General features: G+C 69.9%; 44 protein-coding genes and 1 riboswitch (2 of these 45 running past the window's edge). Of the genes, 18 read left to right on the top strand and 26 right to left on the bottom strand.

The window, feature by feature from the left end; all coding sequences use genetic code 11:
* The 3 genes from AC3A57_RS16770 to AC3A57_RS16780 all read right to left on the bottom strand — a co-directional run.
* Positions 1-1,310, bottom strand: partial view of a peptide chain release factor 3 gene (locus AC3A57_RS16770; protein WP_487579967.1) — the 5' portion only. Its footprint begins 295 nt before the window's first position; only the first 1,310 of its 1,605 coding nucleotides appear in the window; the start codon lies at positions 1,308-1,310; its stop codon lies off the left edge, out of view.
* A 119-nt stretch (positions 1,311-1,429) separates the two neighbouring features.
* The gene (locus tag AC3A57_RS16775; protein ID WP_487579968.1) at positions 1,430-2,353 is read right to left on the bottom strand and encodes a peptidoglycan DD-metalloendopeptidase family protein; all 924 of its coding nucleotides are present in this window, start codon (positions 2,351-2,353) and stop codon (positions 1,430-1,432) included.
* Between the two features lie 21 nt (positions 2,354-2,374).
* Complete coding sequence (locus AC3A57_RS16780) at positions 2,375-3,475, bottom strand: phytase (protein ID WP_487579969.1); 1,101 nt, start codon at positions 3,473-3,475, stop codon at positions 2,375-2,377.
* Positions 3,476-3,635: 160 nt separating this feature from the next.
* Positions 3,636-3,747: riboswitch (SAM riboswitch) on the top strand.
* 94 nt (positions 3,748-3,841) lie between these two features.
* On the opposite strand from AC3A57_RS16780, the gene metX reads away from it, so the two are divergent.
* Genes metX through AC3A57_RS16795 form a run of 3 tightly spaced genes read left to right on the top strand, consistent with a single transcriptional unit; the run spans position 3,842 to position 7,298 of the window.
* On the top strand, positions 3,842-4,912 hold the full coding sequence (gene metX, locus AC3A57_RS16785) for a homoserine O-succinyltransferase MetX (protein ID WP_487579970.1): 1,071 nt from the start codon (positions 3,842-3,844) through the stop codon (positions 4,910-4,912).
* Complete coding sequence (locus tag AC3A57_RS16790; protein ID WP_487579971.1) at positions 4,909-6,159, top strand: O-succinylhomoserine (thiol)-lyase; 1,251 nt, start codon at positions 4,909-4,911, stop codon at positions 6,157-6,159. Before metX ends, AC3A57_RS16790 begins: the two co-directional genes overlap by 4 nt.
* Complete coding sequence (locus AC3A57_RS16795) at positions 6,156-7,298, top strand: homoserine dehydrogenase family protein (protein ID WP_487579972.1); 1,143 nt, start codon at positions 6,156-6,158, stop codon at positions 7,296-7,298. Before AC3A57_RS16790 ends, AC3A57_RS16795 begins: the two co-directional genes overlap by 4 nt.
* Before the next feature lie 886 nt (positions 7,299-8,184).
* On the opposite strand, the gene AC3A57_RS16800 is transcribed toward AC3A57_RS16795, so the two are convergent.
* A complete protein-coding gene (locus tag AC3A57_RS16800; RefSeq protein ID WP_487579973.1) occupies positions 8,185-10,239 on the bottom strand; it encodes a glycosyl hydrolase family 18 protein in 2,055 nt (684 codons plus the stop codon).
* Positions 10,240-10,973: 734 nt separating this feature from the next.
* On the opposite strand from AC3A57_RS16800, the gene AC3A57_RS16805 reads away from it, so the two are divergent.
* Entirely contained in the window at positions 10,974-11,426 is a 453-nt protein-coding gene (locus tag AC3A57_RS16805; protein WP_487579974.1) for a hypothetical protein, read from the top strand.
* Between the two features lie 189 nt (positions 11,427-11,615).
* On the opposite strand, the gene AC3A57_RS16810 is transcribed toward AC3A57_RS16805, so the two are convergent.
* The 6 genes from AC3A57_RS16810 to AC3A57_RS16835 form a co-directional block, all read right to left on the bottom strand.
* A complete protein-coding gene (locus AC3A57_RS16810; RefSeq protein ID WP_487579975.1) occupies positions 11,616-12,893 on the bottom strand; it encodes a c-type cytochrome in 1,278 nt (425 codons plus the stop codon).
* Positions 12,890-13,477 (bottom strand): (2Fe-2S)-binding protein, encoded by a 588-nt coding sequence (locus AC3A57_RS16815; RefSeq protein WP_487579976.1) that lies wholly within the window; start codon positions 13,475-13,477, stop codon positions 12,890-12,892. Before AC3A57_RS16815 ends, AC3A57_RS16810 begins: the two co-directional genes overlap by 4 nt.
* Complete coding sequence (locus tag AC3A57_RS16820; protein WP_487579977.1) at positions 13,474-16,326, bottom strand: xanthine dehydrogenase family protein molybdopterin-binding subunit; 2,853 nt, start codon at positions 16,324-16,326, stop codon at positions 13,474-13,476. Before AC3A57_RS16820 ends, AC3A57_RS16815 begins: the two co-directional genes overlap by 4 nt.
* 114 nt (positions 16,327-16,440) lie before the next feature.
* Positions 16,441-17,160, bottom strand: coding sequence for an alpha/beta fold hydrolase (locus AC3A57_RS16825; RefSeq protein WP_487579978.1), 720 nt, complete (start codon positions 17,158-17,160; stop codon positions 16,441-16,443).
* A complete protein-coding gene (locus AC3A57_RS16830) occupies positions 17,157-17,801 on the bottom strand; it encodes a hypothetical protein (RefSeq protein WP_487579979.1) in 645 nt (214 codons plus the stop codon). Before AC3A57_RS16830 ends, AC3A57_RS16825 begins: the two co-directional genes overlap by 4 nt.
* Before the next feature lie 7 nt (positions 17,802-17,808).
* A complete protein-coding gene (locus tag AC3A57_RS16835) occupies positions 17,809-19,212 on the bottom strand; it encodes an L-serine ammonia-lyase (protein ID WP_487579980.1) in 1,404 nt (467 codons plus the stop codon).
* A gap of 169 nt (positions 19,213-19,381) precedes the next feature.
* Here AC3A57_RS16835 and AC3A57_RS16840 point away from each other — a divergent pair, with 169 nt between their 5' ends.
* A complete protein-coding gene (locus AC3A57_RS16840) occupies positions 19,382-19,630 on the top strand; it encodes a glutaredoxin family protein (RefSeq protein ID WP_487579981.1) in 249 nt (82 codons plus the stop codon).
* Positions 19,631-20,282: 652 nt separating this feature from the next.
* Here the strand turns inward: AC3A57_RS16840 and AC3A57_RS16845 are convergent.
* The 3 genes from AC3A57_RS16845 to AC3A57_RS16855 are packed head-to-tail and all read right to left on the bottom strand — an operon-like array spanning position 20,283 to position 22,154.
* A complete protein-coding gene (locus tag AC3A57_RS16845) occupies positions 20,283-20,837 on the bottom strand; it encodes a YceI family protein (protein WP_487579982.1) in 555 nt (184 codons plus the stop codon).
* The gene (locus AC3A57_RS16850; RefSeq protein WP_487579983.1) at positions 20,827-21,429 is read right to left on the bottom strand and encodes a cytochrome b; all 603 of its coding nucleotides are present in this window, start codon (positions 21,427-21,429) and stop codon (positions 20,827-20,829) included. Before AC3A57_RS16850 ends, AC3A57_RS16845 begins: the two co-directional genes overlap by 11 nt.
* Positions 21,426-22,154, bottom strand: a complete 729-nt coding sequence (locus AC3A57_RS16855) for a YceI family protein (RefSeq protein ID WP_487579984.1) — start codon at positions 22,152-22,154, stop codon at positions 21,426-21,428. The genes AC3A57_RS16850 and AC3A57_RS16855 overlap by 4 nt, the downstream gene beginning before the upstream one ends.
* Positions 22,155-22,401: 247 nt before the next feature.
* On the opposite strand from AC3A57_RS16855, the gene AC3A57_RS16860 reads away from it, so the two are divergent.
* The 3 genes from AC3A57_RS16860 (at position 22,402) to AC3A57_RS16870 (ending at position 33,314) form a co-directional block, all read left to right on the top strand.
* On the top strand, positions 22,402-25,944 hold the full coding sequence (locus tag AC3A57_RS16860) for a hybrid sensor histidine kinase/response regulator (protein WP_487579985.1): 3,543 nt from the start codon (positions 22,402-22,404) through the stop codon (positions 25,942-25,944).
* 131 nt (positions 25,945-26,075) lie between these two features.
* Positions 26,076-29,606 carry an ATP-binding protein gene (locus AC3A57_RS16865; RefSeq protein WP_487579986.1) on the top strand — a complete coding sequence of 1,177 codons (3,531 nt, stop codon included), beginning with the start codon at positions 26,076-26,078 and terminating at the stop codon, positions 29,604-29,606.
* Positions 29,607-29,729: 123 nt separating this feature from the next.
* Complete coding sequence (locus tag AC3A57_RS16870) at positions 29,730-33,314, top strand: hybrid sensor histidine kinase/response regulator (RefSeq protein WP_487579987.1); 3,585 nt, start codon at positions 29,730-29,732, stop codon at positions 33,312-33,314.
* Between the two features lie 75 nt (positions 33,315-33,389).
* Here AC3A57_RS16870 and hemE read toward each other — a convergent pair whose 3' ends face one another.
* The 3 genes from hemE to AC3A57_RS16885 form a co-directional block, all read right to left on the bottom strand.
* Entirely contained in the window at positions 33,390-34,481 is a 1,092-nt protein-coding gene (gene hemE / locus AC3A57_RS16875; protein WP_487579988.1) for a uroporphyrinogen decarboxylase, read from the bottom strand.
* A 130-nt stretch (positions 34,482-34,611) separates the two neighbouring features.
* Positions 34,612-34,866, bottom strand: a complete 255-nt coding sequence (locus AC3A57_RS16880) for a WGR domain-containing protein (protein ID WP_221669559.1) — start codon at positions 34,864-34,866, stop codon at positions 34,612-34,614.
* Positions 34,867-34,981: 115 nt separating this feature from the next.
* Positions 34,982-35,992 carry a helix-turn-helix domain-containing protein gene (locus tag AC3A57_RS16885; protein WP_487579989.1) on the bottom strand — a complete coding sequence of 337 codons (1,011 nt, stop codon included), beginning with the start codon at positions 35,990-35,992 and terminating at the stop codon, positions 34,982-34,984.
* A gap of 99 nt (positions 35,993-36,091) precedes the next feature.
* Here AC3A57_RS16885 and AC3A57_RS16890 point away from each other — a divergent pair, with 99 nt between their 5' ends.
* Positions 36,092-36,730: a cysteine hydrolase family protein gene (locus tag AC3A57_RS16890; RefSeq protein ID WP_487579990.1), complete on the top strand. Its 639-nt coding sequence runs from the start codon at positions 36,092-36,094 to the stop codon at positions 36,728-36,730.
* A 124-nt stretch (positions 36,731-36,854) separates the two neighbouring features.
* On the opposite strand, the gene AC3A57_RS16895 is transcribed toward AC3A57_RS16890, so the two are convergent.
* Entirely contained in the window at positions 36,855-37,439 is a 585-nt protein-coding gene (locus AC3A57_RS16895; RefSeq protein ID WP_487579991.1) for a hypothetical protein, read from the bottom strand.
* A 170-nt stretch (positions 37,440-37,609) separates the two neighbouring features.
* On the opposite strand from AC3A57_RS16895, the gene AC3A57_RS16900 reads away from it, so the two are divergent.
* Positions 37,610-38,287 carry a hypothetical protein gene (locus tag AC3A57_RS16900; protein WP_487579992.1) on the top strand — a complete coding sequence of 226 codons (678 nt, stop codon included), beginning with the start codon at positions 37,610-37,612 and terminating at the stop codon, positions 38,285-38,287.
* A gap of 102 nt (positions 38,288-38,389) precedes the next feature.
* Here the strand turns inward: AC3A57_RS16900 and aroB are convergent, their stop codons facing one another.
* A complete protein-coding gene (gene aroB / locus AC3A57_RS16905; RefSeq protein ID WP_487579993.1) occupies positions 38,390-39,493 on the bottom strand; it encodes a 3-dehydroquinate synthase in 1,104 nt (367 codons plus the stop codon).
* Positions 39,490-40,062, bottom strand: coding sequence for a shikimate kinase (locus AC3A57_RS16910; protein ID WP_487579994.1), 573 nt, complete (start codon positions 40,060-40,062; stop codon positions 39,490-39,492). Before AC3A57_RS16910 ends, aroB begins: the two co-directional genes overlap by 4 nt.
* Positions 40,063-40,172: 110 nt before the next feature.
* On the opposite strand from AC3A57_RS16910, the gene AC3A57_RS16915 reads away from it, so the two are divergent.
* Entirely contained in the window at positions 40,173-40,376 is a 204-nt protein-coding gene (locus tag AC3A57_RS16915; RefSeq protein WP_487579995.1) for a dodecin family protein, read from the top strand.
* Here the strand turns inward: AC3A57_RS16915 and AC3A57_RS16920 are convergent.
* Entirely contained in the window at positions 40,345-41,112 is a 768-nt protein-coding gene (locus tag AC3A57_RS16920) for a kinase (RefSeq protein ID WP_487580093.1), read from the bottom strand. The two genes, AC3A57_RS16915 and AC3A57_RS16920, sit on opposite strands and share 32 nt — an antisense overlap.
* Between AC3A57_RS16920 and AC3A57_RS16925 the strand changes: the two genes are divergently transcribed.
* From AC3A57_RS16925 to aac(6'), 3 genes are all read left to right on the top strand, one after another.
* Complete coding sequence (locus tag AC3A57_RS16925; protein ID WP_487580098.1) at positions 41,047-41,244, top strand: hypothetical protein; 198 nt, start codon at positions 41,047-41,049, stop codon at positions 41,242-41,244. The two genes, AC3A57_RS16920 and AC3A57_RS16925, sit on opposite strands and share 66 nt — an antisense overlap.
* A 71-nt stretch (positions 41,245-41,315) precedes the next feature.
* Positions 41,316-41,921: a pyridoxamine 5'-phosphate oxidase gene (gene pdxH / locus AC3A57_RS16930; RefSeq protein WP_487579996.1), complete on the top strand. Its 606-nt coding sequence runs from the start codon at positions 41,316-41,318 to the stop codon at positions 41,919-41,921.
* On the top strand, positions 41,918-42,379 hold the full coding sequence (aac(6'), locus tag AC3A57_RS16935) for an aminoglycoside 6'-N-acetyltransferase (RefSeq protein WP_487579997.1): 462 nt from the start codon (positions 41,918-41,920) through the stop codon (positions 42,377-42,379). Before pdxH ends, aac(6') begins: the two co-directional genes overlap by 4 nt.
* A gap of 239 nt (positions 42,380-42,618) precedes the next feature.
* Here aac(6') and AC3A57_RS16940 read toward each other — a convergent pair whose 3' ends face one another.
* The 4 genes from AC3A57_RS16940 to AC3A57_RS16955 all read right to left on the bottom strand — a co-directional run bounded on the left by AC3A57_RS16940 (position 42,619) and on the right by AC3A57_RS16955 (position 45,808).
* Positions 42,619-43,413 carry a cobalamin-binding protein gene (locus tag AC3A57_RS16940; RefSeq protein WP_487579998.1) on the bottom strand — a complete coding sequence of 265 codons (795 nt, stop codon included), beginning with the start codon at positions 43,411-43,413 and terminating at the stop codon, positions 42,619-42,621.
* A gap of 240 nt (positions 43,414-43,653) precedes the next feature.
* A complete protein-coding gene (locus tag AC3A57_RS16945) occupies positions 43,654-44,142 on the bottom strand; it encodes a DUF4426 domain-containing protein (protein WP_487579999.1) in 489 nt (162 codons plus the stop codon).
* Entirely contained in the window at positions 44,139-44,972 is an 834-nt protein-coding gene (proC, locus tag AC3A57_RS16950; RefSeq protein ID WP_487580000.1) for a pyrroline-5-carboxylate reductase, read from the bottom strand. Before proC ends, AC3A57_RS16945 begins: the two co-directional genes overlap by 4 nt.
* A gap of 143 nt (positions 44,973-45,115) precedes the next feature.
* On the bottom strand, positions 45,116-45,808 hold the full coding sequence (locus AC3A57_RS16955; protein WP_487580001.1) for a YggS family pyridoxal phosphate-dependent enzyme: 693 nt from the start codon (positions 45,806-45,808) through the stop codon (positions 45,116-45,118).
* 157 nt (positions 45,809-45,965) lie between these two features.
* On the opposite strand from AC3A57_RS16955, the gene AC3A57_RS16960 reads away from it, so the two are divergent.
* The 3 genes from AC3A57_RS16960 (at position 45,966) to AC3A57_RS16970 (ending at position 53,394) form a co-directional block, all read left to right on the top strand.
* On the top strand, positions 45,966-47,003 hold the full coding sequence (locus tag AC3A57_RS16960; protein WP_221669545.1) for a type IV pilus twitching motility protein PilT: 1,038 nt from the start codon (positions 45,966-45,968) through the stop codon (positions 47,001-47,003).
* Positions 47,004-47,124: 121 nt separating this feature from the next.
* Entirely contained in the window at positions 47,125-48,294 is a 1,170-nt protein-coding gene (locus tag AC3A57_RS16965; RefSeq protein WP_487580002.1) for a PilT/PilU family type 4a pilus ATPase, read from the top strand.
* A gap of 237 nt (positions 48,295-48,531) precedes the next feature.
* Positions 48,532-53,394, top strand: coding sequence for an RHS repeat-associated core domain-containing protein (locus tag AC3A57_RS16970; protein ID WP_487580003.1), 4,863 nt, complete (start codon positions 48,532-48,534; stop codon positions 53,392-53,394).
* 662 nt (positions 53,395-54,056) lie between these two features.
* Here the strand turns inward: AC3A57_RS16970 and AC3A57_RS16975 are convergent.
* Both AC3A57_RS16975 and AC3A57_RS16980 read right to left on the bottom strand, forming a co-directional pair.
* On the bottom strand, positions 54,057-55,139 hold the full coding sequence (locus AC3A57_RS16975) for an IS481 family transposase (protein ID WP_487580004.1): 1,083 nt from the start codon (positions 55,137-55,139) through the stop codon (positions 54,057-54,059).
* 236 nt (positions 55,140-55,375) lie between these two features.
* On the bottom strand, positions 55,376-56,299 hold the full coding sequence (locus AC3A57_RS16980) for a hypothetical protein (protein WP_487580005.1): 924 nt from the start codon (positions 56,297-56,299) through the stop codon (positions 55,376-55,378).
* A 336-nt stretch (positions 56,300-56,635) separates the two neighbouring features.
* On the opposite strand from AC3A57_RS16980, the gene AC3A57_RS16985 reads away from it, so the two are divergent.
* Positions 56,636-57,671, top strand: partial view of an ATP-grasp domain-containing protein gene (locus tag AC3A57_RS16985; protein ID WP_487580006.1) — the 5' portion only. It continues 122 nt past the right edge of the window; only the first 1,036 of its 1,158 coding nucleotides appear in the window; the start codon lies at positions 56,636-56,638; its stop codon lies off the right edge, out of view.

Consider the following 57,671-nt stretch of genomic DNA (forward strand, 5'->3'; position numbering starts at 1 on the left):
CCGAGGATCAGGTCGTTGCTCATCAGCGGGCGGAAGAACTGGGTCGCGCCTTCCTCCGACAGCTGGGCCAGGCCCTTCTGCAGCTGCTTGAGCTTGAGCGGATCGCGCAGGCGGGCGCGGCGGAACAGTTCCGGGGCGAAGTTGGGGATGCCGGTGAACGACAGCGGCTCGCCTTCGCTGAAGCTGTCGCCGATCGAGATCGTGCCGTGGTTGTGGATGCCGATCACGTCGCCGGGCCAGGCGCTCTCGGCGATCTCGCGGTCGCTGGCCATGAAGGTCAGCGCGTTGGCCAGCTTCACTTCCTTGCCGGTGCGCGGATGGAAGGCCTTCATGCCGGCGCTGAACTTGCCCGAGCAGATGCGCATGAACGCGACCCGGTCGCGGTGCTGCGGGTCCATGTTGGCTTGGATCTTGAACACGAAGCCGGACAGCTTGTCTTCGTCGGGCTGCACGTCGCGGCTGGTGGTTTCGCGCGGCTTCGGCGACGGCGCGTGCTCGACGAAGAAGTCCAGCAGCAGCTGCACGCCGAAGTTGTTGACCGCCGAGCCGAAGAACACCGGGGTCTGCTCGCTGGCCAGGTACTTGGCCTTGTCGAACGGATGCGAGGCGCCTTCGACCAGTTCCAGTTCCTCGCGCAGTTCGGCCAGCATGCCGGCGCCGATCCGCGCTTCCAGCGCCGGGTCGTCGATCGAGGCGAAGATGGTCGAGTCCTGGCGGGTGAAGTTGCGGCCCTGTTCGTACAGGTGCACTTCGCCGCTGAGCAGGTGGACCACGCCCTTCAGGCGCTGGCCCATGCCGATCGGCCAGGTGATCGGCGCGCACTGGATGCCCAGCACCGACTCGACCTCGTCGAGCAGCTCGATCGGGTTCTTGCCTTCGCGGTCGAGCTTGTTGATGAAGCTCATGATCGGCGTGTCGCGCAGGCGGCACACCTCCATCAGCTTGATCGTGCGCTCTTCCACGCCCTTGGCCACGTCGATGACCATCAGCGCCGAGTCGACCGCGGTCAGCACCCGGTAGGTGTCCTCGCCGAAGTCGGCGTGGCCGGGAGTGTCGAGCAGGTTGACGATGCGGCCCTCGTAGGGGAACTGCATCACCGAGGAGGTCACCGAGATGCCGCGTTCCTTCTCCAGCGCCATCCAGTCGGAGGTCGCGTGGCGCGCGGCCTTGCGGCCCTTGACCGAGCCGGCCATCTGGATCGCGCCGCCGAACAGCAGCAGCTTTTCGGTCAGGGTGGTCTTGCCGGCGTCGGGGTGCGAAATGATCGCGAAGGTGCGGCGGCGGAGGGCTTGCTGGGTGACTTCGGACATGAGGACGGCGCGCCCGGGGCGCGTCGGGAGTCGAGAGGAAGGCGGCGATTATACCCGCGCGCGCCGCCGGCGCCGGGCGGGCCGAGGCCCCGGGGCGGCCCGCGGCCGCCGGGCGGGGCTCAGCGCGCCCCGCCGCCCAGGTGCAGCGGGCCCTGCGGGCCGCTCATCCGGAACGGGATCGATTCCAGGCGCATGCCGCGGTTGACCTGGACCGCGAAGTGCAGGTGCGGGCCGGTGCTGAAGCCGGTATTGCCGGACAGGCCGATCTGCTGCCCGGCGCGGACCCGCTGGCCGAGCCGGACCAGCACCCCGCCGTCGTCCTTGAGGTGGGCGTATAGGGCCATGCTGCCGTCGTCGTGGAGGATGCGGACGAAGTTGGCGCGGTCGCCGTACTTCTCCAGGTTCAGCCCGGCCTTGTCGAAATCGGATTCGACCTGCATCACCGTGCCGTCGCGCGCGGCCAGCACCGGGGTGCCGATGTCGGCGGCGAAATCGACCGCGTAGCGGTGTTCGGGCTCGCTGTGGCTGAAGTGGCCGCCGTAGCCCTGGTCGATGCGGAACTGCTGTTGCTGCAGCGGCAGCAGGTAGTCGACGTTGCGCGCGCGCGCGTCCGGGTCGCCCGGGGTGCTGCGCATGTTCAGTTCGAAGTCGCCGCCGCGGGTCGGGTCCTGGGCGCTGAGCACCGCCACCACCGCGCTGCTGCGCGCGTCCAGGATCGCCCGCGCCGGCAGGTGCGGCGAGCCGACGATGTTGTTGCTGTGGGTGAAATCCAGCCGCACCTCGATCGGACCGGCCAGGCTGTTGTCGGCCCAGGCCAGGTAGCGCTCGCCATCCTGCAGCACGCGCAGGCGGGCGATCGCGCCCGGCTCGGTGCGGAACGGGATGCGTTCGATTTCCGCTGGCGGCGCCCGCTCGGGCGCGCGGTCGCCGTAATGGACGATGCCCTGGCGGTCGGTCCAGCGGTACAGCTTGCCCGCTCGCGCGTCGGCGCCGGCGAGCGCGGTCAGGCAGAGCAGGGCGGCAAGATAATGGGAGGCACGCATGAGCGGATCGGAGGCGGGTCGTCAGTTCAGGCAGGAAGAGGACAGCGACAGGGTGCGGGCGATCTCGCCGAGGTCGAACGCGGCCACCGAACGGTCGTCGTGCACGGCGTACAGCGCGCCGAACGGAAACCCGGCGGTGCCGGCGGCGTGCAGGACGATGCCGTCGGTGTGGGCGGTGACCTCGCCGCGGAAGCTGCCGCGCGGGGCCAGGGTGGTGCGGTCGAACACGTGGAAGACGGTGCGCGGCATCAGCTGGTCGACCGCGATCCAGTAGCCGCCGCCGTCCGCGCAGCTCCACAGGGTTACGCCCTCGGCCTGGGCGTCGAAGCTGCGGTCGGGCAGGCGGCGGCCGGTGTAGCGGCCGGCCAGGGTGTACTCGCGCAGGGTCGACAGATGGCGCTCGTCCTCGTCGGCGATCAGCAGGCGGTCGTTGGCCGGGTCGCCGGCGATCGACTCGACCACGCGCAGGGCGGCGTCCTCGCTGGTGTCGCCGAACGCGCCCTGGTACTCGCTGCTCAGGCGGCCGTCCTGGTCGAAATGCAGGCGGTAGCGGCGCACGCGTTGATCGAGTTCGTTCAGCGGCGGCACCTGGTCGTACTTGTCGCCGTACATGAAGCTGTCGGTGACGTAGGCCTCCAACTCGCCGGGCGCGGTCTCGTGCAGCCACAGGCCGTAGGGGCTGCGCAGCTGGGCCTCGCCGAAGCTGGCCAACGGGGCGAAGTCGGGCAGGCGCAGCACCTGCACCCGATGGTTGTCGCGCTCGACCACGAATACGTGGTCGCCGAACACCGCCAGCCCGTTGGGGCGCTTGAACTGGCCCAGGGCGGAGCCCTTGCCGCCGACGCTGCGCAGGCGCTCGCCGGTATCGGCGTCGTAGACCTGCAACTGATGGGTGGACTTGGCGCTGGCGATCAGCCAGGTCTTGCCGTCTTCGCCGGGCCAGGTCGCCAGCGAGTCGAGTTCGTCCTGCGGACTGGGCGCGGACACGAAGCGCTCGGGCACGGTGCGCAATCGCGCCGGCCCCGCCGAGGTGGTGCGGGTTTCCGATTCCAACACCGGGCGGCTGGCGCAGGCGGCGAGCAGGGTCGCGCTGAGGGCGACGGCAAGGAGGCGGCTAGTCATCGTGGCAAGTGTATGCGCGACGCGTGGCGACCGGGCGAGGGTCGCGATGGCGACCGCCGTCCGGTTGCCGGGCCGTGTCGGCCGGGGCAGGGGCTCATAATAAATCGCTATATGCGGATGAAGCGATTGACAGCCCTCGGGGGCGCCGGCAGACTGTGCCCATCCATCGAGACCGGCTGAGGGACAGGCCCTTAGAAGCCGGGGCAACCCAACGCGGCGCAAGCCGCGCGAAGGTGCCAATTCCTGCGGCCCGCCCCCGCCCTAGAGGTGTGGAGGCGTCGGTCGGAAGATGGTTGCGAAGTGCGCCCCTCGCGGCGCACCTGCGACTTGCAAGCTCGATGGCCCCGTTCCTATCGGATGCCCGCCATGAGCTTCGCCCACAGCCCCGTTGCCAGTTTCGACGCCAGCGAACGCTTCGTTTCCCACGAAGCCAGCGCGCTGGCCCCGGCTCCCGCCGTCGAGCGCCTGAGCGCGCGCGGCGCCGCGACCCGCGGCGAGATCGCGCTCGAACTCGACCTGCGCCACGCCGGCCGCCGCCGCGTGACGCTGCGTTACGAAACCCAGGGCGAGGCCGGTCTGCCGGCCTTGTTCGTCGCCGGCGGCATTTCCGCCCACCGCCACCTGGCGCCGAGCCGCGAGTTCGCCGAGCCGGGCTGGTGGCATAGCCAGGTCGGCGCCGGCCGCGCGCTGGACCCGCAGCGTTTCCATCTGGTCTCGTTCGACTGGCTCGGCGCCGACGGCGAACTCGATGCGCCGCTGGACCCGGCCGATCAGGCCGACGCCATCGCGGCTCTGCTCGACGCGCTGCGCATTCCCTGCCTGCAGGCCTTCATCGGCTACTCCTACGGCGCCATGGTCGGCCTGCAGTTCGCTTCGCGCCACCCCTCGCGGCTGGGCGAACTGGTCTCGATCAGCGGCACCCACCGCGCCCATCCCTATGCCGCGGCGTGGCGCGCGCTGCAGCGCCGCGCGGTCGCGCTCGGCGCCCTGCAGTGCGACGAGAGCCAGGGGCTGGCGCTGGCGCGCGAGCTGGCGGTGCTGAGCTACCGCACCCCGGAAGAGTTCGCCGAACGTTTCGGCGCCGCGCAAGTGCGCGACGGCCGGGTCCGCGTCGACGCCGAGGACTATCTCGACCACTGCGGCCACAAGTACGTCGCGCGCACCCCGACCACCGCCTTCCTGCGCCTGTCCGAATCGATCGACCTGCAGCAGGTCGACCCCTCGACCATCCGCCTGCCGGTCACGGTGGTCGCGGTCGGCGAAGACCGGCTGATTCCGCTGAGCGAGTCCTACGATCTGATCGAGCGCCTGCGCGGCGAGACCCGGCTGCGCGTGCTGCGCTCGATCTACGGGCACGACGCCTGCCTTAAAGAAGAAACCGACATCGACACCATCCTGCGCGAAGCGCTGGCCGACTGTAGCCAGGTGGCCGCATGAGCATTGACATCAACGGAGCGGCCCACGTGACCCAGACCTCGACCCAGGCATCCAATGCCCCCACCCGCAACGCCTGTACCGCCGCGGTCCGCGCCGGCATCGATCGCGACGCCGCCTACGGCGCGGTGACCCCGCCGATCGTGCTGTCGTCGAACTTCAGCTTCGCCGGCTTCAACGACAAGCGCCAGTACGACTACACCCGCAGCGGCAACCCGACCCGCGACCTGCTCGGCGAAGCGCTGGCGGAGCTGGAAGGCGGCGCCGGCGGCGTGGTCACCTCGACCGGCATGTCGGCGATCACCCTGGTGCTGCACGCCTTGCTCAAGCCGGGCGACCGCATCGTGGTGCCGCACGACGGCTACGGCGGCAGCTGGCGCCTGTTCAACGCGCTGGCGGCGAAGGGCGCGTTCGAGCTGATCACCGCCGACCTCACCGACCCGCGTTCGCTGACCGAAGCGCTGGCGAGCAAGCCGGCGGTGGTGTGGATCGAAACCCCGTCCAACCCGCTGCTGCGCGTCACCGACCTGCGCTTCGTGATCGAGGCCGCGCACGCCCAGGGCGCGCTGACCGTGGTCGACAACACCTTCCTGTCGCCGGCTTTGCAGCGTCCGATCGCGTTCGGCGCCGACCTGGTCGTGCATTCGACCACCAAGTACATCAACGGCCATAGCGACGTGGTCGGCGGCGCGGTGGTGGCCAAGAGCGCCGAGCACCACCAGCAGTTGGTGTGGTGGGCCAATGCGCTGGGCCTGACCGGTTCGCCGTTCGACGCCTTCCTGACCCTGCGCGGCCTGCGCACCCTGGACGCGCGTCTGCGCGTGCATCAGGAGAACACCCAGGCCATCGCCCAGTTGCTCGATGCCCATCCGGCGGTGCGCGTGGTGCATTACCCGGGCCTGGCCTCGCACCCGGGCCATGCCCTGGCGGCGCGCCAGCAGAAGGGTTTCGGCGCCATGCTCAGCGTCGAGATCGACGGCGGCGAAGACGCGGTGCGCGCCTTCGTCGACGGCCTGAACTGTTTCACCCTGGCCGAATCGTTGGGCGGCGTCGAAAGCCTGGTCGCGCATCCGGCGACCATGACCCATGCGGCGATGTCGCCGGAAGCGCGCGCCGCCGCCGGCATCGGCGATGGCCTGTTGCGCCTGTCGGTCGGCATCGAGCATGTCGACGACCTGATCGCCGATCTGGAAGCCGCGCTGGAGCGCGCTTCGGCGGCGGTGGCCACCGCGGCGCGCGTCAAACGATGAGCGCGGCGGCCAGCGCTCTGTCGGCGCCGGCGTCCGCCGCGCGCATCGCCGCCGCCAACGCGCCGGCGCTGCCGGCGCGGGTCGCGCTGCTCGGCACCGGCACGGTCGGCGGCGCGGTGCTCGCGCGGCTCAAGGCCTGGCAGGGCACGCGCCTGGGCGAGCGCTTGACGCTGGTCCATGTCGCCAATTCGCGCCGCGCCGCGGTCGACCGCGCCGGGCTGGCGCCCGAGCGCGCCGCCACCGCGCTGACCGCCAGCGACCGGCCCAGCTCGCTCGACGAGGTCGCCGCGGCCCTGTCCTGGGATGGCCTGGCCGGCGACGGCGCTCGGGTGGTGGTCGACGCCACCGCCAGCGAAGCGGTCGCCGAGCGCCATGCGCAATGGCTGGCTCAGGGCATCCACGTGGTCACCGCGTGCAAGATCGGCCAGGGCACCTCGCTGGCGCGCTGGCGCGCGATCCGCGAGGCCTGCGCGCGCGGCGGCAGCGGCTACGGCGACAGCGCCACGGTCGGCGCCGGCTTGCCGCTGCTGCGGTCCTTGCGCGAACTTCAGGCCGGCGGCGACCGCATCCACGCCATCGCCGGCGTGCTATCGGGCTCGCTGGCCTGGCTGTTCAATCATTACGACGGCATGCGCCCGTTCTCGGCCCTGGTAAGGCAGGCGCGCGACGCCGGCTACACCGAGCCCGATCCGCGCGACGATCTGTCCGGCGAGGACGTGCGGCGCAAGCTGCTGATCCTGGCGCGCGCGGCCGGGGTGGCGCTGGAAGCGGGCGAGGTCGAGGTGGCCTCGCTGGTGCCGCCGGAACTGGCGATCCTGTCCAAGGAGAGCGTGGACGCGGCGTTGCCGGCGCTGGACGCGCCGCTGCGCGATCGCTACGCGGCGGCCTACAAGAACGGCGAGAAGCTGCGCTTCATCGCCCGCCTGGACTGCGGCGAAGACGGCCGCCACAGCGCCCGGGTCGGCCTGGAATCGTTGCCCGGCGATCACCCGCTGGCCGGCGGCGCCGGCACCGACAACAAGGTGGCGATCTGGTCCGACCGCTACCGCGACCAGCCGCTGGTGATCCAGGGGCCCGGCGCCGGCGCCGGCGTTACCGCGGCGGGCCTGCTCGACGACGTGCTACGCCTGGTCGGCTGAGCGGGGGCGGTGCCCCTGTAGGAGCGGCGTCAGCCGCGACCAAGGGACGCGTAGAAAATCCAAGACTGTCGTCAATGATCGAAGCTCGAAGCTATCGTCTGTAGGAGCGGCGCAAGCCGCGACCGCGGGACGCGCAGAAAATCCAAGACTGTCGTCAGTGATCGAAGCCCGAAACCTCCGCCAGGGTAGGAGCGGCGCAAGCCGCGACTGCCATCTCTCAATCTCGCCGCGCCTTGTCCCGCACCACTGTAGGAGCGGCGTAAGCCGCGATCGCGCTGTTGCGGTCTCGCGCCGTTTGTTATTCGAAGGCTTCAAGAGCTTCGAAAGCTTCAAAACTCTAAAGTTCCAAAGCTCCAAAGCAAGAGCTTCCGTCCGCAAGCGGCCGGGTTACTTTCTTTGTCCAAGGCGACAAAGTCCCACGGGATTTCCTGCGGTCAAAGGTAACCAAAGAAAACGCCATGGCTGTTTCGGATCAAGAGCCACTTGGGACGAAGCTGGCGCGGGGCTGCTCCGCACAGGCCATCCATGGCCTGGCTGCGCACGGCCCACATCCCTGCGGGCCGCCCTCCGGGGCTTCAGGGCGGTCTCGCGAGTTCGCCGCGGCGCTAAGCTCTTTACGGCAACGGCAACGGCAACGGCAACGGCAACGGCAACGGCAGCGGCCGGCGGATGTCGTTATGACAAAAACGAAATCGGAGCGCCGATCGGGGGGGTGATCGGCGCTCCGCTGCAGATCACCGCGGCGTATCGCTCGCCGCGGCTTTGCAAAACTGGACCGAGGGGCTAGCGCAGCCGGCCTCGCGATGCAGGAAATCCGAGGACGGGACGGAGAGAGAGAGCCGTCCCGCCCCTCTCCCGCGCACGGGAGAGGGGGGGCGCGAATGGCTTACTTCAGGCCGTTGCTGATCGCGTTGACCAACTCGCCCTGGGCGTCGTCGCCGCTGAACTCCCAGAAGAACGCGCCGCCGAGGTTCTGGGTCTTGACGTACTGCATCTTCTCGCCGATCAGCGCCGGCGTGTCGTAGCTCCAGAAGGTGTTGCCGTCGTACTTCCAGGTGGCGCGGGCGTTGGCGTCGGTGTAGATCGTGCCCGGCTTGCCCTTGAGCACCTTGTAGTCCTCGATGCCGGCCTCGTAAGTGCCCTGGGCGGCGCTGCCGCTCTGGTACAGGCCGTTGTTGACGTTGGCCACGTTGGTCCAGCCGCGGCCGTAGAAGCCGATGCCGAGGTTGATCTTCGAGGCCGGCACGCCGCGGCTCAGGAAGGCCTCGATCGCGTCGTTGGAGTTGTAGAACTTCTGGTCGCCGGTGGACGGATCGTTGGGCGAGGCGAACAGGGCCGAGTGATGATTGGTCTTCGGATCCCACGCGCCGTGGAAGTCGTAGGTCATCACGTTGATGAAGTCCAGGTACTGGTGGTACGCGGCCGGGTCGGTGACGCGGATCTTGTCGATGCCGGCGCCGACGGCGACGGTCAGCAACAGGCCCGGGCGCACCGCGTCGAGCTGCTTGCGGAACTCGGCCATCAGCGCGTTGAAGTTGGCCTTGTCCTCCGGGGTGCCGCAGGTCAGGCCGCAGGCGACGGGGTATTCCCAGTCGATGTCGATGCCGTCGAACACGCCGGCCGCCGCGCCCGCGCCGCCGGCGCCGTCGGTGACCGGCAGGTTGCCCTTGATGTAGGCGTCCACGCACGAGGCGACGAAGGCCTGGCGGTTCTCCGGGCGCGCCGCGCTGGAGAAGCCGCGCGACCAGGTCCAGCCGCCGAGCGAGATCAGCACCTTGATGTTCGGGTGCTTGGCCTTGAGCTGCTTGAGCTGGTTCCAGTTGCCGCGCAGCTTCTGGTCCCAGGTGTCGCCGACGCCGCTGACGCTTTCGCCGGCCTGGAACGACTTGGTGTAGTCGGCGAACGCGTCGCCGCCGACGCCGGTGTTCGGATCCGACGGCACGGTCAGGCCGACTTCGCAACGGTTGTTGCGGACGTTGCCGAAGGCGTAGTTGATGTGGGTCAGCTTGGACGCCGAGCCGCTGGTGTCGATGTTCTTGACCCGGTAGCCGCGGCCGTAGATGCCCCACTGGGCGAAGTAGCCGATCACCTTCTTGGCGCCGCCCGGGGTGGCCGGCTTGGTGGTGGCGCTGATCGAGGCGCTCTGCGCCGAGGCGTTGCCGGCGTTGTCGCGGGCGCGCACGGTGAAGGTGTAGCTGGTGCTCGCGGCGAGATTGTTGACCACGTAGCTGGTGCCGGTCGGCGAGCCGGCGAGGCTGCCGTTGCGGTAGACGTCGTAGCCGGCCATGCCGCTGCCGCCGCTGTTGTCGGTGGAGGCGTTCCAGCTCAGCGAGACGCTGCTGGAGGTCTGCGCGGGCGAGGCCAGGCCGGCAGGCACGCTCGGCGGTGTAGTGTCGGCCGGGCCCGAGCTGACGGTGACGCTGACCGCGGACGAGGTGGTGGTGGCGTTCTGGTTGTCCTTGGCCACCGCGGTGAAGCTGTGGCTGCCGGCGCCGGCGTTGCTCCAGGTCACGCCGTACGGCGCGCTGGTGTCGACGCCGAGCGAGGTCGTGCCGCGGAAGAATTCGACGCTGGCGATGCTGCCGTCGCTGTCGGCGGCATTGGCGCTGACCGCGATGTTGGCGCCCACGTTGTAGCTGGCGCCGTTGCTGGGCGAGGTCAGCGACACGGTCGGCGGCTTGTTGCCCGGGCCGGTGCCGCACACGCCCAGGTCGGTGTAGTAGCTGCAGCTCGGGCAATGGGTGGGCGGGGTGTTCCAGATCGGGCCGTTGGCCTGATACAGGTGATTTTGGTAGGTCAGCTTGTCGCCGGCGGCGTAGATGGTGGACGGGTTCCAGGCCGGAACGCCGTTGCAGGAGGCCTGCGCATACGCCGTCGACAGCGACGAGGTGGCGGCCAACGCCGACAACAACAGCAGGTTTGCGGACCGTGCGTGTCTCATGAGTGCTTCCTCTCCCGTGCGTAGTCAAGACTTCGCCGGCCGCGAACGGCCGACGGCAGATCCCCGCCGTGTTTAGAAGAAGGGCCGCTGGCCCTCCGCATTGCCGGGGAGCTCGGGCTCCCTCGAGTGATCGGCGCGATGCGCCGTCGGGTACTGCTGCTTGTCCTGCCGCGTACTGCCGCCGCTGCGGCGCGACCGGTGCGATGGGCCGGTCGTACGCGTTGTCGCGATCCCCTGTGGAGAGAGCGGCTTCCTCCTGTGCCTGGCGCGCCTGGCTCGACCTGGACGGCGCGCTGGACGCGTCCGGTCTGTTCGCTGTGCACGCTGGCGATGCGTGACAACGTTGTCAACGCGCTTGCTAGGCGTTTGCGCTGCAGTTCACAGAATCCCCTGACAACGTTGGTTTCGTTAATGGCCGTTTGCTGCGCCGCAGCGAAATGGTGCGCGAAAAGCGTCTGAAAAACAGTGAGATAAGTCCATGTCCGTTGGACATTAATTGTCATGTCGAGACAAGCGCGACGCACTTCTCGTCTTGGCCGACAGCACCATGTTGCGTTGCGCAATCGTGCGCGACGACGCAGCCGGATGCCGGTGCTCGCCACACTCGGAACGGAGCCGGGGAACGCAGGGCGCGGCGTTCGCAATGCGCGTGCGGGCACACATTTTCGACGCGCGCCGCCCTGGCTATAGTCCGCGCGTCCGGCCGCCGCTGGCCGGTGTTGCGGGGCACGATCATGAATGCGAAGGCGTGGATCGGCGGTGCGTTGTGGTGGACCTGCGCGTGGGCGGCCTCGGCCGCGCCGCCGGTGATCGAGGCCGATCCCGGCTGCCGCTATCGCCGGCTCGGTACGGTCGCGATCGAGGCCGGCACTCGGGTGAAAGAGAATTCGTTCGACCGCGATCCGAGCCCGGTCCACTACCCGCGCGCGTTCGCCCGTCTCGCCGAGGCGGCGGCGCAGCAAGGCGCCAACGCGGTGATCCTGCGCAAGCATCGGGCGACCTATTACACCCGCGCCGGACGGCGCACGCCCGAAGCGGTGCACGTGCAACTGGGCGGCGCGGCGATCCTGCTCGAAGACCCGCAAAGCTGCACCCTGGAGCTGTCCGACCCACGCGCCTACGCGACCAGCGGCAAGAGCGAGCGCATCGTCGACACCACCTCGGACCGCGCCTACGGCGACGATTGAGCGCCTGGATCGGCGATGCAACGAATGAGCAGCAACGAGCAACGAGCGAAGGCCGGGCTCGTCTTCGCGTACCGGTTCCTCCGCATTCGTTGCTCTTTACTCGTTCCTACGCACTTCCCGTCGGCGCCATCTGGCCGGCGGCGGGCCGGCCCGGCGCAGCTCCAGGCCCAATGACCGGCGCCGCGCGCGTCAGCGGTGCGGCGCCGGCCGGCTCTCGCGCAGGGCGCGCACTTGCTGCGCCGCGACCGCTTCGCTGCGGCCGCCGTAACGGCTGCGCAGCCATTGCGCCAGCTCGGCCAACTGCGCGTCGTCGAGTTCGTCGCCGAAGCCGGGCATGTCCTGCATCCGTTCCAGCCCGGGCAGATCGTGTTCGGGCAGGCCGTCGAGCAGGGCGACGATCAGGTTGTGCGGCCGCGGATCGCGCAGGCCGCTATTGCCGCGCAGCGCCGGGGCGACGTGCGGCACGCCCTCGCCGTCGCGGCCGTGGCAGCCGGCGCACAAGGCCAGGTAGCGGTCGTGGGCCGGCGCGGGCGGCGCCGGTACGGCCGGTGCGGGCAAGGCGACGGCGGGCGCGGCGCGGTCGCCGGTCAGATAGGTCGCGATCGCATCCAGGTCCGCGTCGCGCAGACGGCTGGTGGACAGGTCGACCACCTTGAGCATCTCATCCGAAGCCACCGCCTGCGCGGCGCTGCCGGTGGCCAGGTAGGCGCGCAACCCGGCGCGGTCCCAACCGCGTGCGGCCAGGCCTTGCGGGGTCAGGTCGGGCGCGGCGAAACGGCCCAGTTCGGCATTGCCCTGCAAGGGGCGGTCGCGCTCGATCTGGCCCAACCGGCCGCGCGGGCTGTGGCATTCGCCGCAATGGCCGAGGGTTTCGACCAGGTACTGGCCGCGTTTCCACTGCGCCGACTGTCCTTGCGAGGCCGGCGTCGTCCGCGCGCCGGCGAACAGCCAGTTCCAGGCGTGGATGCCGCTGCGGAGGTTGAACGGAAAGCCGACTCCGTTGCGCCGGTTGGCCTGTTTCACCGGCGCCCGGGTCATCAGATAGGCGTAAATGGCGTCGCTGTCGGCGCGGACGATGCGGCGATAGGAGACGTAGGGCATCGCCGGATACAGCTGGTGGCCGTCGCGCGCTTCGCCGCGGGTCAGGGCGTGGTGGAAGTCGTCGGCGGTGTAGCGGCCGATGCCGGTGTCCGGATCGGGGGTGATGTTGGTGCCGTGGATGACCCCGAACGGCGAGGCCAGCGGTACGCCGCCGGCGAACGGCGCGCCGCCCTCGGCGGTGTGGCAGGCGGCGCAGTCGGCGGCTGCGGCCAGGTAGCGGCCGCGTTCGATCTGCTCGGCGCTGGCCCGGACCGTCTGCACCGGACCGCGCTGCGCCCGCCAGGACCACAGCCCGCCGATCAGCCACGCCAGCGCGACGGCCAGCGCCAGCCACAGCAACCCACGTTTCCAGCGGCGCCGTTTCATCGGCCTTGCTCCCGTGCGTCGCCGTCGCGGACCAGGCCCGGCGTGTCCAGGGCCAGTTGCCGCACCGCCTGGTAGTAGCGCACGTAGCCGGTGCAGCGGCACAGGTGCGGATCCAGGGCTTCGGTGATGGTTCGCTCCAGGTCGGCGCGCGCCACCGGCTGCTTGCGCAACCGTTCCAGCAGCACGGTGGCGGCGTTGACGAAGCCCGGCGTGCAATAGCCGCACTGGAAACTGAAGTGGTCGAGAAAGGCCTGCTGCACCGGCGAGAGTTCGACGATGCGGCCGCTCTCGTCGCGGCGCGCATGGCCTTCGACGGTGCGGATGCGCTTGCCCTGGAAGTAGTGCGCGCCGGTGATGCAGCTGCGCAACTCACGCGGACCGCGCTCGTCGTCGACGATCACGGTGCAGGCGCGGCACACGCCCTGGCCGCAGCCGAAGCGGGTGCCGGTCAGGCCGAGGTACTCGTGCAGCACATCGACCAGCATCATGTCCTCGGGCACCTCGACCGGGCCATAGGCGCGGCCGTTGACGGTCAGGCGCAGCGGACGGGTGCGCAGGCCGCTGCGATCGGCGTCGGCGCTCATGCGCGGGCCTCCTCGGCGTCGGTGTCGTCCTGCGCCAGCGCGGCCAGGACCTTGTCCGGGGTGATCGGCAGCTCGCGCACGCGGCGGCCGGTGGCGTGGGCGAAGGCGTTGGCGATCGCCGGCACCACCGCGATCATCGTCACCTCGGCGATGCCTTTGGGCGGGTCGCTGTCCGACAGCGGCGGCAGCACTTCGCCGGTCTGTTTCCACACCGCGACGTCGCGCGCCCGCGGCAGGGTGTAGCGGTTGAAATTCCAGGTGCCGTTGCCGGGGCCGTCCTCGTACAGCGGCAGGTACTCGTGCAGGGCATGGCCGATGCCCATCGCCAGGCCGCCCTGCAACTGGCCGGACACCAGTTCGGGCACGATCGGCGTGCCGCATTCCATGATCGAGTGGTGGTTCAGCAATTCGATCCGACCGCTCGCGGTATCGACCGCGACTTCGGCCAAGGTGCCGACCACGCTGTAATAGACCACGCCGGCGTTGTTGCGCTGGGCCGGCGGGTAGTCCACCCGGCGCCGTTCCAGCATCCGATAGCCGTTCGCGGTCGGCGTGCCGAGGCCGGCACCGTCGCCGTCGCCCCAGCGCAGCGCCAGGCCGTCCAGCGGCAGCCGCGCTTCGTCGCCGGGCAGGGGAAACTCGGCTTGCGCCCATTGCCAGCGGTTGAAGGTATGCACCACCGCGCCGGTGGCCAGGCCCAACTCGTAGGCCGCGGCGGCCAGTTCGGGCAGGGCCAGCGGCTGCAGGCTGCCCGCGGTCAGGCGGCCTTCGACCCAGCGCGCGTCCTCGCGCCGCACCGCCAGCGGCGCGAGCTGGCCGCCGCCGTAGCCGCGGCTCCACAGCGCCAGCGCCGCCGGCCACAGGCCTTGCACGAACACCTGCCGCGCCGCCTCGCGGGTGGCGTGGCCGAAGAAATACGCCGAGTTGCTGGCGCTGCTGGGGCTGGCGTAGTTCGGCGTCCAGCGCGGATCGCCGACGTGCGCGTCCTGGGTCGCCTGCGACATCAGCCAGGGGTCGTCGGTGGCGACCATCGGCAGTTCCGGCCAGGCGGTCTCGCCGGTACGGACCTCGTCGGCGGGGCGGCCCAGCCATGGCGCGCACAGCGCGGCCTGGCTGGTGGCCATGCCGGTGCCCATCTCGATGCCGATATGGCGCAGCGCGATGCGGCCGTCGCGTCCCAGCGCGACTTCGGCGAACGCGGCTTCGGCGCCGGTGCCGTAGTCCTTCTGCACGCAGCCGAAGCCGACTCCGTAGCGATGGCCGGGATGGGCCGCTTCGTACTCGCGCTTGCGCGCGGCGCGCTGGGTCCACAGCGGGTGCATGCGCGCCTTTCGCAGCACCTCGCCGGCGCGCTGCACGCCGCCGGGAATCGCGCCCTGGGTGTTCTTCATGCCGGTGTCGAACACGTTGCGCAGGCGCAGTTCGATCGGATCCAGGCCCAGTTCGGCGGCGATCTCGTCGACCAGCATCTCGGTCGCGCCCATGCTCTGCAAAGTGCCGTAGCCGCGCGCCGAGCCGGCGTCGAGCGCGCGCGAGGCGATCACCGTGCTGGCCAGGTCGCTGCGCGGGAAATAGTAGATCGATTGCGCCGCGGTCGCCGCGACCAGGCAGACCGAGGGCGAGAAGTTGCGCCGGCCGCCGCCGTCGCCGAGCATGCGCCCCTGGAACACCTCGAAGCGGCCGCTGGCGCGGTCCAGCTTGAGCCGGTAATGCATGCGGAAGCTGTGCCGCTTGAGGCTGGACTGGAACTGCTCGTAGCGGTCGTTGGCGAGACGCACCGGACGGCCGTCGCCGTACAGCGCCGCCATCAGCGCATAGAACGGAAACGGGTTGTGGTCCTTGGAGCCGTAGCCGACGGTGTAGCAGGGATGCAGGACCAGGCTCTTCACCGCGAAACCGCTGGCCGCGAGCATGCGCGCGCCGTCCTCTGCGACTTCGTTCGGCGACTGGGTCGCCGACACCGCGTGCAGGATGCCGGTGGCGGCGTCGAACCAGCCGTTGCCGTTGTCCAGCTCCATCGCCGCGGTGTCGATCGATTGCGAGAAGTACTCGCGCTCGAACACCTGCTTGCCGGCGCCGGCCGCGCGCAGTTCGGCTTCGATCGCCTCGGCATGGGCCATGCCCTGGGCGTCGAGCTTGCCGGCTGCGTCGGCCGACGGCCATTGCGGCACTTGCTTGCGATAGCCGGACGGGAACAGCGGCGTGTCCTTGAGACTGGAGTAGACGTCGTCGTCGAACGGCGTGGCGCCGCCGACGCGCACGTAGCGGAAGCTGGCCCAGGGTTCGCGTTCGATCGGTCCGGTCTGCGCGCCCCAGCGGATCGTCCCGTCGTCGAACTTGAGCCGGCTCTTGGCCGCGCGGAAGCGGGCGAAGTCGTGCCAGACCAGCAGGGCCACGGCCTGGCCCAGGTAGGCCGGGGTCTTGCCCTCCGGCAGCAGCATGTCCTCGCCGTAGAACGGCGGCAGGGCGACGCTGTCGCGAGCCAGGTCGGCGGCCGTCGCGATCCGGTCGGGCTGCAGGCCGGCGCCGAGCCGGGACAAGTCGAAACCCGCATAGACACGATCGGCGCGGGTCGCGCGCAGCAGCATCGCGTGCGCCTGCTGGCTGGGCCAGCCGGGCAGGTCGCGGCCGCGCATGTCGTAGCTGAAAAGCTTTTCGCCGGTGACCTTGGCGGTGGCGTCGGTGCGGTAGCGCAAGCGGCCGCGCGCGGAGTCCCACGGCGGCGGACGGATGCGTTCGCGTTCGAACAGGGCGGCGAGGGCGTCGCTGCCGGGGGCGGCGACGTACACGGCGATGCCGGCGACCAGGCTGGACTTGAGGAAGTCGCGACGACTCAGGCGAGCGGGCATGGGCGGGCTCCGGCTGGCTGTGCCGATAGTAGGCACATGCTGCGGAGCAAAATGCGGTGAAGTTGCGAGAGCGAGGCGGCCCGAGGGGGGCCGCGGCCGAGCCGCCCGGCCGGATCAGCCTGGCGGCGGCAGCGCCGCGGCCCAGGCGCAGATCGCCTGCGCGGCGGCGGCCGCCTGTACCTGCAGCAGGAAATGCGGAGCGTCGAACGCGACTTCGCTCAGCGTCGGGACGCGCGCGCGAATCCGGGCCAGGCTGTCGGCGGACACCAGCCGGTCGCGCTCGGCGCGCAGGTACAGCAGCGGGCAATCGATCGCGGCGAGCGCCTCCTCGGCATCGACCCGACCGGCCTCGCGCAGGCGATGGCGCAGCACCGCCGGTGCGACCGAGCGCAGCAAGGCCTGCAGGCGCTCGATCCGCTCCGGCGTGCGCCAGCGGCCGAGCAGCCACGGCGCGGCGAAGGCGGCGGGCAGGCCTTGCAACGGCAAGACGGTGGCGATGCGGGCCAGGGTTCGCGTCGGCAGCGGCGACCCGGGCAAGCGCGGTGCGCTGGCGAAGCTGGCGCACAACACCAGCCCGGCGAGCCCGGGCGGACGTTGCGCGGCGAGCCGGACCGCGATCGGACCGGAAAACGATTCGCCGAGCAGCAAATAGGGTTCGGCCCGCGGCAAGTGCGGTCGCACGAAGCCGACCAGTTCGTCGTAGCCGAGCGCGCGCTGCGGCGGGTAGGCCAGGATCTCCACCGGCAGCCGCGGCGCCATCGCCGCGGCGAACTCGTCCAGCCAGGCGCCGCTGCCGTCCATGCCGGGCAGGACGATGCAGCGCGCCGGCCTCATGCGCCGGCGGCCCGGGCGGCCAGACGGTCGAGCGCCTTGAGCAGCATCGGCCGATGCCGGGCCAGCTTCATCCAGGTCGGCAGGCGCGAGATCATCGAGGCGTTGCCGGCGACGCGGCTGCGTTCGCGTTGGCCGGCGTCGACGTAGCGGCGCAACTCGGCCAGATGCTCGGCGTTGTAGGCCCACAACAGGCCGCAACGGGTCGGTTCGGTCAGGCGCAGCGGCGCGCCCAGATGCGGGTCGCGCGGTTCGCCGCCGCGATGCGGCGCGAGCTGCAATTCGACTTCGCTCTCGCGGCCGCAGGCCCGGCAGCGCGCGGGCGCGCTCGCGGGCGAGACCGCGGGCCGGCGCTCGCGCAGCGCGTCCACGACCACCCATCGGTGGCCGCAATAGCCGCAGGGGCGACGACCGCTGACGCGTACCGGTCCGAACCACCCGTCCGCGGTGTCGTGCAGGCCGCAACAGGTCGCGCGCTGCGCCTGCAGGCCGCAGCCGGCGCAGACCAGACGGGCCAGCCGGCGGCCGTCGGCGCTGTCGGCGACCACGCTGGCCGGACGCGCGCAGCGCGGGCAATGCACTTCGATCCGGCCGGCATAGCGCCCTAGGCCGTGGCCGTCGTCGAGGTGCCGGCGCGGCCTCATGCGCGCCTCAGCACTCGATGACGTTGACCGCCAGGCCGCCGCGCGAGGTTTCCTTGTACTTGTCCTGCATGTCGCGGCCGGTGTCGCGCATGGTCTTGATGACCTTGTCCAGGCTGACCTTGTGCTTGCCGTCGCCGCGCATGGCCATGCGGTAGGCGTTGATCGCCTTGACCGCGCCCATCGCGTTGCGCTCGATGCAGGGGATCTGGACCAGGCCGCCGATCGGGTCGCAGGTCAGGCCGAGGTTGTGCTCCATGCCGATCTCGGCCGCGTTCTCGATCTGGCTCGGGGTGCCGCCGAGCGCGCCGACCAGGCCCGCCGCGGCCATCGAGCAGGCCACGCCGACCTCGCCCTGGCAGCCGACTTCGGCGCCGCTGATCGAGGCGTTTTCCTTGTACAGGATGCCGACCGCGGCGGCGGTGAGCAGGAAATTGCGTACGCCCTGCAGGTTGGCGCCGGGGCAGAAGCGGTCGTAGTAATGCAGCACCGCCGGGATGATCCCGGCCGCGCCGTTGGTCGGCGCGGTGACCACGCGGCCGCCGGCGGCGTTTTCCTCGTTGACCGCCAGCGCGTAGAGGTTGACCCAGTCGAGCACGGTCAGCGGGTCGCGCATCGCCGCCTCGGGCTTGGTCGACAGTTCGGCGTGCAGGGCCGGCGCGCGGCGCGAAACGTGCAGGCCGCCGGGCAGGGTGCCGGTCTCGCGGATGCCGCGGTTGACGCAGGACTGCATCGCGTTCCAGATCTCGTCCAGGCCGGCGTTGATCTCCTCGTCGCTGCGCCAGACCCGCTCGTTGGCCATCATCAGCTCGGCGATCGACAGGCCGCTGCGCTGGCATTGCGCCAGCAGCTCGTCGCCGGAATGGAACGGATAGGGCAGGTCGGTGGTGTCGGCGACGATGCGGTCTTCGGCCGCCTCGTCCTGGTTGACCACGAAGCCGCCGCCGACGGAGTAATAATCGCGGGTGGCGATCACGCCGCCGTCGGCGTCGTAGGCGGTGAAGCGCATGCCGTTGGTGTGGAACGGCAGTTTCTGGCGCTTGTTCATGATCAGGTCGTGCTTCTCGTCGAAGCCGATCTCGTGGCGACCGAACAGGCGGATGCGCTTGGTGCTGCGGATGCGCTCCAGCGCCGCCGGGATGATGTCGGGGTCGATCTGGTTCGGCCAGTGGCCTTCCAGCCCCATCAGCACCGCCTTGTCGGTGCCGTGGCCGCGCCCGGTCAGGGCCAGCGAGCCGAACACTTCGGCGCGCACGCGCGCGGTGCGGGCCAGATCGGCGCCGGCTTCGCCCGTGCCGCAGCCTTCGATCAGCCAGCGCTCGATGAAGCGCGCGGCGGCGCGCATCGGGCCGACGGTGTGCGAGGAACTCGGACCGATGCCGATCTTGAACAGGTCGAAACTGCTGACTGCCACGGGTTGGCTGCTCCAACGTAGGGTCGGACGGGGCTGGCGTCCCGGGCGGACGGACGCCTGTGCGTCCGGGGGCCGCGCCAGGGCGGGGAGGGCGCTTATTCTACGCAGGCGCCGTTGCGCGCGTGCCCCGCCTTTGCCGCGTTTTCCGCCATACCACAGCGAATTGACGATGCCCGATACCCCCCCTGCTGCGCTGATCCTGTTCCAACGCGACGATTGCCATCTGTGCGACCTGGCGCTGGAGGTGCTGGCGCAGGCACGGGCGCCGGAGTTCGACAGCGTCTTCATCGACGAGGACGAGGCGCTGGAAGCGCTGTACGGGATGCGGGTGCCGGTGCTGCGCGATCCGGCTCGCGGGGTCGAGTTGGACTGGCCGTTCGACGCGGCGCGCTTGGCGGCCTGGCTGGCGGGCGCCTAGGCCCGCTCCCGCATCTTCGGGGCGCGGGGTAGGAGCGGCGCGAGCCGCGACCACGGGGCGCGCAGAAAATCCAAGGCCGACGCCATCGATCGAAGGCCAAGGCCATCGCGGGGTAGGAGCGGCGCCCCACAGGGATTTCCTTCGGTCACAAGCCGCGACCGCCATCTCGCCCGTTCGCCGCGTCTTTGTCCTACGCCCCTTTAGGAGCGGCGTCCCACGGGGATTTCCTTCGGTCATAAGCCGCGACCGCGCTGCTGCGGTCTCGCGGCGTCTGTATTCGAAGGCTCTAAAGGCTCAAAGCAAAGCTTCCGTCCGCAAGCGGCCGGGTCACTTTCTTTGTCCAAGGCGACAAAGTCCCACGGGATTTCCTTCGGTCAAAAGTAACCAAAGAAAACGCCATTCCTGTTTCGAATCAAAAGCCACTATGGGACGGAGCCTGCGCAGGGCTGCTCCGCACAGGCCATCCCTGGCCTGGCTGCGCACGGCCCGCATCCCTGCGGGCCGCCCTTCGGGGCTTCAGGGCGTTCTCGCGAGTTCGCTGCGGCGCCAAGCTCATTACGGCAACGGCAACGGCAACGGCAACGGCAACAGCAACGGCAACGGCAACAGCAACGGCAGCGTCTATGGCAGCCGGTGGCGTGCCCAGCTGGGCTTACTTCGCCGCCGCGAACGTCACCTTGGTGCTGACCGCGACTTCGTTGGGGATGATCGAGGTGTCGGCCCAGTCGCCGCCGCCGACGTTGTAGTCCAGGCGCTTGACCGTGGCCTTGCCGGCCAGCACCGGCTTGGTGCCCGGGGTCCAGGTGAAGGTCAGGGTCACCGGCTTGGTCGCGCCGCGCAGGCTCAGGCTGCCGTCGGCGGCGTAGTTGTTGCCGCCCAGGCTGCGGAACTTGGTCGCGGTGAAGCGCGCCTGCGGGAACTTGGCGATGTTGAAGAAATCCGCGCCCTTGAGGGTGTCGTCGCGCTCGGCGTTCTTGGAGTTGGCGCCGGCCAGCGGGATCACCACGTCGAGCTTGGATGCGGCCAGCTGGGCCGGGTCGAAGCTCAGCCGCGCGGTGAAGCCGGGGAAGGTGCCGGCGAAGGTCTCGCCCTGGTACTTGGTCGCGAACACCAGGGTCGAGCCCGCCTGCGAGACGTAATCGGCGGCGAGCGCGGGCGTGGCGGCGGCGAACAGCAGGCCGGCGAGGGCGAGGGACTTAAGGCGCATCGGGGGTCTCCGGAAGGGAAGCGGGGGAAGGGGCGTTGGGAGTGCTGCGGCGGCCGGGCAGCATGCGCCGCAAGGTGTCGTCGTTCTGGAACAAGTGGTGGTAGAAGGCCGCGCCGGCGTGCGCCAGCACCAGCGCCAGCAGCAACCAGAAGCCGTACTCGTGCAGGGTGCGGCTGAGTTGGGACAGCTCTTCGCTGCGCTGGGCGATCTTGGGCAGGTTGAACAGGCCGAAGTACTGCAGCGGATAACCCGAGGACGAGTTGAACACCCAGCCCGAGATCGGCAGGGCGAACATCAGCGCGTACAGCGCCCAATGGGTCAGCGAGGCGATGCGTTCCTGCCAGTGCGGCGTGCCCGCGACCGGGCGCGGGGCGCCGGCGTAAAAGCGCCACAGCAGGCGCAGCGCGACCAGGCTCAGCAAGGTCAGGCCGAGCGATTTGTGCAAGGCGTAGATCTTGATCTTGGACGGGCCGTTGTTCATGTCGACCATGGTCAGGCCGATGATCGCGATCGCCGCGATCAACAGCACGACCGCCCAATGCAGCAGCTGGCTGATCGGGCCCCAGCGGTCGGCGGTGTTCTTCAGGGTCATCGGCGTGGCTCCGGTTCGGCCGTGGCGGCGCTGGGTGGGGAAGTGGGGACGGGGTCGGCCGGCTCGTCGGCGGGCGGATCGAACGCCGGGGTTTCGACCGCCTCGGCCGCGGAGGGTCCGAGGTAGGCGCCGCGTACCGCCTCGGCCTCGATGCGCAGCTCGACCTCGTCGCCGATCGCCGATTTCCAGGCGTCGATGCCGTAGTCGGCGCGGCTCAGGCGCGCGCTGGCGGAGAAGCCGGCGGTGCGGCGGAACGGCGGCAAGGGGTGGCGCTTGAGCGCGTTGAGGCGCACGTCCAGGCACAGCGGCCGGGTCGCGCCGTGCAGGCTGAGCCGGCCGCAAACCTGGGCGCGGTCGGGGTCGGCCGGGTCGGGCTCGACCCGTTCGGAGACGAACCGCGCCAGCGGATGGCGCTTGCCGTCGAGCAGGTTGGCGGCCAGCGCGGCCCGGTTCCATTTCGCGTCGCCCAGGTCGAGCCGGGTCAGCGGCACTTCGACTTCGAGCCGGGCGCTGCGCCAGTCGGCGCGGTCGAAGCTCAACCGGCCGCGACTGCCGGACACGGTGCCGATCGCCTGCGAGAAGCCGGCGTGGGACACGGCGAACATCACCCGGGTGTGGACCGGGTCCAGGCCGTAGGTCTCCGGCCCGGCCGCCCGCGCCGGCGCGATCGCCGCCAGCGAGGGCAGGATCAGCGCGACGGCGACGCAGTGGCGAATGAGAGACATGACAGCTCCGGCAAGGTTCGGGGAATTCTAGGCACAGTGTTGCGAAGCCGAGGCTAAACGCGCGCAACGATCCGTTTCGGGGTCCTGCCCGGCGGCCGCCCGGCCGCGCCCCTCTTGCCGCTGCCGCCGCTATCGCCCAGCCTAATGGGCGAGGACATATCGAAGGACCGAGGTTGGGACGCCACGTTCCACCAGGGGAGGGAACCGAATGCTGCGATCCTTGCTATGCCTGTGCGCGGCCGCGCTCGTGTCCGCGCTCGCGGCGCCGCGCGATGCCGCCGCGGCAGTGCCGGAGGCGCCGCGCGCGCGGCTGATCGGCGTCGCCGACGGGCTGCCCTCGAGCAAGGTCAACGGCATGGCCTTCGACCGCGCCGGCTACCTGTGGCTGGCGACCACCGACGGCCTGGCCCGCTACGACGGCATCGGCGTGCAGGTGTGGCGGCATGTCCCCGGCGACGAGCGTTCGCTGCCCGGCAACGACCTGGCGATCGTGGTCGTCGACGAGCGCGACCGGATCTGGGTCGCCGCCGAGGGCCGCGGCCTGAGCATGATGGGACCGCAGCGCGACGGCTTCGTCCACTACCGTCGCCAACAGCACCCGCAGATCGGCAGCGACGACACCTTCGCGGTCGCCAGTCGCGCAGGCGAGGTCTGGTTCGGCACCTACGGCGGCGGCCTGCACCGCCTGCGCGGCGGGCGCATCGAGCGCTTCGCGCCGCGCCCCGGCGACCCGCGCAGCCTGCCTTCGGAGACCGTGTTCGCGCTGACTTACGACGCGCGCGGCGAGTTGTGGGTCGGTACCTTCAAGGGCTTGGCGCGCTGGACCGGGCGCGATTTCGAAACCGTGGTCCTGCCCGGCGAAGATCCGCTGCCGTGGGTGTATTCGATCGTCGCCGACGGCGAACGGCTGTGGGTCGGCACCCGCACCGGCCTGTACCGGCGCGAAGCCGACGGGCGCTGGACGGTGCCGGAATTCGCGCCGATGTTCGGCCAGCTCAATGCGGTGCTGAGCCTGGCGCCGGACCGCGGCGGCCATTACTGGCTCGGCACCCAGCGCAGCATCTGGCGCGCGGCGCCGGGCCAGGTGCCGGTGCCGGTGGCGCTGGGGCCGGCGCGGCCGGCTCGGCCGGTGCAGCAGATCCTCGGCCAGGGCGACGGCGCGTTCTGGTTTCCGCTGGCCGGTACCGGGGTGGGGTATCTGCGCGCGGACTGGCGCCGCATCGCCCAGTACTCGCGCGAACGCCACGACCTTTCCGCCGAGTTGTACTCGGCGCTGGCGCCTTCGGCGCAAGGCGGCTGGTGGCTGGTCGGTTCGCGCGGCGAGATCGAGCGCCTGCATCGCGACGGGCGCATCGAGGCCTTCGGCGACGGTCCGCATCCCGCGCTCGGCAAGGGCGTGGTCTACGCCGCGGTCGAGGACCGGCGCGGCCGGCTGTGGGTCGCCACCAGCCGCAACAGCGTGGTCCGGATCGAGCCCGACGGCAGGGCGCGCGAGTGGACCGCGGACATGGCCGATGCGGTGCTCGACGGCAAGCCGGACCGGATGCTGATCGCGCCCGACGGCAGCCTGTGGATTTCCTACCTCGCCGCCGGCCTGCAACGGCGCGACCCGGACAGCGGCAAGGTGCTGGCTTCGATCCGGGTCGGACCCGGCCAGGGCATCGGCAGCGGCGACATCGACGGCCTGCGCTTCGCCCCGGACGGCGTGCTGTGGGCCGCGACCGGGCAGGGCCTGCTGCGCTACGACGCGGCGCGCAACCGGATGGACACGGTGCCGGGCATCGCCGCCGATCGCGTGTTCGGTTTCGCCTTCGAGTCCGCCGACAGCCTGTGGCTGCATCGCTTGAACGGCCTGGAGCGTTATCGCCGCGACGGAGCGCAATGGCGGCTGCAGGAACGCGCCGGCGTCGAGGTCGGCGTTCCCGCCGCCGAAAGCACCGGCCTGTTCCGCGATCGCGGCGGACGCTTGTGGCTGACCACCGCACGCGGCCTGTTCCGCTGGGACCCTCAGCGCCGCCACCTGCGCCGCTTCGGCGTGCAGGACGGGATGAGCAACCAGGAATTCGTCCGCCGCACCGCCGCGCTGAGCGAGCAGGGCGTGCTGGCCGCCTCGTTGTCGGACGGCAGCGTGGTGCTGGTCGATACCGTCTTGCCGGATCCGCCGCCGCGCCGCTCCAACCTGCAATGGCATCAGTTCGCGGTGCGCCGGCACGGGCGCTGGATGCCCCTGCCGCTGCAGGACGGCCCGGATACCGCCGGCGCGGCGCGCCCGGCGCAGTACCGCGACTTGCCGACTCTGTCGCCGGACGATCGCGAACTGCGCGTGCAACTGCGCCTGCTGTCGTTCGACGACCCGCAGGCCAATCGCTACTACACCCGCCTGGACGGCTACGACACCGACTGGGTCGCGGTCGGCGACAGCGGCGAGCGCGTGTTCGCCGGCTTGGGGTCGGGCAGCTATCTGCTGCACGCGCGCGCCGTCGACGCCAACGGCAATCCCTCCGCCCAGCGCACCCTGGCGTTCAAGGTGCTGCCGCCGTGGTGGCGCACGCCGCCGGCGCTGGCCGCGCTGGGCTGCGCGCTGATGCTGCTGGGCTGGTGGGGCGCGGCGGCCTATCAGCGCCGGCTGCAGCGCCGGCTGTCGTGGCAGCGCGCCGAGCACGAGCGCGAGGTGGCCAAGCAGGCCTCGCTGGCCAAGACCCGCTTCCTGGCCACCCTCGGCCACGAGGTGCGCACGCCGATGACCGGCGTGCTGGGGATGAGCGAGCTGCTGCTGGACACGCCGCTGGATCAAAAACAGCGCGAATACACCCAGTCGATCCGCCGCGCCGGCGAACACCTGCTGCGCCTGGTCAACGACGCGCTGGACCTGGCCCGGATCGAGTCGGGCAAGCTGGAGCTGGCCGACGAGGCCTTCGATCTGCGCGTCCTGGCCGAGCAGGCGGCGAGCCTGATGCGGCCGTTGGCGCGGCAGCGCGGGCTGGAGTTCGAGATCGCGATCGCGGCCGATGCGCCGTGCGGCCTGCGCGGCGACGCCAGCCGGGTGTGCCAAGTGCTGCTCAACCTGCTCGGCAACGCGATCAAGTTCACCGAGGCCGGCCGGGTGCGGCTGAGCGTGGCGGCGTTGCAGCCGCGCGGGGTGCGGTTCGAAGTCGCCGATACCGGGCCGGGGCTGAATGCCGAACAGAAGGCGCGCCTGTTCCGCCGCTTCGAGCAGGCCGAGGGCGCGCGCACCAGCGCGCGCTACGGCGGCAGCGGTCTCGGCCTGGCGATCAGCCAGGAGCTGGCGGCGGCGATGGAGGGCCATATCGCGGTATACAGCGAGCCGGGCGAGGGCGCGCGCTTCGTGTTCGACTTGCCCCTGCCCGCGGCCGCACCGCCGCCCGCGGTCGCGCCCGGCGCGCAGCAGCGGGCCGCGCCGGCGCCGGCCCTGTCGGTGCTGCTGGCCGAGGACGACCCGACCGTGGCCGAGGTGGTGGCCGGCCTGCTGCGCGCTCAGGGCCATCGCGTGGCCCATGTCGCCAACGGCCTGGCGGCCTTGGCCGAGGCCGCGACCGCGCGCTTCGACCTGGCCTTGCTCGACCTCGACCTGCCCGGCATCAACGGCCTGGACCTGGCCCGGCAATTGCGCCTGCAGAACTTCGCCGGGCCGCTGATCGCGGTGACCGCGCGCGCCGACGCCGAGGCCGAGCCGCAGGCGACCGCGGCCGGCTTCGACCGTTTCCTGCGTAAGCCGGTCACCGGGGCGATGCTGGCCGAGGCGCTCGCCGCCGTGGCGGGTCAGGCATGATCGGCCGGGACGGGGCCGCGTTTGGGCGCTGGCGCGACCGACGGCGCGGCGCGGCGTACCCTGGGACGGGGGCGACGACCGGCGTCCCGGGCGGCGCAGCGCCGCAGTCGCGGCGACAAGGAGGGGGGCGCGTGGTGCGAGGCCTGGTGTGTCTGCTGCTGGCGTTGTGGACGGTGCAGGTGCAGGCGCGCCTGCCGGAAACCCCGCGCTTCCGCCGGTTCGGCCAGGAACAGGGCCTGCCCAAGTCGGTGGTCAGCATGGACCTGGACCATCAGGGCTATCTGTGGATCGCCACCGAGGACGGCCTGGCCCGCTACGACGGGGTCGAATTCGCGCGTTGGCGCCACACCATCGGCCTGTCGGGTTCGTTGCCCGACAACATGATCGAAGACATTTACGTCGACGCGCGCGACCGGGTCTGGGTCGCCAGCCGCGAAGGCCTGAGCTGGCTCGGCCGCGACCGCAAGGAATTCGTCCGCATCGCCTTCGAAGGCGACAACGCGCGCTGCAGCGACGACGTGTCTTATCTGACCGGCACTCCCGACGGCGCGATCTGGACCGCGACCTATGCCGGCGAGATGTGCCGGCTGGCCGCCGACGGCAAGGTCACCCGTTACCGGCCCGGCGTCGGCGCCGGCGAGCGCTTGCCGGCAGGGCCGGTCACCGCCTTGCTCGTCGACGAACGCGGGCGCTTGCTGGTCGGCACCCTGCATGGCCTGGGCCGGTTCGAGAACGAGCGCTTCAACCCGGTCGGCGAGGACGCCACCGCCGGCCAGCGCATCGGCGAGCTGTCGCGCGACAGCGACGGCACGATCTGGGTCGGCACCGACCGCGGCCTGTTCCGGCTCGGCGCCGACGATCGGCTGAGTCCGGCGCCGTGGGCGCTGGGCGAGGACGCGGCCAATGCGATCGTGGTCGGCGAACGCTCCGGCGGGCGCTGGATCGGCACCACCGCCGGCCTGTACCGCATCGGCCGCGACGGCGAGGCGCGGCTGATGCAGGACGAAGCCGGCGACGGGGTCTGGGATCGCCGCAGCGGGGTGTTGCAGATGCTGCGCGACGGCGAGGGCGGGCTGTGGTTCGTGACCTATTCGCAAGGCCTGGTGTACCTGCCGCCGGACTGGAACCGCTTCGCCTCGATCGCCGCGGTCGGCAACAGCCCGCTCGACCGGCTCGACGTGCGCGACCTCGCCGCCGACGGCGACGGCGGCTTCTGGGTGCTGTCGGCGACCGACCTGTACCGGCTGCGCCGCGGCGCGCGCGCGCTGGAGCCGGTCGCCAACAACCGCAAGCTCGGCCTGAAGTGGCTGCATACCCTGTTCCTGCGCCCGGACGGCCGGTTGTGGATCGGCCATTCCAACGGCCTGAGCCTGTTCGATCCGCACACCGGCCGCGCCCAAGCCTGGCCACCGGGTCGGGGCGACCTAGGCGCGACGGTCTGGTTCCTGCACGAACTGCCCGACGGCAGCCTGTGGATGTGGTTCTCCGACGACAGCATGCGCCGCTACGGTGCCGACGGCCAACGCCTGCCCAGCGGCGAAATCGAGCGGGTGCTGGCCGATGCCGGCTTCCTGACCAGCGCCGCGACCTTCGTCGCCGGCCCCGACGGCCAGCCCTGGTTCGCCGGCAACGCCGGCTTGCAGCGTTGGGACGGCACGCGCTTCCTGCCGGTGCCCGGCGGCGGCTTCAGCGACGTGCAGGCGATGACCTTCGCCGACGGCCAGCGCCTGTGGCTGGCGCGCAAGGGCGTGCTCGAATCGTATCGCTGGAACGGCGAGCGGCTGACCTTGCAGCAACGCATCGACAATACCGCCGGCTACCCCGACACCAATGTCGCCGGGCTGATCGTCAGCGACCGCGGCACGGTCTGGGCCGCGACCACCCGCGGCCTGCTGATGATCTCGCCGCGCGACGCGCGCCTGCGCCTGTTCGGCTTCGGCGACGGCATTCCCAACATCGAACTGGCGGTCACTGCGCCGCGGCGCAGCGGCCAGGGCGGCATCGCCGCGGCCCTGTCGGTCGACGGGCCGGTGCTGTTCGACATGGACATGCCGTTCCCGAGCACGCGCCCGCCGCGGTTGTCGCTGGAAAGCCTCAGCGTGCGCCGCGGCGAAGACGAACAGATCCTGGAAACCGGCTACGGCCCGGTGCAACTGGAATCCGGCGATCGCGATTTCCGCGTGGTCGCGCGCCTGTTGTCGTTCCTCGACCCGCGCGCCCACGTCTACCGCTTCAAGCTGGAAGGCTACGACCCGGACTGGATCGAGCAGCGCGCCAACGGCGAGCGGGTGTTCTCGCGCCTGGAGCCGGGCGAGTACCGCTTGCGGGTCAAGGCCGCCGGCGCCGACGGCATCTGGTCGGACGCCGCCGCGTTCACCCTGCACGTCAGGCCGCCGTGGTGGCGCACGGTCTGGGCCCAGCTCGGCTTCGCCCTGGCCGCGGTCGCGGCGCTGGCGATCGGCGCGGTCGCCTACCGGCGCCGGCTCGGCCGGCGCAACGCCTGGCAGCTGGCGGTGCACAAGCGCGAATTGGCCGAACAGGCCTCCGAGGCCAAGACCCGGTTCCTGGCCACGCTCGGCCACGAAGTGCGCACGCCGATGACCGGCGTGCTGGGCATGAGCGAGTTGCTGCTCGACACGCCGCTCGACGACCGGCAGCGCGGCTACACCGAGTCGATCCGGCGCGCCGGCCAGCATCTGCTGCGGCTGGTCAACGACGCCCTGGACCTGGCCCGAATCGAATCCGGGCGGCTGGAACTGGCCGACGAACCGTTCGACCTGCGCGCCCTGGTCGACCAGGTCAGCGGGCTGATGCAGCCGCTGGCGCGCCAGCGCGGCCTGGAGTTCCGGGTCGAGGTCGCGGCCTCGGCGCCGGCCGGCCTGCGCGGCGACCACAGCCGGGTTTGCCAGATCCTGCTCAATCTGCTCGGCAACGCGATCAAGTTCACCGAGGCCGGCCGGGTCGAGCTGCGGGTCGATGCGCTGGCGCCGCAGGGCGTGCGCTTCGAAGTCTCCGACACCGGCCCGGGCCTCAACGAAGAACAGAAAACCCGTTTGTTCCGCCGCTTCGAGCAGGCCGAGGGCGCGCGCACCGCGGCGCGCTACGGCGGCAGCGGCCTGGGCCTGGCGATCTGCCAGGAACTGGCGGTGGCGATGGAAGGACATATCGCCGTGCACAGCGAGCCGGGGCAGGGCGCGCGCTTCGTGTTCGAACTGCCGCTGCCGGCGGCCGAGCCGCCGCCGGCCGGCCGCGGCGCTGCCGAACCGGCGCGGCCGCCGGCGCGCAGCGGCCCGCGCGCGGTGCTGCTGGTCGAAGACGACCCGACCGTGGCCGAAGTCATCGCCGGCCTGCTGCGCGCGCAGGGCCACCGCGTCACCCACGTCGCCAACGGCCTGGCCGCGCTGGCGGAAGTGGCGACCGCGCAGTTCGACCTGCTGCTGCTCGACCTCGACCTGCCCGGCATCAACGGCCTCGACCTGGCCCGGCAACTGCGCGCGCAGGGCTGCACCCGGCCGATGATCGCGGTCACCGCGCGCGCCGACGCCGACGCCGAACCGCAGGCCAGCGCGGCCGGCTTCGACCGCTTCCTGCGCAAGCCGGTGACCGGGGCGATGCTGGCCGAGGCGATCGACAGCGTGTTGACCCGGCTGGACGAAGGCTGAGCGTCGCGGGCCGAACGGCCCGCGGTCGCATCGCCGGGCGATAGGCCGCACCCCAGCTTGCGCTACTCGGCACACATTGCGACGATTCCCCGTCGCCGCGCGCTTCGCGGCGCGGGAGCGGCAATGCGGCGCACAATTCGACGGCTGTTCGCGCTGAGCGCCGCAGCGATGTGCCTGGCCGCCGCGACCGCCGCCGTGGCCGGCCTGCCCGAGACGCCGCGGCCGCGCCAGCTCACCGTCGCCGACGGGCTGCCCTCCAACACCGTCAACCGGGTGGTCGAAGACCGCCACGGCTATCTGTGGATCGCCACCAGCGAGGGCCTGGCGCGCTACGACGGCCTGGGCTACCGGGTCTGGCGGCGCGAGCAGGGCCTGCGCGACAACTATCTGTGGACGGTGCACGTCGACGCCCGCAACCGGGTCTGGATGGGCACCGGCCAGTCCGGCCTGGCGATGCTCGACGCCGACCGCAAGACGTTCCGCTACTACAACCGCGCCAACACCCCGCAGATGGGCGACGACAACGTCTGGTCGATCGCCTCCACGCCCGACGGCGCGCTGTGGTTCGGCACCGCCCACGGCGGCCTGCACCGGCTCGATCCGGACGGCCGGGTCAGCCGCTTCGTGCCGCGCGAAGGCGACCCGCGCAGCCTGCCCAGCGAGGGCGTGGCCAATCTGTCGGTGTCGCCCGACGGCACCTTGTGGATCAGCACCCTGGCCGGCGCGGCGCGCTGGACCGGGCACGATTTCGAGCGCGTGCCGGACAACGCGCTGAGTTCGACCATCGTCAACGCGGTCACCTTCGAGGCCGACGGCACCGGCTGGTTCGGCAACCCGCACGGCGTCGGCGTGCGCCGCCCGGACGGCCGCTACGAGGCGCATCCCTGGGCGGCGATCGCGCCGGACCTGAAAGTCGTCGACGTGCTGCGCCGCGACCGCTCCGGCCAGTACTGGTTCGACCTGCCGCAGGGGCTGGGCATCGGCGGCGCCGACGGGATCCAGGTCGTGCCCTTGTTCAGCAGCACCAGCCAGGGCCTGGTGCGGCCGAGCTGGTCGCACGCCTACGAGGATCGCGAAGGCGGGCTGTGGTTCGCCAGCACCGGCTACGGCCTGTGGTACCTGCCGCCGAACTGGCGCCAGTTTTCCGTGCTGATGCGCCGGCTCGGCGACGACAGCAGCCTGTCCAACGCCGGCGTGCTCGGCATCGCCCCGGCGCGCGGCGGCGACATGTGGCTGGTCGGCACCGGCGGCGTGCTCGACCGGCTGGATCCGGAGACCGGCCGGGTGACCCACGTCGCCCGCGATTTCAGCGACGGCATCGGCCTGGACCGGGTGCTGGAAGACAGCCGCGGCGTGGTCTGGGTCAGCAACTACGGCGGCCTGACCCGGATCGATCCGGCCAGCGGCGCGCGCCGGCACTGGAACATGGACGACGGCCGCGACGCGGCCTTCTCCGGCACCGCCGAACTGGTCGAAAGCGACGGCGCGGTCTGGGTGCTCGGCAGCGACGGCGACCTGCAGCGGCGCGATCCGCAAGGCCGGGTGATCGACGCGTTCGCATTCGGCGAGCGCGGCTTGCCCAAGCACATGTCGCTGGAATACGCGAGCCAGGGCCCAGACGGTTCGCTGTGGCTGGCCGGCGCCCAAGGCCTGTGGCGCTGGTTGCCCGGGGCGCAGCGGTTCGCCCCGGTCGACGGGCCGCCGGCGCAGGCGGTGACCTCCTTCGCCACCGGCAGCGACGGCCGGGTCTGGCTGGGCGGGTTAGGCAGCCTGGCGGCGTATCGCTGGGACGGCCTGCGCCTGCAGCCCGAGTTCGAACTCGGCGCGCGCGCCGGATTGCCGATGAGCGAGGCCCAGGGTCTGACCGTGGACAGCGCCGGCCGGGTCTGGATGACCACCACCCGCGGCTTGGTGCGGGTCGATCCGAATACCCGCTCGGCGCGGGTCTACGGGGTCAAGGACGGTCTGCCGAGCCAGGAATTCTCCGGCCGCCCGGTGCCGCGTCCGGCCGACGGCCGGATCCTGGTCGGCAGTCCGGAAGGGCTGGTGCTGTTCGATCCGGCGGTGGTGCGGCCGGTCGAGCAGGCGCCGCCGCTGATCGTGGAAAGCATCGAAGTGCGGCGCGGCAACGAGCGCCTGGCCTTCGCCACCGACGCCGCCGGCCAGGTCGCCGCCGGCGGCGCGGCGCGGCCGATGCCGCGCATCCGCCTGGCCGACGGCGACCGCGACCTGCGCATCGTCGCCCGCCTGCTGTCGTTCAACAACGCGCAGAGCAACCGCTACCGTTTCCGCCTGGACGGCTACGACCCGGGCTGGGTCGACGGCGGCAGCAGCGGCGAGCGGATCTTTTCCCAGCTGCCGCCGGGCGATTACCGGCTGCAGGTCAAGGCCAAGACCGCCGACAACGTCTGGTCGCCGATGCAGACGGTGGAGCTGCACGTCGATGCGCCGTGGTGGTGGAGCGGCTGGGCCTTGCTCGGTTTCGTCGCCCTGGCGCTGTTGCTGCTGGGCTGGGTGCTGGCCGCGCATCGGCGCCGGCTGCAGCGCCGGCTGGCCTGGCAGCGCGCCGAGCACGAGCGCGAAGTGGCCAAGCAGGCCTCGCTGGCCAAGACCCGGTTCCTGGCCACCCTCGGCCACGAGGTGCGCACGCCGATGACCGGCGTGCTGGGGATGAGCGAACTGCTGCTGGACACGCCGCTGGACCCACGGCAGCGCGAATACACCCAGTCGATACGGCGCGCCGGCGAGCACCTGCTGCGTCTGGTCAACGACGCGTTGGATCTGGCGCGGATCGAGTCGGGCAAGCTGGAACTGGCCGACGAGGCCTTCGATCTGCGCGCCCTGGTCGCCGAGGCCAGCGACCTGATGGCGCCGCTGGCGCGGCAGCGCGGGCTGGAATTCCAGGTCGAGATCGATCCGTCGGTGCCGGCCGGGCTGCGCGGCGATTCCAGCCGGGTGTGCCAGATCCTGCTCAACCTGCTCGGCAACGCGATCAAGTTCACCGAGGTCGGCCGGGTCGGATTGCGGGTCGAGCCGCTGCGGCCGCAAGGCGTGCGCTTCGAAGTCGTCGACACCGGCCCGGGCCTCAGCGAAGAACAGAAGGCGCGCCTGTTCCGCCGCTTCGAGCAGGCCGAGGGCGCGCGCACCAGCGCCCGCTACGGCGGCAGCGGCCTGGGCCTGGCGATCAGCCAGGAACTGGCGGCGGCGATGGAGGGCCACATCCGGGTCGACAGCGAGCCGGGGCGCGGCGCGCGCTTCGTCTTCGACCTGCCCTTGGCCGAGGCCGAGACGCCGTCCGCGCGCGGTCGCGCGCCGGCGGCGCCCGAGGCGCCGATCGGACCGCGTTCGCTGTTGCTGGTCGAGGACGACGCCACCGTCGCCGAGGTCATCGCCGGTCTGCTGCGGGTGCAGGGGCACCGGGTGACCCACGTGCCCAACGGCCTGGCGGCGCTGGCCGAGGCGGCGATCGCGCGCTTCGACATGGCCTTGCTGGACCTGGACCTGCCCGGCATCAACGGCCTGGACCTGGCCCGGCAACTGCGCGCGCAGGGCTTCGTCCAGCCGCTGGTGGCGGTGACCGCGCGCGCCGACGCCGAGGCCGAACCGCAGGCGATCGCGGCCGGCTTCGATCGCTTCCTGCGCAAGCCGGTGACCGGCGCCATGCTCGGCGACGCGATCGCCCAGCTATGCGCGCCGGCGCGCGCCTGAGCGGGCGCGGCGGCGCGAACGCGACCGCTGCTTCGATGCCGGGCGAAGCGGCCGCGCGGCGCGCGGCCGCCGGGCTCAGCGCGCGCTGAGCTCGTGCACCGCCGCGACCAGCGCGGCGACGTGGTCCGGCGACATGTCCGGCGACAGGCCGTGGCCGAGGTTGAACACGTGGCCTTCGCGCGAACCGCCGTTGCCGTCGCGGTAGGCGTCCAGGGCCAGGCCGACCTCGGCGCGGATCGCCTCCGGCGAGGCGTACAAGGTCACCGGGTCGAGATTGCCCTGCACCGCGACCCGGCCGCCGATCCGGCGCGCGGCTTCGTCCAGGCCGACGGTCCAGTCGACCCCGACCGCTTCGGCGCCGCTGCCGGCCAGGTCTTCCAGATAGGGGTCGTTGCCCTTGCCGAACAGGATCAGCGGGGTGCGCTGGTCGCCGTCGCCGCGCTCCAGTTCGGCGGCGATGCGCTGCAGATAGCGCAGCGAGAACTCGCGGTACATGCGCGGCGACAGCACCCCGCCCCAGGTGTCGAACACCTGCAGCGCCTGCGCGCCGGCGGCGCGCTGGGCCTTCAGGTACTCGATCACCGCGTCGGTGACCACGCTCAGCAGCTTGTGCATCGCCGCCGGCTCGTTGAGCGCCAGCGCCTTGATCCGCGAGTAGTTGTCGCTGCCGCCGCCTTCGACCATGTAGCAGGCGATGGTCCACGGGCTGCCGGAGAAACCGATCAGCGGCACCGAGCCGTTCAACTCGCGGCGGATGGTGCGCACCGCGTCCATCACGTAGCGCAGCTCGGTTTCCATGTCCGGCACCGCCAGGCGCTCGATGTCGGCGACGCTGCGCACCGGGCGCTCGAACTTCGGGCCTTCGCCGTCGGCGAAGTACAGGCCCAGGCCCATCGCGTCGGGCACGGTGAGGATGTCGGAGAACAGGATCGCCGCGTCCAGCGGGAACCGGCGCAGCGGCTGCAGGGTCACTTCGCAGGCCAGCTCCGGGTTCTTGGCCAGGTTGAGGAAGCTGCCGGCCTGGGCGCGGGTGGCGCGGTACTCGGGCAGGTAGCGGCCGGCCTGGCGCATCAGCCACACCGGAGTGCGGTCGACGGGCTGGCGGCGCAGGGCGCGCAGGAAACGGTCGTTGACGAGGCTGGGCTGGGACGGGCTGGGCTGAGACATGAAGGCGTCGTGGCGAGGGGCTAAGGAAAGAGACGAAGTGTGCGGCGTCGGCGCGCGCCCGCGCTGCGGCGGTTTGTCGCGGCGGCGCGCGGCGCCCTGCGCGCGGGCCCGGACGCGGCCGCGGCGCGTTTCAGCGCGGCGCTTCGGCGCCCTGGGTGAACATCAGCTGGAAGCCGCGCTTGAGCTGCTGGTCGCGCGCTTGTTCCAGCGCGGCGAAGGCGGCGTCGCGGTCGAGGAATTGCTCGCGCCGGACCGTGCTGCGGCCGCCGATCTGGCCGGTCTCGCGGACCAGGGTCCAGCCGCCGAGCAGATCCGCCTCGAGCATCAGTTGCACGAAGCGCGGGGCTTCGCGGCCGTCCGGACGTTGTTGGAGGAGTAGGCGCACGGGGGGATTGTAGCGGCAGGGCCTGGAGGGGAACGAGTGGAGAGTCAAGAGAAGCGAGGAGCGAGCGGGGCGGCGGTCGCGGCTCCGCTCGCTTCTCGCTCCTATGCGCTCGCTTCTAGCCCCTGAACCCCCGCCGATACGCCGACGGCGAAGTCCCCAACTGGGCGGCGAAGCGCTGGCGCAGCGAGACCGCGCTGCCGAAGCCGGTCTGCGCGGCGACCGCGTCCAGGCCCAGTTCGGTGGTTTCCAGCAGGCGCTGGGCGCGGGCCAGGCGTTGCCCGGCCAGCCATTGGCCGACGGTGGTGCCGGTGCTGTCGCGGAAGCGGCGGGTGAAGGTGCGCCGGCTCATCAGGGCGCGTTCGGCCAGCGCGTCCAGGCCCAGCGGCCGGTCCAGATGGCCCAGGGCCCAGTCCAGCACGCCGGCCAGGCGGTCGTCCTGCGGCGAGGCCGGCAGCGGGTGTTCGATGTACTGGGCCTGGCCGCCCTGGCGGTGCGGCGCCAGCACCAGGCGGCGGGCGATGCGGTTGGCGGCCTCGGCGCCGTGGGCCCGGCGCAGCAGGTGCAGGCAGCAGTCCAGCGCCGCCGCGGTGCCGGCCGAGGTGGTGATGCGGCCGTCGTCGACGTACAGCACGTCCGGCTGCAGGGCCACCTGCGGGAAGCGCGCGGCGAAATGCTCGCTCCAATGCCAGTGGGTGGTGGCGCGGCGGCCGTCGAGCAGGCCGGCGGCGGCGACCACATACGCGCCCAGGCACAGGCCGACGATGCGCGCGCCGCGCCGGTGGGCGCGGCGCAGCGCTTTGAGCAAGGGCAGGGGCGGGGTTTCGTCGGCATCGCGCCAGGACGGGACGATCACCGTGTCGGCCCAGTCCAGCGCCTTCAGGCCGTGGCGGGTGCCGATGTCGAAACCGGCGCGGCTGCGCAGCGGGCCGGGCTCGGCCGCGCATACCCGCAGTTGGAAGTCCGGCAGCTCGGAGTCCGGCAGCCCCGGCTGAGTGCGCGGTTCGAACACCAGGCAGGGCACCGACAGGTGGAACGGACTGACGTCTTCGAACGCGACCACGGCGATGCGGGCCAGCGGGTCGGACGCGGCGGCGCCGGGTGGGGCGGAAACAAGGGCGGCGGTCATGGCCCGATTCTATCGAATATTGGCAATCGGGCCACTCACGCCGGGCCCGGGCCGGGCCGAGAATGAGCGCCACTTCCCCGCCACCCCTTGGAGCCGGACATGAGCCACGAAACCCGCAAGCGCGCCCTGGTCGTCATCGATGTCCAGAACGACTACTTCGCCGACGGCTTGCCGATCGAGTATCCGCCGGTCGCGCGCACCCTGCCCAACATCGGCCGCGCCATGGACGCCGCCCGCGCCGCCGGGGTGCCGGTGGTGGTGGTGCAGAACACCGCGCCGGCCGGCACGCCGGTGTTCGACAAAGGCACGCCGGGCTGGGAACTCAACGAAATCGTCGCCGGCCGGCCGCGCGACCATTACATCGAGAAGGAACTGCCGAGCGTGTTCGCCGGCACCGATTTCCAGGCCTGGCTGCAGGCGCGCGGCATCGACACCCTCAGCGTGATCGGCTACATGACCCACAACTGCGACGCCTCGACCGTGTTCGAGGCCGCGCACCTGGGCTACCACGTCGAGTTCCTGCACGACGCCAGCGGTTCGCTGGCGTACGAGAACAGCGCCGGCCACGCCAGCGCCGAGGAGATCCACCGGGTGTTCAGCGTGGTGTTCCAGAGCCGCTTCGCCGCGGTGGCCGGCACCGACGAGTGGATCGACGCGGTCCGCCACGGCCGCAGCCTGCCGATCGACAACCCGCACGCGTCCAACCAGCGCGCCCGCGCGCGCCGGCAGGCGGCCTGAGCGCGGCGACCGTCCTGCGCGCTTGAGCCGCGCGCAGGAGCTGCGAGCCCGGCTGCGCGCTTGAACCGCGAGGTACGGCCCGATCCGCCCAGCCCCGCTCCGGCGGGGCTGCGTCGCATCCGGTTCAGAACGGCGGCGGATTCTTCAGCTTCACGTCCTGCACCCAGGTGCCGAAGCCGGTGCTCAGGTGCACGACTTCGCCCAGCAACTGGCCGCCGATCGCTTCGGCGTTCACGAACACGCAGCCGTTGTTGTACTCGGCGATCGAATACTCCGAACGGCCCTGGACCACGGTGCGGGTGGCGTTCACGTACTGCAGGCCGGTGAGGACGATGTTCCACTGCCGGCCGTCGGCGCTCAGGGTCGCCGCCGCCGAGCCGCTGGCGACGCCGCCGTTGACGTAGGTCAGCACCGCGCGGCTGATCGCATCGGTCAGCGCCGACCAGGTGACGTTGAAGATCACCGTGCTGGTGTGGGCGTTGGGGTAATTGCCGAAGCGCTCGTACGCGGCCTGCGCGGCCACCTCGGGGATGTCGGTCGGGTCGTAGTGCTTGTCGAGGAATTCGAATTGGTTGGGCATGGGCGGCTCCTGGGATTGGGCGGCGGGCGGCGGGGTGGCGGTAGGGTCGGCGCCTGAGCGCGGCGCCGGGGGCGACGGGCGCGACAGGCCGAGCAGCAACAGCAGCAGTTCGAGCGTGTTGAGGGCCATGCGGGCCGGTTCTCTGCGCGAGTACAAGGCAGAGAACGCCGTGGCGGAACGCGCGTGAAGCCCCGTGGCCCTTTCACGGCGGCGCCTGCGTAACGTTGTTGTCGGCGACGGGCGATGTCCTTCAAGAGGAAGGGCGCGCCGCCATCGCCACACCGACCAGGAGCCGGTCCATGCCGCAACTCACCGATGCCCAACTGCAAGGGCTCGCCAGCGCCAACCTCGGCGCCGGCACCGAACTCAACCCGGCCTGGCCCGATCCCTATCCCGATGCGCCGTGCTGGGGCTTCGCCCTGTTCGGCGGCCCGGGCGGCCATGCCGACAACACGCCGCCGTCGATCTACGACCAGGCCTGGGTCTACGACGCCGAAGAAGAGGAGTTCGTCTACAACCCCGGCTTCGTCGCCTGGGTGCGCGACACCTTCGCCAACCCGGCCGCCACCGCCCAGGCGCAGGTGGTCGCGGACAACGCCGTCACCGCCGCGAACGACGTCGCGCCCGGCAGCGCCATGGCCAAGCGGGCGATCACCGGCGCGCTCGCGCGCCTGTGCATGATCCTCGCCGGGCTGACCCTGTCGAACAACGACGGCACCACCCCGACCCGCTATTCGATCGTGATGGCCTCCGACGGCTATCGCACCTGGGAGCACTGGGCGCTGGGGCTGGCCAACAACGTCGGCGCGCCGGGCAATGCCGCGGTGCAGTACGTGCAGCGCGACGCCGGGGTCAATCCGGTCAATACCCGCTCGGCGCAGGTCTGGGGCCATCACCCGATCCTGACCACGGTCTACATCACCGGCCTGCTCGACGGCCACATCGAATATCTGCGCCACGCCGCCGGCTGGCCCTGAGCCGTGGCGAAACGACGCGGCGGGTGCGCCGCGCCGCGGCTGCGCCCGCCGCGTCCGGGGTGCCCGAACGGCGCCTGCCGAAGCCGGCGCCGGGGCAATCGATCAGGCGACTAGCGTCGCCAGCACCGCATCGTCGGCGATGCCGGACACGATCCGCGCCGCGCCGGCCTTGTCCCACAGGATGAAGCGCAGGCCCGCCGCGTCGGCTTTCTTGTCCAGGCGCATGCGCGCCAGCAGCGCCCGCGGATCCAGGCCGGGCGGAATCGCGGTCGGCAGGCCGAAACGTTCGAGCAGGCGCTGCAGCCGCTCCGCGTCGGCGTCCGGGGCGCGGCCCAGCGCGCTCGACAGGCGCGCCGCCAGCACCATGCCCACCGCGACCGCCTCGCCGTGGTTGAGGCCGTCGCCGCTGGTGCCGGCGTAGCCCTGCTCGGTTTCGATCGCATGGCCGAAGGTGTGGCCGAAGTTGAGCATGGCGCGGTCGCCGCGCTCGAACGGATCGCGCGCGACCACTTCGGCCTTGTAGCGGCAACTGCGCGCGATCGCCTCGGCCAGGGCCTCGTCGTTGCGGGCGAGCAGGGCCTCGGCGTGCGCTTCCAGCCAATCGAGGAAGGTCGCATCGAAGATCGCCCCGTACTTGACCACTTCGGCCAGGCCTGCGCGCAGCTCGCGGTCGGGCAGGCTGCGCAGGGCGGCGGTATCGGCGATCACCGCGCGCGGCGGATGGAAGGCGCCGACCAGGTTCTTGCCGCTGGGCAGGTCGACCGCGGTCTTGCCGCCGACCGAGGAATCGACCATCGCCAGCAGCGTGGTCGGCACCTGCACGCAGTCGATGCCGCGCATCCAGCAGGCCGAGGCGAAGCCGGCCAGGTCGCCGACCACGCCGCCGCCGAGCGCGATCACGCAGGCGTCGCGGGTCGCTCCCAGCGCGGCCAGGGCGTCCAGGCACTGGCTGAAGCGGGCCAGGGTCTTCTCGTGCTCGCCGGGCGGGATCACGAACCGGCCCAGCGCCAGTTCCGGCCGCGCCGCGCGCAGGCTGGCCTCGACCCGTTCCAGGTACAGCGGGGCGACGTTGCCGTCGCTGACGATCAGGGCGTGGCGGCCGCGCAGCGGGCGGCTCAGGCGGGCGCCGTCGTCGAGCAGGCCGGGGCCGATCTCGATGGCATAGGCGGCTTCGCCGCCGACTTCGACCTTGCGTACGGCGTTCATGCGTCGGCTCCGGAATGGGGGGAAGCGGAAGGCGCGCCGGTGGGGCGCTGCCAGTGGCGGCTCAGCGCCAGGACCAGCCCGGCGGCGGCCTCGGCCGAGCCCAGCGAACCGGTGTCGTAGCGCAGATCGGCGATCTCGGCGTACAGCGGCGCGCGCCGCTGCGCCAGCTCGCGCAGCACCTGCTCGCGGTCGCCGCGCGCCAGCAGCGGCCGGCTGCGGTCCTGGGCCAGGCGTTCGAGCTGTTGTTCGACCGTGACCAGCAACTGGACCACGAAACCTCGTTCGCGCAGCAGGCGGCGGTTGGCTTCGGCCAGCACCGCGCCGCCGCCGGTGGCCAGCAGCAGGCCGTCGTGCCGCAGCAGGTCGGCCAGCACAGCGCTCTCGCGGGCGCGGAAGCCGGCTTCGCCTTCCAGTTCGAACAGGGTCGCGACGCTGGCGCCGGCGCGTTGCTCGATCTCGCGATCGGCGTCGACCAGGCGCAGGCCGAAGCGTTCGGCCAAGCGCCGGCCGATGCAGGTTTTGCCCGCGCCCATCGGGCCGATCAGGATCAGATTGCTGGCAGGGTTCATGGCGCGATTGTAGGCCAGCGGGGCGGCGCGCTTGCGCGCTCTTAACGGCGGTGGGCCTAGGCTCGGGGTCCGGCGTCGCGGCGCCGGCCCATTCCCCAGGAGATACGATCATGGCGGTCGCCAAAGTCATCGAACTCAACAGCTCTTCCAAGAACGGCATCGAGGATGCGGTACAGACTGGCCTGGCGAAGTGTGCCGAGTCGGTGAAGAACATCCAGGGCGCCTGGGTCAACGAGATCAAGGTGGTGACCGACGGCGCCGGCAACGTCACCGAGTGGCGGGTCAATCTGAAGGTGACCTTCGTCGTCCAGTGACGGCGGATCCGGCGCGCGGCTCGGATTCGGCCAGCGGCCGTCGCGCCGCGTCCAGCCGCACGCAACGTTCGGCCAGGCCGGGCAGGTGCGCCAGCGCCTGCCGGCTGACCCGTTCGAACAGCGCGACGAAGCGTTCGAGCTGGGTCCGGTCCATCGCCCGGCGCTGCGGTCGGCGCCGCTGCATGGCCTGCTCCTGCTGCCAGCGCCATTGCGCGACCACTTCGAAACCCGGCGGCTGCAGGAACAGCAACCGATCCAGGCGCGCCCACAGCGGCGGATAGTCGCCGGCGAGGGCGCGGTTGCAGTAGTCGCGCCAGACCCCGTGCGGGTCGTGTTCGCGTTCCAGCGCGTTGACCGGCGCGGCGAGCGCGGCGGCGTCCTGCGCCGGGGTCTTGAGGAACCAGCCTTCGAACAGCACCAGGTCGACCGCGTCGGCGCGCGCCCAGCGCGACGGCGGCAGGCGCGTGTCGCGCAGCTTGTCGAAGCGCGGCCAGCGCGCCGGCGCGCCTTCGCGCAGACGGTCCAGGACCGAGCAGGCCAGGGTCGTGTCGTGGGTGCCCGGCGGGCCGCGGCCGGCCAGCAGCGGGTGCACCTCGCGCGCCAGGCGCAGGCGTTCGCGCCGGCCGAGGTAGAAATCGTCGATCGACAGCACCGCGCAACGCAGCCCGCGTTGCCGCGCGAGGCCGGCGATCTGCGCCGCGAGGGTCGATTTTCCGCTGCCTTGCAGGCCGCAGATCGCGTAGACGCGGGCGTCGGCGGCGAGCGCATCGTCGAGCGCGGCGGCGACGAAAGCCCGATCGAAGCCGGGCGCTGCGGGGCCGGTTCGCTTCGCATCGGTTCGCTTCGCGCCGTCCGCGGCCGGCGCTGATGGACCGATTGACCCGGGACCGATTGACCCAGGCGGATGCAGGCGCGGCGACATGGGCTCACAATAGCGCAATGAACCCGACCGACGCCCTGCTGACCGAAGCCCTCGCCACCTTCGATGCGCTGTTCGCCGAAGCGCATGCCGCCGGCGAGCCCGATCCGACCGCGATGACCGTCGCCACCGCCACCCTCGACGCCCGCCCGTCGGCGCGCACGGTGTTGCTGAAGGCCCACGACGCGCGCGGCTTCGTGTTCTACACCCACCTCGACGGGCGCAAGGGCCGCGAGCTGCAGGACAACCCGCACGCGGCCCTGCTGTTCCACTGGCCGCGCGTGCGCCACGGCGTGCAGGTCAGGATCGAAGGCGCGGTGGAGATCGTCGCCGACGCCGAAGCCGACGCCTACTTCGCCAGCCGCCCGCGCGGCAGCCAACTCGGCGCCTGGGCCTCGAAGCAGTCGGAGACCTTGCCCGACCGCGACACCTTCGAACAGCGCCTGGACCAGGTCGAGGCGCAGTTCGAAGGCCGCGAGGTGGCGCGGCCGCCGCGCTGGACCGGGCTGCGGGTGCGGCCGGAGAAGATCGAATTCTGGTACGGCGCCGATTTCCGTCTGCACGAGCGCTGGTATTACGAGGCCGACCGCGCCGGCGGCTGGAGCAAGCGGATGCTGTATCCGTGAGCGCGGCGCGGCGGGTGCGCGCCGCGACCGCGGCCGACTTCGCCGCCTGGGCATTGCTGCGCCATGCCTTATGGCCGCAGGCCACGATGCAGGAGCATGCCGGCGAACTGCCCGAGCGGTTGGCGCAGCCGCAACGCCTGAGCGCGTTCCTGATCGAGGACGGCGACGGCCGCGTGCAGGGTTTCGCCGAGGCCAGCCTGCGCCACGACTACGTCAACGGCACCGAAACCTCGCCGGTCGGTTTCCTGGAAGGCTGGTACGTCGCCCCCGAGCGACGCGGCCAGGGCTACGGGCGCGCCCTGATCGACGCGGTCGAAGCCTGGACTCGCGCGCAAGGCTGCAGCGAACTGGCTTCCGATGCCGAGCTCGACAATCGCGACAGCCACGCCGCCCACGCCGCCTGCGGCTTCGCCGAAACCGAGCGCGTGGTGTACTTCCGCAAGCGGCTGGCGGATTAGCGGCAATCGCCTCGTAACCCCGCAAGTGTTGCCCCCTTTGAAACAGGGGGGGGCTAGGGGGGATTTGCTGTTGCTGTTGCTGTTGCCCAAAGCCAAAGCAAATCCCCCGCGCTGCGAACATCGTCCGGCCGCTGCCGAAATGGCGCTGGCGCCGCGACTTCGCCGCCGCAACGGCGTTGTGCTTGCGGCGCGCCCAGTGATCCGGGCTTGCTTCGCTCCCGCAAGCGGTGCGGCCGCATTCAACCGCGCCTTGCGGCCCAGCCGTGGATCAGCGCGGTCAGCGCGTCCAGTCCCGCGCTCAAGGCCGCCGGCCCCGGCTGCAGGATGATCGGCGACTTGATCTCGTGCAGTTCGCCGTCGCGCACCGCCGGCACCTGCTCCCAACCTGGCCGGGCCGCGACTTGCTCGGGGCGGAATTTCTTGCCGCACCAACTGCCGAGGATCAGGTCGGGCGCGCGCCGCGCCACTTCCAGCGGGTCGGCGAGGATGCGGTCGCGCGCCAGCGGCATCGCCGCGTGCTCGGGGAACACATCGTCGCCGCCGGCGATGGCGATCAGCTCGGAGACCCAACGGATGCCGGTGATCTGCGGCGTATCCCATTCCTCGAAATACACCTTCGGCCGGCGCGGCAGCGCCCGGGCGCGCTCGCGCGCGGCGGCGACGGCCTGTTCGTAGCCCGCCGCCAGCGCCTGGGCGCGGTCGCCGGCGCCGACCAGGGCGCCCAGCCGGCGGATGTAATCGAGGATGCCCTCGACGCTGCGGTGGTTGCTGATCCAGACTTCGACCCCGTGCTTGATCAGCTCGGCGGCGATCTCGGCCTGGATGTCGGAAAAGCCGATCACGAAATCCGGACGCAGCTTGAGGATCTCGCCGATCTTGGCGCTGGTGAAGGCGCTGACCTTGGGCTTGTGCTTGCGCGCCTCGGGCGGACGCACGGTAAAGCCGCTGATGCCGACGATGCGGTCCTGCTCGCCGAGCAGATACAGGGTCTCGGTCGGTTCTTCGGTCAGGCAGACGATGCGTTGCGGGCCCATGGGCGGTCCGGTGGCGAGGCGTGGCTCATTATCCGCCATTCGCCGCGGAGCGCCGTTCCTGCAGGGACGGCTTCCCACGGGGATTTCTTCCGGTCATGTCGCGACAGCCGAAGCGGTGTGCGAGCGTTCTTCCCAAAAGGCCGGGTACGGGCCGCGGACGGACTGCGGCCGGAGCGCTTTCGATCGTCGCTTCGGCTGTCGCGGCTTACGCCGCTCCTACAGGAGGCGGTGGGACGCCGCTCAGAAAAAATCGCGATGGAAGCGCAGCGTCTGCCGCTTGCCGTCGGCGCGGATCGCGACCACTTCGAAGCGCAGGGTCTCCGGCGGCGACACCGTCGCCACGCCGACGTAGTCCAGCAACTCGCCGTCGCGCATCTCGCGCATCGCCAGCGCCTGGTCGCGGCCGAGCAGGTCGCTGGCGACGACCGTCACCCGCGCCGGCAGGGCGACCGCGGTGGCGTCGTCGCCCTGGCGCAGCGAGACCACCACCAGCACCGTGCGTTCGTCGTGGGCGGCGCCGTAGCGCTGCGCGATCGCCGGCGACAGCAGCCGGGTCTGGATCGCGCTGGCGCGCAGGGCGATGTCGCCGTCGCGCGCCATCTCGTCGCTGCGCGCGGCGTTCGGATCGGGCGCGACGCGCGAAGACGGTTCCCGGCCGCAGCCGGCCAGCCCGGCCAGGACCAGCGTCGGGATCAGCGCCAGGGCCAACGCGCCGCCGCCGCGCTTCATTCGTTCGCCGCCGACAACTGCCGGCCGCGCTCGGTCGCCGCGGCGATGGCCCGGTCGACCAGGGTGCGGAAACCGCCGGCTTCGAAGGTCTCGATCGCCGCCTGGGTGGTGCCGCCGGGCGAGGTCACCCGCGCGCGCAACACTTCGGCCGGCTCGTCGCTGCGGGTCAGCATGGTCGCCGCGCCGAGCAGGGTCTGGCCGACCAGGGCGCGCGCCGCCTCGGCGCTGAGGCCCTGCGCCTGGCCGGCCTGCTGCATCGCCTCGGCGAGCAGGAACACATAGGCCGGACCGCTGCCGGAGACCGCGGTGACCGCGTCCATCTGCGCCTCGTCGGCGATGCGCACGGTCGGCCCGACCGCCGCCAGCAGGTCGGCGGCCTGGTCCAGGCGCGCGACCGCGGCGGCGTTCGCGTACAGGCCGGTGATGCCGGCGCCGAGCAGGGCCGGGGTGTTGGGCATGGCGCGCACCACCGCGGCCCCGCCGCCGAGCCAGCGGTCGAGCTGGCCGGCGGTGATGCCGGCGGCGATCGATACCGCCAGCGGCGCCTGCGCGCCGGCCAGGCCGGCCAGGCCGGTGCAGACCTCGCGCATCACCTGCGGCTTGACCGCCAACAGCCAGACCGCGGCGCCGTCGGCGGCGGCGGCGGCGTTCTCGTGGACCTCGACGCCGAAGTCGCGCTGCAGCGCTTCGCGCAGCGCGGCCACCGGTTCGGCGACGCGAATCTGCGCGGCGGGCACGCCGCGGGCGACCAGGCCGCCGATCAGGCTGCGCGCCATGTTGCCGCCGCCGATGAAGGCGACCGGGCCGGGTAGGGGAGAAGACTGGGTCATGAGCGAACCGTGCGGGAAACCGCCGGCAGGATAGCAACCGCCGCCGCCCGCCGGCAGCGCCGCCGGCGGCCCGCGCGAGGGCGTCGCGGCGGGTTGCATTTACGCAACCAAACCGGCCGGCGCGCCGCCGGCGCCGGCCTCGCTCAGGCCGGCCGCGAGCGCGCGCCGAACAGCGCGGTGCCGATCCGGACCAGGGTCGCGCCCTCGGCGATGGCGACCGCGAAGTCGTCGCTCATCCCCATCGACAAGGTGTCGACGCCGGCGTGAGCCTGGGTGAGCGAGTCGAACAGCGCCTTGCTGCGGCGGAACGCCGGACGGCGCAGCTCCGGGTCCGGGTGCGGGGTCGGAATCACCATCAGCCCGCGCAGTCGCAAGCTCGGTTGCGCCGCGATCGCCTGCGCCAGCGCCGGCACGTCCTCGGGCCGGCAACCGTGCTTGCTGGCTTCGTCGTCGATATTGACCTGGATCAGTACGTTAAGCGGCGGCAATTCGACACTGCGATGGCGCGCCAACGCCGTCGCCAGCTTCGCCCGGTCCACCGTCTGCACCCAGTCGAAGCGAGCGGCGGCGGCCGCCGCCTTGTTCGACTGCAGGTGCCCGATCAGATGCCATTCCAGGCGTAGGTCGGGGGCCGCGGCGGCCAGCGCGGCCTGCTTGGCCAGGGCCTCCTGGACGTAGTTCTCGCCGAACGCGGCCTGTCCCTGTCGGGCCAGATTCGCGACCGCCGTCTCACCCTGGGTCTTACTGACCGCAAGCAATCGAGGTACCGGCCGTCCCGCGTCATGCGCCGCTCGCGCCAACTGTTGCAAGATGTCGTGCAGTACGTGCTCGTGCACGTGGGGTTCCTGTTCGAAAGGGCTGGATCGATGGCGCCGTTGGAGGGCTATACTGCCTCTCGGGGGTGGTCGGGTTCCAGCTTGAAGTTGCAATCGGGCCCCTGGGGCTGGCTTTTTACCGATCCGTTGACGGGTCGCTGCAGTGCGGGGAGCACTCATGGATATCGCCGAACTTCTGGCGTTTTCGGTCAAGAACAAAGCATCCGACTTGCATCTGTCGGCGGGCCTGCCGCCGATGATCCGGGTCGACGGCGACGTGCGCCGGATCAACATCCCGGCCCTGGACCACAAGCAGGTCCATGCGCTGGTCTACGACATCATGTCGGACAAGCAGCGCCGCGACTTCGAAGAGTTCCTCGAGGTCGACTTCTCGTTCGAAATTCCCGGCCTGGCGCGCTTCCGCGTCAACGCCTTCAACCAGAACCGCGGCGCCGGCGCGGTGTTCCGTACCATTCCCTCGGAAGTGCTGAGCCTGGAAGACCTGGGCTGCCCGCCGATCTTCCGCCAGCTGATCGAACAGCCGCAGGGCCTGATCCTGGTCACCGGGCCGACCGGCTCGGGCAAGTCGACCACGCTCGCGGCGATGATCGACCACATCAACAAGAACGAATACGCGCACATCCTCTCGGTCGAGGATCCGATCGAATTCGTCCATACCTCGCAGAAGTGCCTGATCAACCAGCGCGAGGTCCACCGCGACACCCACGGCTTCAACGAGGCCCTGCGCTCGGCGCTGCGCGAAGACCCCGACTACATCCTGGTCGGCGAGTTGCGCGACCTGGAGACCATCCGCCTGGCGTTGACCGCCGCGGAAACCGGCCACCTGGTGTTCGGCACCCTGCACACCTCCTCGGCGGCCAAGACCGTCGACCGCATCATCGACGTGTTCCCCTCCGGCGAAAAGCCGATGGTGCGCTCGATGCTGTCGGAGTCGCTGCGCGCGGTGATCTCGCAGGCGCTGCTGAAGAAGGTCGGCGGCGGCCGTACCGCGGCCTGGGAAATCATGGTCGGCATCCCGGCGATCCGCAACCTGATCCGCGAGGACAAGGTCGCGCAGATGTACTCGGCGATCCAGACCGGCCAGTCCTACGGCATGATGACCCTGGACCAGCACCTGCAGGACCTGGTCAAGCGCGGCATGATCCTGCGCCCGCAGGCGCGCGAGTACGCCAAGGACAAGCGGTTGTTCGACTGACCGCGCGCGTCGGCGGCGCCGTCGGCGCCGCCGGCCGATGCGATCGGCCAGGACGCAACAGGCCACGGCCGGCACCCACGAATTCTCTTTATCGCTTTACACCTCCAAAGGAGGTCGTCAGATGAACACTCCCGCTCCCAACGCCCCGGCCAGCCCTGCGACCGGCGCCATCGACTTCACCTCCTTCCTCAAGCTGATGGCGCACCAGCGCGCCTCGGACTTGTTCATCACCGCCGGCATGCCGCCGTCGATGAAGGTGCACGGCAAGATCAGCCCGATCACCCAGAACCCGCTGACCCCGCAGCAGAGCCGCGACCTCGTCCTCAACGTGATGAGCCCGCAGCAGCGCGAAGAGTTCGAAAAGACCCACGAGTGCAACTTCGCCATCGGCGTGACCGGCGTCGGCCGGTTCCGCGTCAGCTGCTTCTACCAGCGCAACCAGGTCGGCATGGTGCTGCGCCGGATCGAGACCAAGATCCCCAGCGTCGAAGAGCTGAACCTGCCGCCGATCATCAAGACGCTGGCGATGACCAAGCGCGGCATCATCATCTTCGTCGGCGCCACCGGCACCGGCAAGTCGACCTCGCTGGCGGCGATGATCGGCTACCGCAACCAGAACTCGACCGGCCACATCATCACCATCGAAGACCCGATCGAGTTCGTGCACCGCCACGAGGGCTGCATCATCACCCAGCGCGAAGTCGGCATCGACACCGACAGCTGGGACGCCGCGCTGAAGAACACCCTGCGCCAGGCGCCGGACGTGATCATGATCGGCGAGGTGCGCACCCGCGAGGGCATGGACCACGCCATCGCCTTCGCCGAAACCGGCCACCTGGTGCTGTGCACCCTGCACGCCAACAACGCCAACCAGGCGATGGACCGCATCATCAACTTCTTCCCCGAAGACCGCCGCGGCCAGCTGCTGATGGACCTGTCGCTGAACCTCAAGGGCGTGGTCGCGCAGCAGCTGATTCCGACTCCGGACGGCAAAGGCCGGCGGGTGGCGATGGAGATCCTGCTCGGCACCCCGCTGGCCCAGGACTACATCCGCGACGGCGAGATCCACAAGCTCAAGGAGCTGATGAAGGACTCGGTGCAGCTGGGCATGAAGACCTTCGACCAGAGCCTGTTCGAGCTGTACCAGGCCGGCGAGATCAGCTACGAAGACGCGCTGCGCTACGCCGACTCGCAGAACGAAGTGCGCCTGCGCATCAAGCTGGCCCAGGGCGGCGACGCGCGGACCTTGTCGCAGGGGCTGGACGGGGTCGAGGTGGCGGAAGTGCGTTGAGCCCGCGCTGAGGATGCGAATACGAACAACCCGGCTTCGGCCGGGTTTTTTCTTTGCGTGCCGTGTGCTTTCTATCTGCGTAACCGCACGAATCGAAAAATTCACCCGTGACCGTCTTGAAAGGTGAGACCGCAAAGCGTGATCATCGCCACGGGCTCAAGCCCGACTCGGTCGCTCTGCACAGGACCAAGGACGTTCCAACCGCTACCGCGGCTCCTCTTCATCGGATGACCTGTCATGGCGCATAGCGCATTGCTCCGCTTCGTATTCCTCGTCTGCGCGACGTTGGCGATTCTTTTGCTTCCCGGCGTCTCGCACGCGGCCGACCAGTACTGCGCCATCCGCTATATGCCGGGGCAGGAGACGGCGTGTTTCAATACCCTGGGCGAAGCCGAGAGCTACATCAGGACCGAGCCGAGCGAGCCTCGAGGCAACTCCCTCCTTCAAAGAGCGTCCGAGCGCGTGGCTGCGTCCGGCTTGGTCAACTATGAGTACAAGGTCGAAAGGCGGGCCATAGAGACGTTTGTAGGGGACTTCTACAAGGCGGGCTCGCTGTTGGGTAGCGTGACCTGCGATTCCAAGGTGCCTGGCGTGGCGGCGCCGGACGGCTCGATCTGGTGTGACGACGAAACCGCAATGGCCGAGAGAATTCGTCGCTCTTCGGCTTATGGCGATTCATATCCGCCGGGCTTTTATGTCGGAAGCTACGATCTTTCCACGCCGCAGCGATGGACGGTCTATTACAACGGGTATCTCTACCTGTCTCGAAACACGCTTCCCGAGAATAAGCGCATATACAACGTGCAGCTGACGTCCTCGGCGACCCACGAATGGTCCATCGATCGTTTCGACTGGTACAAATGTCCCGCGCTGTTTTCGGGTATCGCCGATCATACGACGAGCCAGCCGCCGCAATGGCCGATGGTTTGCCATAACTCGGCCACCGCTTCCATCACCAAGAAATCTGCGCAATACGATTCATGCTGCAAGGACGGTAACCCCGCCGTTGCGGCAACCGGCAACAAGGAATATCGCGAAACGGATTTCGATTGGGAGGGCGATGCTTTCGTGCGCGCCTACAATTCGATCAGGGATTTTTCTCTGAGATCTGGGCTGACCGACAACTGGGCGCATTCGTTCTCGACGCGATTGCTGATGTTCGACGGCTGGCCGGAGGTCTGGATCACGCAGGATGGCTATTTCGAGTACTTGACCTGGAATCCTTCGACCTCTTCTTATGGGTCGGCCAATCGGCCGGGCGTCGTCGTCGTCAAAGAGCCGGACGAGGTGGCCGCAGTGCGCGGGCGCTGGCGTATTTCGTCCGCGTCGGACGAATTGAAGTGGTTCGACGACCAGGGGCGCTTGACCAGCTTTGACCGCTCCGGCCGGGTCTATCGCCTCGATTACTGCACCGCGGCCGATGTGCAATCGGGCGCGTGCTTGGCCGTGGGCGATTTGCTCAGGGTTCGCAGTCCTTCCGGCCGAGCGCTTACTTTCTCGTACGCAGCGGCTATGGCACCGCAAGTCGGCGACAACGGTATTCGTCTGGCGCGGATCAGTGCAGACGGAATGATTCTCGCAGAGTACGTTTACGATGCCGCTGGACGCCTGACTCATGCCAGCAAGGCGGGAGCGAGTGCGGGTGAGGGCAGCGAGTACCTGTACGCCGAGACCGCCCATCTTTGCCGGATCGCGAATGGCAGTGCCATGCCAGGATGCAATGCGGCGTTGTTCGCGCATCACCTGACCGGTGTCGTCGATGAGAACGGTCATCGCTATGCCACCTACAGCTACGATGAGCTGGGTCGGGTGACGATCAGCGACCATGCGGGCGGCGCGGGCAAGGTCACCTTGAGCTACGACGCTGCAGGTGGAGCCACGGTGACCCTACCCACCGGATCGGCCAAGGCTTACACCTTCTCGACCGGAGTGTTTCGTCAGCCGACGGTGGTCGCGATGTCCGTTACCGACGGATCGGTGGCGGGCACCACGACGGCCTCTTATTCGAACGACCGTCGACAGTGGAGCCAGGATGCGCGCGGTACGCGCACCCAGTACGCTTACGATCATTTTCACGAAACCAGCCGCAAGGCTGGACTTACGGCCAATGGTAGTGCCACCGCGGTCACGCGGACCATGCAAACGGATTGGGTTCCGAATTACGCGTTGCCCAGCGAACGGCGCACCCTTGATAATGCCGATGTGCTGGTCGCCAAGTCCAAGTGGACCTACAACGACCGCGGCCAGCGCCTGACCTCGACCCAAGTCGACCCGGCTACTAGCGCCGAGCGCACCACGACCACCAGTTACTGCGAAGCGGCGGACGTGGCCGCGGGAACGTGCCCCATCGTCGGCCTGCTCAAGTCGGTCGACGGCCCGCGCAGCGACGTGGCCGATGTCGCCCGCTACACCTACTACGCCAGCGACGACCCGGCCTGCGCGACCGCGCAGGGGACCTGCGCCTACCGCAAGGGCGACCTGTGGAAGGTCGCCGACGCGCTCGGCCATGTCACCGAGTACCTGCGCTACGACGCCGCCGGCCGCCTGTTGTCGAGCAAGGACGCCAACGGCGTGGTCACCGACCTGGAGTACTACCCGCGCGGCTGGCTCAAGGCCAGCAAGGTGCGTGGTACCAACGCGGCGTCCGAAACCGACGATGTCATCACCCGCTACGAGTACGACCTGATCGGCCAGGTCAAGAAGGTCATCCAGCCCGACGGCGCCTTCGTCCGCTACGACTACGACGCGGCGCACCGCTTGAGCGACGTCTACGACAACGCGGGCAACCGCATCCACTACACCGTCGATGCCGCCGGCAACCGCACCCAGGAAGACACCCGCGACGCCAATGGCGCGCTCAAGCGCACCCTGTCGCGGATCTACAACCAGCTCGGCCAACTCAAGACCGCCAAGACCGCGGACGGCCACCCGACCTCGTTCACCTACGACGCGGCCGGCAACGCCGACCTGACCACCGACGCGCTGAACCGCAGTATCGACAACGACTACGACCCGCTGAACCGCCTGGCCAAGACCCTGCAGGACGTCGGCGGCATCAACGCCAAGATCGAGTACCAGTACGACGCCCTCGATCGCCTGACCCAGGTCAACGACCCGAAGGGCCTGAACACCACCTACGGCTACAACGGCTTCGGCGACCAGGTCCAGCTGTCGAGCCCGGACACCGGCGTCACCACCCGCACCTTCAATGCCGCCGGCCAGGTGGCGACCAAGCAGGACGCCAACGACGCAACCCCGCATACGTATACCTACGATGCGCTGGGCCGGCCGAAGACGGTGTCCTACGGCAGCGGTGCGAACGACGTCGAATACGACTACGACACGGTCAACGCGGCGTGCACGACCGGCGAAACCTTCGCGGTCGGCCGGGTCACCGCGATGCGCACCGAAGGCACCGAGCTGAAGTACTGCTACGACCGCTTCGGCCGGGTGGTGCGCAAGGTCCAGTCGGTCGACGCCCAGTCCTTCACCCTGCGCTACGCCTACACCCCGGCCGGTGAGTTGAGCGCGCTGACCTACCCGGACGGCGCAGTCGCCGACTACGTGCGCGACGCCCAGGGCCGCATCGTCGAGATCGGCGTGACCCCGGCCGGCGGCGTGCGCAGCGTGCTGCTGAATAACGTCGGCTACCTGCCGTTCGGCCCGGCCACCGGCTGGACCTACGGCAACGGCCGCAGCCTGAGCCGCAGCTACGACCTGGATTACCGCGCCAAGACCGTCTTCGATCCGGCCGCCGGCGGCCTGTCGTTGGCCTACGGCTACAACGAAGTCGGCGAACTGACCGAACTCAAAGACGGCCTGCAAAGCGCCTTCCTGGCCAAGTACGACTACGACGCCCTGGGCCGACTGAAGATCACCCGCGACGGCCCCACCGGCACGCCGCTAGAGACCTACGGCTACGACGCCACCGGCAATCGGACCAGCCTGCTGCGCGCGGGCACGACGACAACCTATAGCTATCCGGCCACCAGCCATCGCCTGACCGACGTGGGCGGCATCGCCCGCGGTTACGACGCGGTCGGCAACACCACCAGCATCGGTGGCGCAGGCAAGGAGTTCGTTTACAACGCTAACGACCGGATGAGTCAGGTGAAGCTGGGGGGCGTGGTGGCGCGCAGCTACCGCTACAACGCCCAGGGCGAGCGTGTCGCTGCGAGCAATGGCGCCAGCGGCCCGGTCGCGGTTTACACGCTGTACGACGAAGCCGGACATTGGATTGGCGATTACGATGCCAACGGCGCGGCCAAGCAACAAGCCGTTTGGCTAGGCGATGCACCTGTTGGTGTTCTTGCCGGTGCAAGCGCTGCGCAGAAGCTGCATTACATCCAACCCGACCATCTGGGTACCCCGCGTACGGTGATCGATGCGGCCCGCAATGTCGCCATCTGGAACTGGAATTCCAAAAGCGAAGCCTTCGGTATTGACGCGTCCAATCAAGACCCGGATCAGGACGGTATCGCTTTCTTGTTCGATATGCGATTCCCCGGTCAGCGGTATGACATGGTCGCAGGGATGAATTACAACTATTTTAGAGACTATGATTCCAGTGTTGGGCGGTACATAGAAAGCGACCCTATTGGCCTTGGGGGTGGGCTCTCAACATTTAGCTATGTTGGAGGGAGTCCTTTAAATCGTACCGATAGTAGTGGGCTTTTGATTAGCGCTCAAACTGGAAGCGTGGTAAGTGGTGAAAATACCATTGTGTGCGATGGAAAAGGTGGAATGAAGATTTTTTTGGATGACAGGTTCTTGTTTAGTGATTGGCCTTGTCTCATCGATTGTGCAAGGGTTCATGAGCAAACACATCTGAATGATGCTGTCCGTATTTCTCCTTATGCGTGCTCAGGCGAGGCAGATAGGACCGGATTGTTCTGGGACGAGGCGGACAGGCTTGGGTCTGAGAGAAAGGCGCATGAGGCAGAGCGCTCTTGCCTTAGATCAAAGCTTCGTAATATGAGTTGCGACGATAAGTGTGAAGTTGATATTGAGAGAAGGCTTCGAGAACTCGAAATTGAACTTCTGCCTTACTATAGGAAGGGGCAGGATCCTTACGTCGCGAATCCTGTATACAATAAGTGAGGCATAAATGAATGTCGCGAGGATATTTGCTTTTCTGGTCTGCTTGATGTCTCCGACGATATCTTTTGCCGGGAAACTAGAAGTCTCGGTCGACTTGGTAGCGAGTAGGACTGCTCCAAAGCTGAATGTAAAGATTGAAAATGGATCTTCACAAAAGCTTGTGGTGTATAGGAATTCTCTTCCTTGGGTAAATCGCCCTGGAAATTTCGTGTTGCGGGCCTTTAGGTTTGATGCGGATTTTTCTCTGGTTCCAACTGGTGGGGGGGTGAGTAGTTTGATTGGGGTTCAAGAAATTCCTTCCGGCGAGGCAGTGTCTGGTGTAATAGATCTTTGCTCTCGAGTCAGAGGGCTTGATTACGAGTCAAGCAAGGGTGCTCTTGTGTTTCTTTGGGCATATCAACTTAGGTCGCCAGTGGATGTGGATTCTGGTATATATTCGGGGTCTTTTATATTAAATGGGGCCACGGATTGCCAGGGCAGGAACTGACGGGGCTACCATTAACAATTGGATAACACACGAGTGAAGGGCCCAAGAAACCGGGTCAGAGCCCCTTTCATAGAGCCGGAAATGAAGGGGCGTTGCAGCATGGGAAGTCCGAGCGGGAGAAGCAGGTTTGTACAAGTTGAGTAATTACCCGACACCTGGGCCTCGGTAGAGGCGGTCAGGCGACGAGTTTCTCAGCTTCGGTCTCGACTGTCTCCTCGGGTTCGGGAACGATGGGGGGCAGGGCTTCCAGTTGTAGGGCCTCGCGCAAGGCCATGGTCGGCGTGCGACCCTTGAGGCGGTAACCTTGGTGGCTGCGTTCGAGGTTGTAGTAGCGCAGGAAGGCGTCGAGGTCGCGCTGGATTTCGGCCGGGGTGATGTACCAGGTCTGGCGACCGGCGACGCGGAAGCATTCGTCGAGCAGCGTGCGGTTCATTCGCTCGACAAAACCGTTTGTGCGTGGTGTGGCGATGCGTGTTGTGCGGTGCTCGATGCCTTCCATGGCCAGTAGCAGTTCGAAGGGATGTTGCTCGGGTTTGCCGCAGAACTCGCGACCGTTGTCGGTGAGGATGGCCTGTACGGGCACGCCGATTGCGTCGTAGAACGGCAGCACGCGATCGAACAGGGTGTCGGCGGCGGTTACCGGCATCTTGCTGGTATAGACCTTGGCAAAGGCCAGCGAGCAGAAGGTGTCGGCCACGACCTGCACGTAGACCTCGCCGACGCCCTTGAGTGAGCCCCAGTAAAAGGTGTCCTGGCAGAGCAGTTCGCCGGGAGCGGAGGATTCGACGTGCTGTTGTGGGATGGCGTCGCTGCCGGCCTTCTCCAGTAGACGCAGTTGCGCTTCGGAGAGCACGAAGGTGGTTTCGCGAGCCTGCGCTTCCAGACGCAGCAGGCGCTTGTGGCGAGTGAGCAGATCGTGGCGCTGCCACACGCCGCGCACGCCCGATGGACTGACTTCCACGCCTTGCAACCGCAGTTGGTTGGCGACGAACTGAGAGCCTTTGGTGGGAAAGTTGAGGCAAAAGTCGAGGATGGCCTGCTCGACTTCAGGCGAGACGCGGTTGGGATGGGGCCCGCGTGGGCCGCGGCGCTGCTCGACCAGGGCGGCAACGCCGCCGGTCTGGAAGGCGCGCTTGATCTCGTAGAAGGAGTCGCGGTGATAGCCCATCAGCTGACAGGTCTTGGAGACATTGCCGAGTTCCTCGGCCAGTTGCAGCAAGCACAGCCTGCGCTTGGTACGCTGGGATATGGCGGTCATCTGGGTGCTCCGGTTCGGTTGGACAGGTGTGGTAACCACCAATCTACCGAAGGCCCAGATGCCCGCCCTTTTCATGCGTAGAAAGGGCGGACTGTCGGGTAAACACTCAACTCACACAGAGCGGAGCATCCCGAAGCGCAGTAAGGCGTGACCTCAGTTGGACGCGGTCAATCGCGCCAGATGCTGTTCTGGCACGTCCACTAGCTCCCACTCAAGCGGATGATCGTCAGCTTCGATCAGAACCTGATCCGCGCATCAAACCGAACTCCCCCTGTCGCATCCCCGGTCCGCGCATCCAACCGCCCGAAGCCGCCCAGGCTCCAGGACACGCCGCCCTGGTCGAAGCGCAGGCCGGTGCCGCCGCTGAGGCTCTGCAAGCCGTCGCGGTCGAAGTTGAGGCTGCCCTGGGCGTAGGCGTCGAGGGCCTCGTCGATTTCGTGGGTCAGCGTCGCGTTGACGTTGGCGTTGCGCAGGCCGTTGGGGTCGAAGTGGATCGCGGCGTCGAGGTCGAAGGCGTTGACGGTGCCCAGGTCGAGGTGGGCGGCGGCGTTGAGGCCCAGGCCGGGCGTGGCGCCGTTGCCGAAGGGGCCGGCGGTGAAGCCGAAGCGCGCCGAGTCGAAGGCGTCGGCGACGCCGATGTGGCCTTGCACGGTCACCGTGCCCGGAGCCGGGGCGTAGGTCGCGGACAGGGCGCCGGTGATGTTGCCGTCGTAGCTCAGGCCGAGTTCCAGGCCGATGGCGTTGATGTCGGCGTTGGCGATGTCGGCCGGGTCGAAGCCGGTGATGGCGAAGCTGGGCGAGAACACGTTGAATTCTTCGACCGCGGGCGCGGCCGGCAGGCTCTGCGCGACTTCGGCGTAGTTGGCCGGGGTCGAGACCACGCCGCCCAAAGCGTTCAAGGACGAGAAGTCCAGGGCCGGCGCGTCGACCGCCATCGCATTGAGCTGCGACAACGCGCTCACCGCGATGCTGAGGTCGACCGGAGCGGCTTCGACCAGCGAGGGCGTGGGGACCCCGCCGAGCGCGGAGATGGCCTCGGCCAGCTGCGATTCGGCGACTTCGTTGGCGGCCTGGCTGTGTTGCGCCGAACTGGCCGAGCTGGCCGAACTGGCCGAGTCTCGCGATGAAGCGCCCGATACGCCGGAACTTGCGTCTGCCATGAGCGGTTCCTCCCTGGATGAGTCCGGCTTCGCGCCGGCCTTGCCTCGTATGAAAACGTTTTCAGTCGATCTTCAGGCTACGCTCTGAAGGGGGCGGCGGGTATCTGGGGCCGACCCTAGGCGCAGCGGGCCAACCCGGCCATGCCGAGCGAGCCGTCGCGGCCGAGCGGGGCGTCGGTCCGGTTTCGCCACAGCGGTCGCGGCCGCATCCGCACCGGGTCGCAGTCCGCACTGCGTTCCCATTTCCGTCGCCCTGTTGCCTAATGCACCTGCCGCGCGGGATGCCGGCGATGAGGCGATAGCGAACCACCGGCGCCGTGCCGGCCGGGATGGACGATGGCGAATGTATTGATCCTGGGGCCGCGCGCTCCGGCGGCTCTGGAACTGGCGCGCAGCTTCGCCCATGCGGCGTGGACGGTGCATGTCGCCGACAGCGTGTCGTGCCGGCTCGGGGCCTGGTCGAACGCGGTGTTCCGGGCGCATCGGTTGCCGTCGCCGCGCGCGGACGCAGCCGGTTTCGTCGCCGCGCTGTCGCGCATCGCCGCGGCGCAGCGCATCGACCTGATCGTGCCGACCTGCGAGGAGGTGTTCGCCGTCTCGCGCTACCGGCAGGCCTTGCCGCGCTCGCTGCGGGTGCTGGCCGAGGACTTCGACACCCTGCGTGCCTTGCACAGCAAACGGCGGTTTCTCGAACTGGCGCGGGACTGCGGCGCGCGCGTGCCGGACAGCGTCGCGGTGACGAGCCTGGAGCAGGCGCGCGAATGGGCCGGCGACCGGCCGCTGGTGCTTAAGCCGGAGTACTCGCGTTTCGGCGTGCACGTGCGCCTGTATCCACAGGGGCTGCCGGCCGACGCGCCGCCGCTCGGGCTGGAGCAGACCTGGGTCGCGCAGCGTTTCCAGGCCGGCATCGAACTGTGCTCTTACGGCATCGCCGACCGCGGCCGGTTGCTGGCGCATGCGGTGTACCGGCCGGCCTACCGGCTGGCGCGCAGTTCCAGCTTCTATTTCGATCCGCAGCCGACCCCCGCGATCCGCGAGTTCGTCGCGCGCTTCGTCGCCAGGCTCGGTTTCAGCGGCCAGATTTCCTTCGATTGGATCCTCGGCGCGGACGGCGTGCCGACCGTGCTGGAGTGCAATCCGCGCGCGGTCAGCGGCGTGCACCTGTTCGCACCCGGCGCGCCCTTGCCGGCGGCGCTGATGGGCGCGGACATGGCCTGCATCGACGCGGGCGCGGGTCGGGCGCGGATGATCGCGCCGATCATGCTCGGCCCGGGTCTGGTCCAGGCCCGGCGCGACGGCCGCGGCGCGCAATGGCGGCGCGACTGGGCGCGCGCCGAGGACGTGCTGTCGCCGCCGGGCGATCGCGCGCCGA

It is taken from the genome of Lysobacter sp. Soil_C_15, assembly GCF_057657315.1.

Excerpts from the sequence above, each read along its gene's own strand:
- AC3A57_RS16775 (WP_487579968.1), bottom strand. The coding sequence starts at position 2,353 with ATGCGTGCCTCCCATTATCTTGCCGCCCTGCTCTGCCTGACCGCGCTC.
- AC3A57_RS16780 (WP_487579969.1), bottom strand. The coding sequence starts at position 3,475 with ATGACTAGCCGCCTCCTTGCCGTCGCCCTCAGCGCGACCCTGCTCGCC.
- metX (WP_487579970.1), top strand. The coding sequence starts at position 3,842 with ATGAGCTTCGCCCACAGCCCCGTTGCCAGTTTCGACGCCAGCGAACGC.
- AC3A57_RS16790 (WP_487579971.1), top strand. The coding sequence starts at position 4,909 with ATGAGCATTGACATCAACGGAGCGGCCCACGTGACCCAGACCTCGACC.
- AC3A57_RS16795 (WP_487579972.1), top strand. The coding sequence starts at position 6,156 with ATGAGCGCGGCGGCCAGCGCTCTGTCGGCGCCGGCGTCCGCCGCGCGC.
- AC3A57_RS16800 (WP_487579973.1), bottom strand. The coding sequence starts at position 10,239 with ATGAGACACGCACGGTCCGCAAACCTGCTGTTGTTGTCGGCGTTGGCC.
- AC3A57_RS16805 (WP_487579974.1), top strand. The coding sequence starts at position 10,974 with ATGAATGCGAAGGCGTGGATCGGCGGTGCGTTGTGGTGGACCTGCGCG.
- AC3A57_RS16810 (WP_487579975.1), bottom strand. The coding sequence starts at position 12,893 with ATGAAACGGCGCCGCTGGAAACGTGGGTTGCTGTGGCTGGCGCTGGCC.
- AC3A57_RS16815 (WP_487579976.1), bottom strand. The coding sequence starts at position 13,477 with ATGAGCGCCGACGCCGATCGCAGCGGCCTGCGCACCCGTCCGCTGCGC.
- AC3A57_RS16820 (WP_487579977.1), bottom strand. The coding sequence starts at position 16,326 with ATGCCCGCTCGCCTGAGTCGTCGCGACTTCCTCAAGTCCAGCCTGGTC.
- AC3A57_RS16825 (WP_487579978.1), bottom strand. The coding sequence starts at position 17,160 with ATGAGGCCGGCGCGCTGCATCGTCCTGCCCGGCATGGACGGCAGCGGC.
- AC3A57_RS16830 (WP_487579979.1), bottom strand. The coding sequence starts at position 17,801 with ATGAGGCCGCGCCGGCACCTCGACGACGGCCACGGCCTAGGGCGCTAT.
- AC3A57_RS16840 (WP_487579981.1), top strand. The coding sequence starts at position 19,382 with ATGCCCGATACCCCCCCTGCTGCGCTGATCCTGTTCCAACGCGACGAT.
- AC3A57_RS16845 (WP_487579982.1), bottom strand. The coding sequence starts at position 20,837 with ATGCGCCTTAAGTCCCTCGCCCTCGCCGGCCTGCTGTTCGCCGCCGCC.
- AC3A57_RS16850 (WP_487579983.1), bottom strand. The coding sequence starts at position 21,429 with ATGACCCTGAAGAACACCGCCGACCGCTGGGGCCCGATCAGCCAGCTG.
- AC3A57_RS16855 (WP_487579984.1), bottom strand. The coding sequence starts at position 22,154 with ATGTCTCTCATTCGCCACTGCGTCGCCGTCGCGCTGATCCTGCCCTCG.
- AC3A57_RS16870 (WP_487579987.1), top strand. The coding sequence starts at position 29,730 with ATGCGGCGCACAATTCGACGGCTGTTCGCGCTGAGCGCCGCAGCGATG.
- hemE (WP_487579988.1), bottom strand. The coding sequence starts at position 34,481 with ATGTCTCAGCCCAGCCCGTCCCAGCCCAGCCTCGTCAACGACCGTTTC.
- AC3A57_RS16885 (WP_487579989.1), bottom strand. The coding sequence starts at position 35,992 with ATGACCGCCGCCCTTGTTTCCGCCCCACCCGGCGCCGCCGCGTCCGAC.
- AC3A57_RS16890 (WP_487579990.1), top strand. The coding sequence starts at position 36,092 with ATGAGCCACGAAACCCGCAAGCGCGCCCTGGTCGTCATCGATGTCCAG.
- AC3A57_RS16895 (WP_487579991.1), bottom strand. The coding sequence starts at position 37,439 with ATGGCCCTCAACACGCTCGAACTGCTGCTGTTGCTGCTCGGCCTGTCG.
- AC3A57_RS16900 (WP_487579992.1), top strand. The coding sequence starts at position 37,610 with ATGCCGCAACTCACCGATGCCCAACTGCAAGGGCTCGCCAGCGCCAAC.
- aroB (WP_487579993.1), bottom strand. The coding sequence starts at position 39,493 with ATGAACGCCGTACGCAAGGTCGAAGTCGGCGGCGAAGCCGCCTATGCC.
- AC3A57_RS16910 (WP_487579994.1), bottom strand. The coding sequence starts at position 40,062 with ATGAACCCTGCCAGCAATCTGATCCTGATCGGCCCGATGGGCGCGGGC.
- AC3A57_RS16915 (WP_487579995.1), top strand. The coding sequence starts at position 40,173 with ATGGCGGTCGCCAAAGTCATCGAACTCAACAGCTCTTCCAAGAACGGC.
- pdxH (WP_487579996.1), top strand. The coding sequence starts at position 41,316 with ATGAACCCGACCGACGCCCTGCTGACCGAAGCCCTCGCCACCTTCGAT.
- AC3A57_RS16940 (WP_487579998.1), bottom strand. The coding sequence starts at position 43,413 with ATGGGCCCGCAACGCATCGTCTGCCTGACCGAAGAACCGACCGAGACC.
- AC3A57_RS16945 (WP_487579999.1), bottom strand. The coding sequence starts at position 44,142 with ATGAAGCGCGGCGGCGGCGCGTTGGCCCTGGCGCTGATCCCGACGCTG.
- proC (WP_487580000.1), bottom strand. The coding sequence starts at position 44,972 with ATGACCCAGTCTTCTCCCCTACCCGGCCCGGTCGCCTTCATCGGCGGC.
- AC3A57_RS16960 (WP_221669545.1), top strand. The coding sequence starts at position 45,966 with ATGGATATCGCCGAACTTCTGGCGTTTTCGGTCAAGAACAAAGCATCC.
- AC3A57_RS16965 (WP_487580002.1), top strand. The coding sequence starts at position 47,125 with ATGAACACTCCCGCTCCCAACGCCCCGGCCAGCCCTGCGACCGGCGCC.
- AC3A57_RS16970 (WP_487580003.1), top strand. The coding sequence starts at position 48,532 with ATGGCGCATAGCGCATTGCTCCGCTTCGTATTCCTCGTCTGCGCGACG.
- AC3A57_RS16975 (WP_487580004.1), bottom strand. The coding sequence starts at position 55,139 with ATGACCGCCATATCCCAGCGTACCAAGCGCAGGCTGTGCTTGCTGCAA.
- AC3A57_RS16980 (WP_487580005.1), bottom strand. The coding sequence starts at position 56,299 with ATGGCAGACGCAAGTTCCGGCGTATCGGGCGCTTCATCGCGAGACTCG.